General features: G+C 62.1%; 52 protein-coding genes (2 of these 52 cut by a window edge). 14 read left to right on the plus strand and 38 right to left on the minus strand.

Translation table 11 applies throughout. The features are described 5' to 3' along the window. The 3 genes from B9Z34_RS01630 to B9Z34_RS01640 all read right to left on the minus strand — a co-directional run. A protein-coding gene (locus tag B9Z34_RS01630; protein WP_108426354.1) for a branched-chain amino acid ABC transporter permease crosses the window boundary here: on the minus strand, positions 1-86 show its 5' portion. The gene continues 949 nt to the left of window position 1, outside the view; 86 of the gene's 1,035 nt are visible here — the first part of the coding sequence; its start codon is at positions 84-86; the stop codon falls past the left edge of the window. Between the two features lie 202 nt (positions 87-288). Continuing rightward, positions 289-1,521: a branched-chain amino acid ABC transporter substrate-binding protein gene (locus B9Z34_RS01635; protein WP_108426356.1), complete on the minus strand. Its 1,233-nt coding sequence runs from the start codon at positions 1,519-1,521 to the stop codon at positions 289-291. Positions 1,522-1,646: 125 nt separating this feature from the next. Beyond that, positions 1,647-3,275, minus strand: coding sequence for a 3-(methylthio)propionyl-CoA ligase (locus B9Z34_RS01640; RefSeq protein WP_108426358.1), 1,629 nt, complete (start codon positions 3,273-3,275; stop codon positions 1,647-1,649). 130 nt (positions 3,276-3,405) lie between these two features. Between B9Z34_RS01640 and B9Z34_RS01645 the strand changes: the two genes are divergently transcribed. From B9Z34_RS01645 to B9Z34_RS01670, 6 genes are all read left to right on the plus strand, one after another. After that, complete coding sequence (locus tag B9Z34_RS01645; RefSeq protein WP_108426359.1) at positions 3,406-4,968, plus strand: YdiU family protein; 1,563 nt, start codon at positions 3,406-3,408, stop codon at positions 4,966-4,968. After that, a complete protein-coding gene (gene msrB, locus B9Z34_RS01650) occupies positions 4,965-5,372 on the plus strand; it encodes a peptide-methionine (R)-S-oxide reductase MsrB (protein WP_369907486.1) in 408 nt (135 codons plus the stop codon). The genes B9Z34_RS01645 and msrB overlap by 4 nt, the downstream gene beginning before the upstream one ends. Before the next feature lie 45 nt (positions 5,373-5,417). Beyond that, entirely contained in the window at positions 5,418-5,960 is a 543-nt protein-coding gene (locus B9Z34_RS01655; protein WP_108426361.1) for a septation protein A, read from the plus strand. Continuing rightward, entirely contained in the window at positions 5,957-6,229 is a 273-nt protein-coding gene (locus tag B9Z34_RS01660) for a BolA family transcriptional regulator (protein WP_108426362.1), read from the plus strand. Before B9Z34_RS01655 ends, B9Z34_RS01660 begins: the two co-directional genes overlap by 4 nt. A gap of 83 nt (positions 6,230-6,312) precedes the next feature. Continuing rightward, a complete protein-coding gene (locus tag B9Z34_RS01665) occupies positions 6,313-7,086 on the plus strand; it encodes a peptidylprolyl isomerase (protein ID WP_108426363.1) in 774 nt (257 codons plus the stop codon). A gap of 202 nt (positions 7,087-7,288) precedes the next feature. Then, on the plus strand, positions 7,289-9,259 hold the full coding sequence (locus tag B9Z34_RS01670; RefSeq protein ID WP_108426364.1) for a U32 family peptidase: 1,971 nt from the start codon (positions 7,289-7,291) through the stop codon (positions 9,257-9,259). A 4-nt stretch (positions 9,260-9,263) separates the two neighbouring features. Here B9Z34_RS01670 and B9Z34_RS01675 read toward each other — a convergent pair whose 3' ends face one another. The 3 genes from B9Z34_RS01675 to B9Z34_RS01685 form a co-directional block, all read right to left on the minus strand. Further along, positions 9,264-12,662 (minus strand): DEAD/DEAH box helicase, encoded by a 3,399-nt coding sequence (locus tag B9Z34_RS01675; protein ID WP_108426365.1) that lies wholly within the window; start codon positions 12,660-12,662, stop codon positions 9,264-9,266. Between the two features lie 12 nt (positions 12,663-12,674). Beyond that, a complete protein-coding gene (purL, locus tag B9Z34_RS01680) occupies positions 12,675-16,661 on the minus strand; it encodes a phosphoribosylformylglycinamidine synthase (RefSeq protein WP_108426366.1) in 3,987 nt (1,328 codons plus the stop codon). A 246-nt stretch (positions 16,662-16,907) separates the two neighbouring features. Continuing rightward, positions 16,908-18,251, minus strand: a complete 1,344-nt coding sequence (locus B9Z34_RS01685; RefSeq protein ID WP_108426367.1) for an NAD(P)H-dependent oxidoreductase — start codon at positions 18,249-18,251, stop codon at positions 16,908-16,910. Positions 18,252-18,454: 203 nt separating this feature from the next. On the opposite strand from B9Z34_RS01685, the gene map reads away from it, so the two are divergent. Beyond that, the gene (map, locus tag B9Z34_RS01690) at positions 18,455-19,270 is read left to right on the plus strand and encodes a type I methionyl aminopeptidase (RefSeq protein WP_108426368.1); all 816 of its coding nucleotides are present in this window, start codon (positions 18,455-18,457) and stop codon (positions 19,268-19,270) included. Between the two features lies 1 nt (position 19,271). Next, entirely contained in the window at positions 19,272-21,911 is a 2,640-nt protein-coding gene (locus tag B9Z34_RS01695; protein WP_108426369.1) for a [protein-PII] uridylyltransferase, read from the plus strand. A 22-nt stretch (positions 21,912-21,933) separates the two neighbouring features. Here B9Z34_RS01695 and B9Z34_RS01700 read toward each other — a convergent pair whose 3' ends face one another. Then, on the minus strand, positions 21,934-24,306 hold the full coding sequence (locus B9Z34_RS01700; protein ID WP_108426370.1) for a YgiQ family radical SAM protein: 2,373 nt from the start codon (positions 24,304-24,306) through the stop codon (positions 21,934-21,936). Positions 24,307-24,448: 142 nt separating this feature from the next. On the opposite strand from B9Z34_RS01700, the gene B9Z34_RS01705 reads away from it, so the two are divergent. Genes B9Z34_RS01705 through B9Z34_RS01715 form a run of 3 tightly spaced genes read left to right on the plus strand, consistent with a single transcriptional unit; the run spans position 24,449 to position 26,265 of the window. Then, positions 24,449-25,048 carry a YigZ family protein gene (locus B9Z34_RS01705; protein WP_108426371.1) on the plus strand — a complete coding sequence of 200 codons (600 nt, stop codon included), beginning with the start codon at positions 24,449-24,451 and terminating at the stop codon, positions 25,046-25,048. A 21-nt stretch (positions 25,049-25,069) separates the two neighbouring features. Beyond that, positions 25,070-25,666, plus strand: a complete 597-nt coding sequence (locus tag B9Z34_RS01710) for a chromate transporter (protein WP_108426372.1) — start codon at positions 25,070-25,072, stop codon at positions 25,664-25,666. Next, on the plus strand, positions 25,663-26,265 hold the full coding sequence (locus B9Z34_RS01715) for a chromate transporter (RefSeq protein WP_108426373.1): 603 nt from the start codon (positions 25,663-25,665) through the stop codon (positions 26,263-26,265). Before B9Z34_RS01710 ends, B9Z34_RS01715 begins: the two co-directional genes overlap by 4 nt. A 6-nt stretch (positions 26,266-26,271) precedes the next feature. On the opposite strand, the gene B9Z34_RS01720 is transcribed toward B9Z34_RS01715, so the two are convergent. The 3 genes from B9Z34_RS01720 to B9Z34_RS01730 are packed head-to-tail and all read right to left on the minus strand — an operon-like array spanning position 26,272 to position 28,081. Beyond that, positions 26,272-26,622, minus strand: coding sequence for a hypothetical protein (locus B9Z34_RS01720; protein WP_108426374.1), 351 nt, complete (start codon positions 26,620-26,622; stop codon positions 26,272-26,274). Between the two features lie 18 nt (positions 26,623-26,640). Beyond that, entirely contained in the window at positions 26,641-27,375 is a 735-nt protein-coding gene (gene rlmB, locus B9Z34_RS01725) for a 23S rRNA (guanosine(2251)-2'-O)-methyltransferase RlmB (protein WP_108426375.1), read from the minus strand. Between the two features lie 7 nt (positions 27,376-27,382). Beyond that, entirely contained in the window at positions 27,383-28,081 is a 699-nt protein-coding gene (locus B9Z34_RS01730; RefSeq protein ID WP_108426376.1) for an ABC transporter ATP-binding protein, read from the minus strand. Here B9Z34_RS01730 and B9Z34_RS01735 point away from each other — a divergent pair. After that, complete coding sequence (locus tag B9Z34_RS01735) at positions 28,080-28,730, plus strand: arylesterase (RefSeq protein WP_108426377.1); 651 nt, start codon at positions 28,080-28,082, stop codon at positions 28,728-28,730. The two genes, B9Z34_RS01730 and B9Z34_RS01735, sit on opposite strands and share 2 nt — an antisense overlap. After that, positions 28,727-29,800 carry a tRNA 2-selenouridine(34) synthase MnmH gene (gene mnmH / locus B9Z34_RS01740; RefSeq protein ID WP_108426378.1) on the plus strand — a complete coding sequence of 358 codons (1,074 nt, stop codon included), beginning with the start codon at positions 28,727-28,729 and terminating at the stop codon, positions 29,798-29,800. Before B9Z34_RS01735 ends, mnmH begins: the two co-directional genes overlap by 4 nt. Positions 29,801-29,827: 27 nt before the next feature. Here the strand turns inward: mnmH and B9Z34_RS01745 are convergent, their stop codons facing one another. The 22 genes from B9Z34_RS01745 to B9Z34_RS01850 all read right to left on the minus strand — a co-directional run bounded on the left by B9Z34_RS01745 (position 29,828) and on the right by B9Z34_RS01850 (position 51,246). Continuing rightward, a complete protein-coding gene (locus B9Z34_RS01745) occupies positions 29,828-30,028 on the minus strand; it encodes a hypothetical protein (protein ID WP_108426379.1) in 201 nt (66 codons plus the stop codon). A gap of 10 nt (positions 30,029-30,038) precedes the next feature. Beyond that, positions 30,039-30,902, minus strand: a complete 864-nt coding sequence (locus tag B9Z34_RS01750) for a DUF2189 domain-containing protein (RefSeq protein WP_233249368.1) — start codon at positions 30,900-30,902, stop codon at positions 30,039-30,041. Between the two features lie 128 nt (positions 30,903-31,030). After that, positions 31,031-32,287, minus strand: a complete 1,257-nt coding sequence (locus B9Z34_RS01755; RefSeq protein ID WP_108426380.1) for a PLP-dependent transferase — start codon at positions 32,285-32,287, stop codon at positions 31,031-31,033. 72 nt (positions 32,288-32,359) lie between these two features. Then, complete coding sequence (locus tag B9Z34_RS01760; protein ID WP_108426381.1) at positions 32,360-32,884, minus strand: phosphoribosyltransferase; 525 nt, start codon at positions 32,882-32,884, stop codon at positions 32,360-32,362. A gap of 52 nt (positions 32,885-32,936) precedes the next feature. Beyond that, the gene (locus tag B9Z34_RS01765) at positions 32,937-34,265 is read right to left on the minus strand and encodes an adenylosuccinate synthase (RefSeq protein WP_108426382.1); all 1,329 of its coding nucleotides are present in this window, start codon (positions 34,263-34,265) and stop codon (positions 32,937-32,939) included. 17 nt (positions 34,266-34,282) lie between these two features. Further along, positions 34,283-35,443 (minus strand): ATP phosphoribosyltransferase regulatory subunit, encoded by a 1,161-nt coding sequence (locus tag B9Z34_RS01770; protein ID WP_108426383.1) that lies wholly within the window; start codon positions 35,441-35,443, stop codon positions 34,283-34,285. 66 nt (positions 35,444-35,509) lie between these two features. After that, positions 35,510-35,695, minus strand: a complete 186-nt coding sequence (locus B9Z34_RS01775; RefSeq protein WP_108426384.1) for a DUF2065 domain-containing protein — start codon at positions 35,693-35,695, stop codon at positions 35,510-35,512. 3 nt (positions 35,696-35,698) lie between these two features. Next, positions 35,699-36,598 (minus strand): protease modulator HflC, encoded by a 900-nt coding sequence (gene hflC / locus B9Z34_RS01780; RefSeq protein ID WP_108426385.1) that lies wholly within the window; start codon positions 36,596-36,598, stop codon positions 35,699-35,701. An 11-nt stretch (positions 36,599-36,609) separates the two neighbouring features. Continuing rightward, a complete protein-coding gene (gene hflK, locus B9Z34_RS01785) occupies positions 36,610-38,004 on the minus strand; it encodes an FtsH protease activity modulator HflK (protein WP_108426386.1) in 1,395 nt (464 codons plus the stop codon). Positions 38,005-38,060: 56 nt separating this feature from the next. After that, positions 38,061-39,248, minus strand: coding sequence for a GTPase HflX (hflX, locus tag B9Z34_RS01790; RefSeq protein WP_199220041.1), 1,188 nt, complete (start codon positions 39,246-39,248; stop codon positions 38,061-38,063). A 50-nt stretch (positions 39,249-39,298) separates the two neighbouring features. Further along, a complete protein-coding gene (gene hfq / locus B9Z34_RS01795; RefSeq protein ID WP_082431612.1) occupies positions 39,299-39,562 on the minus strand; it encodes an RNA chaperone Hfq in 264 nt (87 codons plus the stop codon). Positions 39,563-39,632: 70 nt separating this feature from the next. Further along, positions 39,633-40,973 carry a ribosome biogenesis GTPase Der gene (gene der / locus B9Z34_RS01800; protein ID WP_108426387.1) on the minus strand — a complete coding sequence of 447 codons (1,341 nt, stop codon included), beginning with the start codon at positions 40,971-40,973 and terminating at the stop codon, positions 39,633-39,635. A gap of 19 nt (positions 40,974-40,992) precedes the next feature. Further along, on the minus strand, positions 40,993-42,126 hold the full coding sequence (gene bamB, locus B9Z34_RS01805; protein WP_108426388.1) for an outer membrane protein assembly factor BamB: 1,134 nt from the start codon (positions 42,124-42,126) through the stop codon (positions 40,993-40,995). Then, positions 42,126-42,797: a tetratricopeptide repeat protein gene (locus B9Z34_RS01810; RefSeq protein ID WP_108426389.1), complete on the minus strand. Its 672-nt coding sequence runs from the start codon at positions 42,795-42,797 to the stop codon at positions 42,126-42,128. Before B9Z34_RS01810 ends, bamB begins: the two co-directional genes overlap by 1 nt. Positions 42,798-42,821: 24 nt before the next feature. Continuing rightward, complete coding sequence (gene hisS, locus B9Z34_RS01815) at positions 42,822-44,159, minus strand: histidine--tRNA ligase (protein WP_108426390.1); 1,338 nt, start codon at positions 44,157-44,159, stop codon at positions 42,822-42,824. Continuing rightward, a complete protein-coding gene (gene ispG, locus B9Z34_RS01820) occupies positions 44,156-45,427 on the minus strand; it encodes a flavodoxin-dependent (E)-4-hydroxy-3-methylbut-2-enyl-diphosphate synthase (RefSeq protein WP_108426391.1) in 1,272 nt (423 codons plus the stop codon). Before ispG ends, hisS begins: the two co-directional genes overlap by 4 nt. Next, on the minus strand, positions 45,424-46,389 hold the full coding sequence (locus tag B9Z34_RS01825) for a helix-turn-helix domain-containing protein (RefSeq protein ID WP_108426392.1): 966 nt from the start codon (positions 46,387-46,389) through the stop codon (positions 45,424-45,426). Before B9Z34_RS01825 ends, ispG begins: the two co-directional genes overlap by 4 nt. Then, positions 46,382-47,533, minus strand: coding sequence for a 23S rRNA (adenine(2503)-C(2))-methyltransferase RlmN (rlmN, locus tag B9Z34_RS01830; RefSeq protein ID WP_108426393.1), 1,152 nt, complete (start codon positions 47,531-47,533; stop codon positions 46,382-46,384). The genes B9Z34_RS01825 and rlmN overlap by 8 nt, the downstream gene beginning before the upstream one ends. Before the next feature lie 32 nt (positions 47,534-47,565). Next, positions 47,566-47,991, minus strand: a complete 426-nt coding sequence (ndk, locus tag B9Z34_RS01835; protein ID WP_108426394.1) for a nucleoside-diphosphate kinase — start codon at positions 47,989-47,991, stop codon at positions 47,566-47,568. A gap of 126 nt (positions 47,992-48,117) precedes the next feature. Next, positions 48,118-49,326, minus strand: coding sequence for a pseudouridine synthase (locus B9Z34_RS01840; protein WP_108426395.1), 1,209 nt, complete (start codon positions 49,324-49,326; stop codon positions 48,118-48,120). Beyond that, a complete protein-coding gene (scpB, locus tag B9Z34_RS01845; RefSeq protein ID WP_108426396.1) occupies positions 49,323-50,105 on the minus strand; it encodes an SMC-Scp complex subunit ScpB in 783 nt (260 codons plus the stop codon). Before scpB ends, B9Z34_RS01840 begins: the two co-directional genes overlap by 4 nt. Positions 50,106-50,244: 139 nt before the next feature. Further along, positions 50,245-51,246: an RluA family pseudouridine synthase gene (locus B9Z34_RS01850; protein ID WP_108426397.1), complete on the minus strand. Its 1,002-nt coding sequence runs from the start codon at positions 51,244-51,246 to the stop codon at positions 50,245-50,247. A 73-nt stretch (positions 51,247-51,319) separates the two neighbouring features. Between B9Z34_RS01850 and B9Z34_RS01855 the strand changes: the two genes are divergently transcribed. Further along, positions 51,320-52,105, plus strand: coding sequence for an outer membrane protein assembly factor BamD (locus tag B9Z34_RS01855; protein ID WP_108426398.1), 786 nt, complete (start codon positions 51,320-51,322; stop codon positions 52,103-52,105). Here the strand turns inward: B9Z34_RS01855 and B9Z34_RS01860 are convergent. From B9Z34_RS01860 to odhB, 6 genes are all read right to left on the minus strand, one after another. Then, a complete protein-coding gene (locus B9Z34_RS01860) occupies positions 52,071-54,086 on the minus strand; it encodes an ATP-dependent DNA helicase (RefSeq protein WP_233249405.1) in 2,016 nt (671 codons plus the stop codon). The genes B9Z34_RS01855 and B9Z34_RS01860 overlap by 35 nt on opposite strands. Before the next feature lie 95 nt (positions 54,087-54,181). Then, entirely contained in the window at positions 54,182-54,397 is a 216-nt protein-coding gene (locus B9Z34_RS01865) for a DUF465 domain-containing protein (protein ID WP_108426855.1), read from the minus strand. After that, positions 54,397-54,735 (minus strand): hypothetical protein, encoded by a 339-nt coding sequence (locus B9Z34_RS01870; protein WP_108426400.1) that lies wholly within the window; start codon positions 54,733-54,735, stop codon positions 54,397-54,399. The genes B9Z34_RS01865 and B9Z34_RS01870 overlap by 1 nt, the downstream gene beginning before the upstream one ends. Beyond that, positions 54,732-55,829 (minus strand): cell division protein ZapE, encoded by a 1,098-nt coding sequence (gene zapE / locus B9Z34_RS01875; protein ID WP_108426401.1) that lies wholly within the window; start codon positions 55,827-55,829, stop codon positions 54,732-54,734. The genes B9Z34_RS01870 and zapE overlap by 4 nt, the downstream gene beginning before the upstream one ends. Before the next feature lie 112 nt (positions 55,830-55,941). Next, the gene (gene lpdA, locus B9Z34_RS01880; protein WP_108426856.1) at positions 55,942-57,369 is read right to left on the minus strand and encodes a dihydrolipoyl dehydrogenase; all 1,428 of its coding nucleotides are present in this window, start codon (positions 57,367-57,369) and stop codon (positions 55,942-55,944) included. A gap of 60 nt (positions 57,370-57,429) precedes the next feature. Next, a protein-coding gene (odhB, locus tag B9Z34_RS01885; protein WP_108426402.1) for a 2-oxoglutarate dehydrogenase complex dihydrolipoyllysine-residue succinyltransferase crosses the window boundary here: on the minus strand, positions 57,430-57,671 show its 3' end. It continues 1,015 nt past the right edge of the window; 242 of the gene's 1,257 nt are visible here — the last part of the coding sequence; its start codon lies beyond the right edge, outside the window — the gene reads right to left on this strand; it ends in the stop codon at positions 57,430-57,432.

Consider the following 57,671-nt stretch of genomic DNA (forward strand, 5'->3'; position numbering starts at 1 on the left):
AAAATCAGCGTCAGCCCGGAGCTGAGCATGAAGAGCAACAGCCCGTAACTGAGGCCATTGAGCATGGAGATGATGAAAAACTCCATAAGAAACTTTCCAGGCCTTTTTTGGCCTAACTGCGTTACCGAAAGTGGTTTTAAAAACTCAAAACCGAACCACACACCAAGAGCTTGAAGCCCATAAAAAAGCCCGACGAACCTGACGTTGATCGGGCCTGGACCCTATCGGCTCGCGCAGTTCAGGCCCATAGGCCCGCGCTGCGCAAGACTGACCGACAATCGTCGCCCGTTAACCGGGGCGCTTCATCTGGCAGCTGGTGGGTGTGCTGGACACGTACGAAGGAAACTCCTTGACGGGGGCCAGCGTCATGCCCGTGTTCTCGGGGCTGTAGGGGTATTTCTTGTCGGCTTTCTGCCAGACGGTCATCCACAGCGGCTGCTGCAGCTGGTGGTCGGCCTTGCGGATTTCCACATCGCCGTGGTAGCTCTTGAACTTCAGGCCCGACATGGCGGCCGCCACCTTGACCGGATCGGTCGACTTGGCCTTGGCCATGGCTTCACCTAGGGCGCTGTAAATCGAGATCACCGAGCCCGTGTAGAAGTCGTCGTTGAACTTGGTCTTGAACTCCGCCATCCACTTGCCCATCTCGCCACCCATGTTGTAGTGGTTGTACGAAATCTGGTAAACGCGGCCTGCACCGCCCTGACCCAAGGCCGTGGGCGTGCCCGTCACACCCGTGTAGTAGGTGTAGAACTTGCCGTTGTAGCCGCCTTCGTTGGCCGCCTTGACCAGCAGCGCCAGGTCAGAACCCCAGTTGCCGGTGATCACGGTGTCGGCGCCCGAGGCCTTGATCTTGGCGATGTAGGGCGAGAAGTCACGCACTTGCGCCAAGGGGTGCAGGTCTTCACCCACGATTTGCACGTCGGGGCGCTTGCGGGCCAGGTTTTCCTTGGCGAACTTGGCGACCTGGTGGCCATGAGAGTAGTTCTGGTTGAACAGGTAGACCTTCTTGATGTCCTTGTCGTCTTTCATGAAGGTGGTCATGGCCTCGATCTTCATCGAGGTGTCGGCATCAAAGCGGAAGTGCCAGTAGCTGCACTTGCTGTTGGTGAAGTCGGGGTCCACGGCCGAGTGGTTCAGGAAGATGATTTCCTTGCCGGGGTTGCGCTCGTTGTGCTTGTTCACGGCTTCGATCAGGGCACCCGCCACCGACGAACCGTTGCCTTGGGTAATGTAGCGCACGCCCTGGTCCATCGCGGCCTTGAGCGCGTTCAGGCTTTCTGCCGGGCTCAACTTGTTGTCAATGCCAATCACCTCGAACTTGACACCCGCCGGGTTGGTCTTGCTGAACTTTTCAGCAAAGAACTGGAAGCTCTTGAGCTGGTTGCTGCCCACAGGGGCCATCAAACCGGACAAGGGATCGATCCAGGCAATTTTGACGGTTTCGCCCTTTTGCGCATAAGCGCCAAGGGAGCAAGCGGCCAAAGCGGCGGCGGCGATCAAACGGGTGGTGGTTTTCATTCAAGGTCTCCTGCGTTGTGAATCAGAACAAGTTCAGCGTAACCGCTGTGGGGCTGAAAAGGCTCGGGGTTTGCCCCTAAGGCATATCACCCGCGCGACTTGAATGCGCGCGGGCTTGATGCGCATCAAAGGCCGGGCAGCTTGTAGTCGGCCAGTTGCTCGCGCAAACGGGTCTTGAGCATCTTGCCGGTGCCACCCAAAGGGATGGCATCGACAAAGACCACATCGTCCGGGATCTGCCACTTGGCGGTCTTGCCTTCATAGAAAGCAATCAACTCTTCGCGGCTGACTTCTGCGCCGGGCTTTTTGACCACGCACACAATCGGACGCTCGTCCCATTTGGGGTGGCGCATGCCGATGCAAGCGGCCATGGCCACCGCCGGGTGCGCCATGGCGATGTTTTCCACGTCGATTGAACTGATCCATTCGCCGCCGGATTTGATGACGTCCTTGCTGCGGTCGGTGATCTGCATGAAGCCATCGGCGTCAATCGTGGCCACATCGCCCGTGGGGAACCAGCCGTCCACCAGCGGGTTGCCGCCTTCCTGCTTGAAATAGGAAGCGATCACCCAAGGGCCTTTGACCAGCAGGTCGCCAGCAGCCTTGCCGTCGTGTGGCAAAGCACGGCCTTCGGCGTCCACGATCTTCATGTCGATGCCGAAGATGCAGCGGCCTTGCTTCATGCGCAGCTTCATCTGCTGCTCGGCAGGCAGGCGCAGGTGCTTGTTTTTCAGGGTGCAGACCGTACCCAGCGGGCTGAGCTCGGTCATGCCCCAGGCGTGCAGCACGTCCACGTTGTAGTCCTGGCGGAAGGCATCGATCATGGCGGGCGGGCAGGCCGAGCCGCCGATCACGGTGCGGTTCAAGGTGCTGAATTTCAGGCCTGCAGGCTTCATGTGGCCCAGCAGCATTTGCCACACGGTGGGCACACCCGCGGCAAAGGTCACGCCTTCGGCTTCGATCAGCTCGTACACCGATTTGCCGTCGAGCGCCGGACCGGGGAACACCAATTTGGCACCCGCCATGGCCGCACTGTAGGGGATGCCCCAGGCGTTGACGTGGAACATGGGCACCACGGGCAGGATCGCGTCACGCGCCGAGATGCACATCGAGTCGGGCAAGGCGGCGGCGTAAGCGTGCAGCACGGTGGAGCGGTGGCTGTACAGAGCGCCCTTGGGGTTACCGGTGGTGCCACTGGTGTAGCAGAGGCTGCAGGCGGTGTTTTCATCGAGCTGGGGCCAGCTGTAGGTGCTGGGCTGCTGGCCCATCCAGGCCTCGTAGCTCACCAAATTGGGGATACCGGTGCCCTCGGGCAGTTTGTCCGCGTCGCACAGCGCCACGTACTGGGTCACGGTCTTGCAATGCGCGTGCAGGGCCTGCACCAGGGGCAAAAAGGTCATGTCAAAGCACAGGACCTGGTCTTCGGCGTGGTTGGCGATCCAGGCCATCTGCTCGGGGTGCAGGCGCGGGTTGATGGTGTGCAGCACACGGCCCGAGCCGCTCACGCCGAAGTACAGTTCCAGGTGGCGGTAACCGTTCCAGGCCAGCGTGGCGATGCGGGCGCCTTGCGGCATTTTTTGCGCATCCAGCGCGTTGGCCACCTGGCGCGAGCGACGGGCCACGTCGGCCCAAGCGTAGCGGTGGATGTCGCCCTCCACGCGGCGCGAGACGATCTCGCTGTCGCCATGGTGTTTCTCGGCAAAGTCGATCAGTGAAGAAATCAGCAGCGATTGCTGTTGCATCAGTCCCAGCATGGGTTCTCCTGTCAGAGGGGTTGTTCTTGAACGAATCATTGTGCACCCGAGTGGGACACCGTCCGGCCTGAAAACCCGTCATAAAACCCGCAATTACCCGGGTGCTTGTCAAGGGCGTGACAATCTGTTCATGTCATCTGCCCCTTTGGAAACCCATGCCTGCCCTCACCACGCAAATCCACCCCACGATTTGCCCGTGCTGGACTGGACCCACCGCCTGACCCAACTGGGGCCCCGTTTTTTCACACCGCTGCAGCCCACCCCCGTGGCCGCGCCGCGCTGGGCCGCCCGCAACGAGGCCTTGCGCACCGAACTGGGCTGGCCCGCCGAGCTGTTTGACGACGACCACCTGCAAGCCTTTGCGGGCAACGCACTCATGGTCGGCTCCCAGCCGCTGGCCACGGTCTACAGCGGGCACCAATTCGGGCAATGGGCCGGGCAGCTGGGCGACGGGCGGGCCATCTGGCTGGGCGAAGCCGCGTCTCAACTGGGTCCGCAGGAAATCCAGCTCAAAGGTGCAGGCCGCACGCCCTACTCGCGCGGCGGCGATGGCCGGGCCGTGCTGCGATCGAGCATCCGCGAGTATTTGTGCAGCGAGGCCATGCACGGCCTGGGCATACCCACCACCCGGGCGCTGTGCCTGGTGGCATCGCCCGAGCCGGTGCGGCGCGAAACCTTAGAGAGCGCCGCCGTTGTGGCGCGGGTGGCCCCGAGCTTTTTACGCTTTGGGCACTTCGAACATTTTTCGGCTCAGGGCGACACCGACAGCCTGCGCACCCTGGCCGACCATGCCATCGCCCACCACATGCCCGAGTGCAAGGAGCGGGCCGAGCGGTGGCAGGGCAATGTTTACGCGGCTTTGCTCGACGAAGTGCAGGAGCGCACCGCCAAATTGTTGGCGCGATGGCAGGCTGTGGGCTTTTGTCACGGCGTGATGAACACCGACAACATGAGCCTCTTGGGACTGACCATCGACTACGGCCCCTTCCAGTTCATGGACGGCTTTGACCCCGGCCACATCTGCAACCACTCGGACCCCCAGGGGCGTTATGCCTATGGACGCCAGCCGAACGTGGCGTACTGGAATTTGTACTGCCTGGCGCAGGCGCTGGCCCCTTTGATCGATGACCACGATATGACGCTGCAGGTGCTCGAGGGCTACAAGACTTTGTTCCCCCGCTACCTGGGCGACGCCATGCGGGCCAAACTGGGCCTGACGGGGACACTGGCGCCCGAATCCGAGCGCGAAGCCGACTGGACGCTGGTCGAAGACGTGATGCAGCTCATGGCGGCCGAAAAAGTGGACTTCACCCTGTTTTGGCGGCAACTGAGCCAAGCGGTGGTGCAGCAGTCGCAAGCCACCACGCTGACCGATGCGGGCTGGAGCGCGGTGACCGACCTGGTGCTGGATCGCCCTCGCCTGCTGGCCTGCCTCGAACGCTACACCGCCCGCGCTGGCCACGCCCACTTTGCGGCCATGGGCCAGCAGATGCTGCGCACCAACCCCAAGTTTGTGCTGCGCAACCACCTGGCCGAGATCGCCATTCGCCAGGCCCAAGCGGACGACTTCTCGGAAATCAACACCCTGCACACCTTGTTAAAGTCGCCTTTCGACGAGCACCCGGGCTTTGAGGCCTATGCCGACTTGCCGCCCGACTGGGCGGGTCAACTGGAAATCAGCTGTTCATCATGAGCCAGATCACCAAAACCGAACAAGAGTGGCGCGAGCTGCTGGCCGCCAAAGGCGCCGAGCCTGTGGCCTATGCCGTCACCCGCCAAGCGGCCACCGAGCGGCCCTTCACCGGCAAATACGAGGGTCATTGGTCCAGCGGCATTTACCGCTGCATCTGCTGCGACGCCGAGCTGTTCAAGTCGGACACCAAGTTTGACGCAGGCTGCGGCTGGCCGAGCTTTTACCAGGCAGCTTCCGAATGGGCCATCGAAGAGCGCGTGGACTTGAGCCACGGCATGCGCCGGGTGGAGACGGTGTGCGCCCAGTGCGGCGCGCACCTGGGCCATGTGTTCGAAGACGGCCCGGCCCCCACGGGCCTGCGCTACTGCATGAACTCGGCTTCGTTAGACTTCGAGCCTTCCTGACCGACCCCAGCGGCGCACGCTGTGCGTCGCCAACGCCCCCATTTCATGAAATTCATCCTTGACTTTTTCCCCATCCTGCTGTTTTTTGGCGCGTACAAGATGGCCGACATCTACACCGCCACGGCGGTGCTGATGGGCGCAACCGTGCTGCAAACCGCCATCATTTACAAGATGGACGGCAAGCTGCAGACCATGCACAAAATCACGCTGGTCCTGGTGTTGGGCTTTGGCGCCCTCACCTTGAGCCTGCACGACGAGCGCTTCATCAAGTGGAAACCCACCTTGCTGTACTCGGGCCTGGCGATGGCCCTGGCCGTGGCGCACTGGTTTTTGAAAAAGAACTTTTTGCACATGCTGCTGGGCACGCAACTGCAGCTGCCGCACGCCGTGTGGAACCGGTTGAACCTGTCGTGGATGCTGTATTGCCTGTTCATGGCGGGCATCAATGCTTACGTGGCGCATTACTTCAGCACCGAAGACTGGGTGAACTTCAAGCTCTGGGGGTATGTGTTCCCGGTGGTGTTCATTCTGGGCCAAGGCCTGTACATCTCGCGCTATTTGCCCAAGGACGAAGGAGGCCAGAAATGAGCACCGCCACCCTCCCCCTGAGCGCGCAAATCCATGCCCGGCTGACCGAACGCCTGCAACCCACCGAGTTGCGCGTCATCGACGAGAGCGCAGCGCACGCTGGACATGTGGGTGCCAACGACAGCGGCGAAGGCACCCACATGCGTGTGTGCATTGCTTCACCTTTGTTTACAGGCATCAGCCGCGTTCAACGCCATCGCCTTGTGTATGATGCGCTGCAAGATTTCATTGACCAAGGCTTGCATGCCTTGGCCATCGAGCTGATCTGAACCGGGCCGTCACCCATTGGTGGCAGCCCCTTTTTTTGAACCCTTCTATTCATATTTGACACCGAGTCATTGAGGAAAACACGATGAAAAAGCAAATGCTCAGCGCCGCCCTGGTGGCCTTGCTGGCGGTTCCCGCCCTGGCGCAAAACCTGGCCGTGGTCAACGGCAAGCCCGTGCCGTCTTCGCGCGTCAAAGCCTTGCAACAACAAATCGAAGCCTCGGGTCGCCCTGTGACACCCGAAGTGCTGGCTCAGATCAAGGAAGAGTTGATCGCCCGCGAAATCTTCATGCAAGAGGCCAAAAAGCGCGGCCTGGACGCCACCGACGAGTACAAGAATCAGATCGAACTGGCACGCCAGACCATCCTGATCCGTCAGCTGTTTGCCGATCACCAGAAGAAGAACCCCGTGACCGACGCCGAGATCCAGGCCGAGTACGACAAATTCGTGGCGGCCAACGGTGGCAAGGAATACCGCGCGCGCCACATCCTGGTGGAAAAGGAAGACGAGGCCAAGGCCTTGATCGCCGACATCAAGAAAGGTGCCAAGTTTGAAGACCTGGCCAAGAAGGCCTCCAAAGACCCAGGCTCCGGTGCCAACGGTGGCGACCTGGACTGGGCCGCCGCAGGCAGCTATGTGCCCGAGTTTTCCGGGGCCATGGTCAAACTGGACAAAGGCCAGATGACCGACACCCCTGTCAAGAGCCAGTTCGGCTACCACATCATCCGCGTGGACGATGTGCGTGAAGCCCAGCTGCCCAAGCTGGAAGAAGTCAAACCACAGATTTCCCAGCAGCTGCAACAGCAAAAGCTCAGTACCTACCAGGAAGGTCTGCGCAGCAAAGCCAAGATCCAGTGATCTGCGCTGTGCGCCTTTGAAAAACGCGACTTCGGTCGCGTTTTTTAATGTCTCGCCTGTGCATGCAACGCTCTGGGGCTGCGGGCACTGGCCGGGGCTCAGAGGCGCTTCGCTTTGCCACATCGCCCCAACCAGCACCCACAGCCCCAGAGCTGGCGGCCTGCCGAGTTGCTTGCTTCGCAAGCTGGGATAATCCCAGCCCATGCAGCCCCACCACCTCGAACTCCTGGCCCCCGCCCGCAACCTGGACATTGGCATCGAAGCCATCAACCACGGCGCGGACGCGGTCTACATTGGCGGTCCCTCCTTTGGGGCACGGTCGACGGCCGACAACTCGGTGCAAGACATCGCCAAGCTGGTGCAGCATGCGCACCGCTTTCACAGCCGCATTTTTGTCACGCTCAACACCATCTTGCGCGATGACGAGCTCGAAGGTGCCCGAAAATTGGCCTGGCAGCTGTATGACGCAGGTGTCGATGCACTGATCATCCAGGACATGGGCTTGCTCGAAATCGACATGCCGCCCATTCAGCTGCATGCCAGCACCCAGACCGACATCCGCACGCCCGAAAAAGCCAAGTTCCTGCAAGACGCCGGATTGAGCCAAATCGTGCTGGCCCGCGAGTTGACGCTGCCGCAAATCGCCGCCATTCGGGATGCTGTGGACACCGATCGCACCGTGATCGAGTTTTTTGTGCATGGCGCTTTGTGCGTGGCCTACAGCGGCCAATGCTTCATCAGCCACGCGCACACCGGGCGCAGCGCCAACCGGGGCGACTGTTCGCAGGCCTGCCGTCTGCCCTACGAAGTCAAGGATGCGCAAGGCCGCATCGTGGCGCACGACAAGCATGTGCTGAGCATGAAGGACAACAACCAGAGCGAGAACCTGCGCGCACTGGTAGACGCGGGCGTGCGCAGCTTCAAGATCGAAGGCCGCTACAAGGACATGGCCTATGTCAAAAACATCACAGCGCATTACCGCAAGCTGTTCGACGAGGTGCTGAGCGAACGCCCCGAACTGGCGGCCGCTTCGCATGGCCGCACCACCTTCAGCTTCGAGCCGGACCCGAACCAGAACTTCAACCGCGAGTTCACCGACTACTTTGTGCAGGGCCGCAAAGAAGACATCGGCGCGTTTGACACACCCAAAAATCCTGGTCAGCCCATTGGCTGGGTCAGCAAGGTCACGGCCGAGCACATTGAAATCACCACCGACGACCCGGCCACCGAACTGCACAACGGCGACGGCCTGTGTTACTACGACTTGCAAAAAGAACTGATCGGCCTGCAGATCAACCGCGCCGAGCCCGCCAAAGCCAAAGGGGTGTGGAGGCTTTTCCCCAAAGACCCGATGGACGGCTTCAAGGACCTGCGCCAAGGCGTGCAAGTCAACCGCAACCGAGACATGCGCTGGGTGCGCACGCTGGACAAAAAATCGGCCGAGCGCCGCATGGGCGTGTGGATACAGCTGACTGAAAACAAAAAGGGCCTGCAACTGACGCTGACCGACGAAGCGGGTCACAGCGGCTCAGCGGCGTTGGCCATCGGCTGGCAAGCGCCCAAAGACCCGGCCCAGGCCGAGGAAAAACTCAAAGCCGCCTTGGGCAAGCTGGGCGACACCGTGTTCGAGCCGCTGGACGTGCAACTCGTCCTGCCCCGGCCCTGGTTTGTGCCGCCTTCACAACTCAACCAACTCCGCCGCGACGCGGTCGCTGCGCTGGAAACCGCTCGTGCCCAGGGCCTGCACCGCCTACCGCGTGCCGTGCCCGCGGAGCCGCCTGCACCCTACCCCGAAGACACCCTGACTTATCTGGCCAACGTGTTCAACCAGAAAGCCCGCGACTTCTATGCCAAACACGGCGTGAAAGTGATTGCCGCCGCCTACGAGGCGCAAGAAGAATTGGGCGAAGTGAGCCTGATGATCACCAAACACTGCGTGCGCTTTTCCCTGAGCCTGTGCCCCAAGCAGGCCAAGGGCGTGACGGGCGTGCAAGGCACCGTGAAAGCCGAGCCGATGCAGCTGATCAACGGCAAGGAAAAACTCACCCTTCGCTTTGACTGCAAACCCTGCGAAATGCATGTGGTCGGCAAGATCAAAAAGTCGGTGCTCAATGCCGTGCCCGAAAGCCCGGTGCAGTTTTACAAGACACGGCCTGTGGTGGGCATGCACTGAACAATCAACCTAGCGGTTTGAACAACTCGTTCAAGTCAGACTCGCCAAACAAGGGCTCTTTGCGCTGCACCGCCCCCGCATACATGTCTTGCGCCAGCTGGGCCTTGCGCTCTTGCAGGGCCAGCATGCGCTCTTCGATGGTGCCTTGCGCCACCAGTTTGAGCACCCAGAGACTTTGTGTCTGGCCAATGCGGTGCGCGCGGTCGGTGGCCTGGTTTTCCACAGCGGGGTTCCACCACGGGTCGTAATGGATCACGGTGTCGGCCTGCGGCAGGTTCAGGCCCACACCTCCGGCTTTGAGGCTGATGAGGAACAAGGGCACTTGCCCGTTGGTGAACCGATCGATGATCTTGTCGCGGTTTTTGCTCTGCCCCGTGAGCTTGACCCAGGGAATGCCCAGGCGCGGCAGCTCTTGCTCGATCAGGCTGAGCATTTGGGTGAATTGCGAGAACAACAAAATCTTGCGCCCTTCGGCCACCATCTCGGGCAGCATGTCGAGCAGTTGCTCCAGCTTGGCCGATTGCTGCACCAGGTTGGCCGAGCCCAGTTTGAGCAGGCGCGGGTCGCAACACACCTGGCGCAGCTTGAGCAGCGCGTCCAGAATGGTGATTTGCGATTTGGCCAAACCCTGCACGTTCAGGGCATCACGCACGGTTTTTTCCATGCCCAAACGGATGGTTTCGTACAGGTCCGCCTGCTTGCCCTGCAGGGGCACGGGCATGAAGGTTTCAACTTTGGGTGGCAACTCGCTGGCGACCACGTCCTTGGTGCGGCGCAGCATGAAGGGCGTGATGCGCTTGCGCAGCTGGTCCATTTTGTCGCTGTTGCCCAGGCGCTCGATCGGGTTGCGAAACAGCTCGCCAAAGCGCTTTTGGCTGCCCAGAAAACCGGGCATCAAAAAGTGGAACAGGCTCCACAGCTCGCCCAGGTGGTTTTCCATGGGCGTGCCCGACAGGCACAGGCGGTGCGTGGCCGGGATGTCGCCCACGGTTTGCGCGGCGTGGGTGTTGGCATTCTTGATGTTTTGGGCCTCGTCGAGCACCAGCAGATGCCACTGGGCATCGAGCCACAACTCACGGTCGCGGTGCAGCAAGGAGTAAGGCGTGAGCACGATGTCAAAGCCCCTCAGGTCCTGCGCCGCCTCATGCCGCGACAGGCCATGGTGGATGTGGGTGCGCAGGCTGGGGCAAAAACGAGTAGCTTCGCGCTGCCAGTTGCCCAGCAAGCTCACCGGGGCCACGATCAAAGCCGGGTGGCTCAGGCGACCCGCTTCCTTTTCGGTCAGGATGTGCGCCAGGGTCTGCAAGGTTTTACCCAAGCCCATGTCGTCGGCCAGGATACCTGCCAGCTGGTGCGTGCGCAAAAACTGCAGCCAATTCAGGCCCTGCTGCTGGTAAGGCCGCAAAGTGGCTTGCAAGCTGGCGGGTGCGGGCACCTCGGGCAGGCTGTCGAGCCCATGCATTTGCTTGACCAGGTTCATCAGACTTTGGGCACCCGCCCAGGTCACGCCTTCGCCCAGGGAGGCGGCGGTGCGCAAGGCCTCCAGACGCGACAGGCGCAGCTCGTCGCCGCTCCAGTCGCGCCCGCGCTCGGACACCAACTCCATGAGGGTGTTCAGCCAAGGCGCAATTTTGGCGGTGGGCAGCTTCACAAAGCCTTCGCCTTGCAAGTCGGGCAGGTACAAAAACGGCGGCAGGCTGGCGGTCTCGCCTTCGGCGGTTCCCCCCTGGATGCGGGCCAAAGCCGAGAGGATGGTGGGCACCCAGGGCAGGATGTTCACGCGCTGGCCGTCGATGTCCATGCCCAGCGACAAATCGAACCAGGGCGAGGTCTCGGGTGCATCGGCGTCGCCCGACAGATCGATGTGCACATCGTCCGCCTCGCGCAGCCAATTGACATCGCCCGAAACAAAAAGCACCTCCAGGCCTGCTTGGCGCAAGGGCGCAAAATCGGTTTCCAGCCACGCCAGCCATTGCTGAGATTGCTGCGGCGGCAAGCCCAGGATGTTGGTTTCGTAAGCGACCATCCCCAAGGCGTCCAAAGCGTTCCAGGCCCGCAGCTCACCGGGCAAGTCACGCACCAGCATGCGTGCCTGTGGGCCATGACCCGCCATGACACGCTTTTGGGTCCCTGTCCAGAAGCCACGTTGACCTGCATAGTCGAAAGTCAGCTCGCCCATGAACAGGCCGAATTGGTCCCGGTCAGCCGGATTCACCGGGACAATGTCGAACATGGCGCGGGCCTCGACGTCGCGGATTTCAGACATTTTGGCGATCACGGGTGGCAAAGGCACAGGCCCCAAGCGCTCGAGCAACTGGTTCTGGAACTTGAACACCACGCTTTCGGGCAGCACGGGCGAGGTGGACATGACCTGCAACTCGTTGGCGCTCAGGCCTTGCGTGTTGAGCGCACCGCAGTGGCCTTGCACCGTGTCCATGTAAAAAGGCGGCTCGTTCAGGCCGTAGACCACACCTGCACGCTGGGGCTGCATGCTCAGCTTCCAGCCGCCGGGCATATTGTCTTGCGCTGGCACTTCTTGCCAGGCACCGACCAAGGCTTCGGCGGCCTCGCTCCACTGCAGACTGACCGCGCCTTCGGCCGACACCAGGCGGCCCGTCTGGCTGCACAGCTGGAGCAACAACTGACCGGGCATGCCGTGCAATTTGACCTCACCCTGGAACCCGTAAGAGCTGAAGCTGTTGGCCGCCGGACAGGCTTTCATCAGGTCAAAAATGTCGCGGTCCAGCGAAGTGCTGTTGCCCCAAATCGGGTCGTGCGGCGAGGGCTCGTGGCTGATTTTCTTGGGCTTGCCCCACTCGCCGTTGCGCTTTTGAGCAGCCCGTTTGACGCTCAGCTGAAACAGCGGCTTGTGACCCAAATAGGCCACCGACAGCAGGTAGACAAACTGGTCCTGCGTAGAACCCGGCATGGCCACCAGCTTGGGGCGGTTGGCGTTTTCCAGCCGGGTCAGCCATTCACGGGCCTGGTATTCGGCGTGGCTCAAGGCCCGCTCTTTTTCCATCTGGCTGCGGCGCTCGATCACCTCGGCTGAGGGCCCCTCGCTACCCCATTCGTCCAGTAAAGCCAGGCCTTGCATGGACGCCAAAATGCCCAGAGCTGCACCGTGTTTGCAATAACGCCCGACGGGGCAGGTGCAGCCGCTGCGCCACTCGCTCAGGTTGCCGCCCGGGCTCACACGCAGCTCGGCATTCACGGTGTAGGGACGCGGCTCACTGCCTTCCACCTGGCCTTGCAAACGCCAGCCTTCGCCATCAGGCGAGAGCTGGGACGAAAGCACCTTGTTTTGCAGATACAGCGTGGTGCCCCGCGACCAAGCCCCCTGGTCAAAGTAAAAAGCCAGTTGCGAAGGGGGAAACCACTGCCTTGGCAGGTCAGACTTCATGCGTTCACGGCCTCAGCCCACCCACTTGCGGGCGTTTTGCCACACGCGCAGCCAAGGGCTGGTGGCGTTGATGTCACCGCTGGTCCAGCTCATCTGCACATTGCGGAACACGCGCTCGGGGTGCGGCATCATGGCCGTAAAGCGGCCATCCAACGTGGTCACGGCCGTGAGCCCCCCCGCGCTGCCGTTGGGGTTGAAGGGGTACTGCTCGGTGGCCTGGCCGTGGTTGTCCACAAAGCGCATCGCGGCAATGGCCTGTGCGGCGTTGCCCCGGTGCTTGAAGTTGGCAAAGCCTTCGCCGTGCGCCACGGCAATCGGCAGGCGGCTGCCCGCCATGCCTTGCAGGAACAGGCTGGGTGACTCCAGCACCTCGACCATGGACAGTCGGGCTTCGAAGCGCTCGCTCTGGTTGGTGGTGAAGCGCGGCCAATCTTGCGCACCCGGGATGATGTCAGCCAGTTCTGCAAACATCTGGCAGCCGTTGCACACGCCCAGACCAAAGGTGTCAGTGCGGCCAAAGAAGCCCTTGAACTGCTCGGCCAAAGCCGGGTTGAAAGTGATGCTGCGTGCCCAGCCAATGCCTGCACCCAGCGTGTCGCCGTAGCTGAAACCGCCGCAAGCGACCAGACCCTGGAAGTCGGCCAAGTTGGCACGGCCCGATTGCAGGTCGGTCATGTGCACGTCGTGGGACTCGAAACCCGCTTTGTGGAAGGCGTAGGCCATTTCCACATGCGAGTTGACGCCCTGCTCGCGCAGGATCGCCACTTTGGGGCGCGACAGGTTCAGGAACGGCGCGGCCACATTCTCGGCCGGGTCAAAGCTCAGCGCCACATACATGCCGGGGTCGGAGGCCAGGCCCGCAGCAGCGTGCTCGGCGTCGGCGCAGGCGGGGTTGTCGCGCTGCTGGCAAATCTTCCAGCTCACGCTGTCCCAGACCTGGTGCAGGTCTTCCAGCTTGGCGGCAAACACCTCTTTGGTGTCGCGCCAGATGCTGAGTTCGCCCACGCCTTTCTGGATGGTCGATTGCACGGGGCGGGTTTTGCCAATGACGTGCGTGTGCTTGGACAGGCCGTGCTCGCGCAGGGTCTGCAGCACCGCGTTGCGCTCGGCCGTGCGCACCTGCAGCACCACGCCCAGCTCTTCGTTGAACAAGGCCTTGAGCGTGAGCTCTTCGCGGCGGGCGCTGACCTGGCCTGCCCAGTTTTTGGCGTCGCCATGGTCGGCGCGGCTGTCGGTGATGCCGTCACCCTCGGTGACCAGCATGTCCACATTCAGGGCCACGCCCACATGGCCTGCAAAGGCCATTTCGGCCACAGCGGCGAGCAAGCCGCCATCGCTACGGTCGTGGTAGGCCAGGACCTGGCCTTGGGCGCGTAAGGTATTGATGGCCTTGACCAGATTGACCAGCGCTTGCGGGTCTTCCAGGTCGGGCACGCTGTCGCCAAACTGGCCCAGCACCTGGCCCAGCACGCTACCGCCCATGCGGTTGCGACCTTGACCCAGGTCGATCAGCAGCAAGCTGGTGTCAGTGTCTTGCGCGTTCAGCTGCGGCGTGAGCGTGCCGCGCACATCGGGCAGACTGGCAAAGGCGGTGATGATCAGGCTCACGGGCGAAGTCACCTTGCGGGTCTCTCCCTTGTCGTTCCATTGCGTGCGCATCGACAGGCTGTCCTTGCCCACCGGGATCGAGATGTCGAGCGCCGGGCACAGTTCCATGCCCACGGCCTTGACGGTTTCGTACAAAGCGGCGTCTTCGCCCGGCTCGCCACAGGCGGCCATCCAGTTGGCGGACATCTTGACGCGGGGCAGCTCGATGGGCGCGGCCAGCAAATTGGTGATGGCTTCGGCCACGGCCATGCGGCCCGATGCTGCGGCATTGAGCGAGGCCAGCGGCGTGCGCTCGCCCATGCTCATGGCTTCGCCCGCAAAGCCTGCGTAGTCGGCCAGGGTCACGGCCACATCGGCCACGGGCACTTGCCAGGGGCCGACCATCTGGTCACGGTGCGTGAGGCCCCCCACGGCGCGGTCGCCGATGGTGATGAGGAAACGCTTAGACGCCACGGTGGGGTGGCTCAGCACATCGATCACGGCTTTTTGCAAGCTGACACCTGTGAGGTCCATCGCAGGCGACTGACGCACCACCGTCTTCACATCGCGGTGCATCTTGGGCGGCTTGCCCAGCAGCACGTCCATGGGCATGTCCACGGGCGATTCCTGGCCTTTGTCTTCCAGCACCAGCTGGCGTTCTTCGGTCGCCACGCCCACCACCGCAAACGGGCAGCGCTCGCGGTCGCAAAAGGCTTTGAACTGTTCCAAAGACTCAGGTGCGATGGCCATCACATAGCGTTCCTGGCTTTCGTTGGACCAGATTTCCTTGGGGGCCAGGCCCGACTCTTCGAGCGGCACGGCGCGCAAGTCAAACCGCGCACCGCGACCCGCGTCGTTGGTCAGCTCGGGGAAGGCGTTGGACAAACCGCCCGCGCCCACGTCGTGGATGGCGAGGATGGGGTTGCCCGCGCCCTGCGCCCAGCAGTGGTTGATGACCTCTTGCGCACGGCGCTCGATCTCGGGATTGCCGCGCTGCACCGAGTCAAAGTCGAGTTCTGCCGCGTTGGTGCCCGTGGCCATGGAGCTGGCCGCACCACCGCCCATGCCGATGCGCATGCCCGGTCCGCCCAGCTGGATCAGCAGCGTGCCCGCCGGGAATTCGATCTTTTTCGTCTGGATGGCATCGATCTGGCCCAGACCGCCCGCGATCATGATGGGCTTGTGGTAACCGCGCACCACGCCGTCCACGGTTTGTTCGTACTCGCGGAAATACCCTGTCAGGTTGGGGCGGCCAAACTCGTTGTTGAAGGCCGCGCCCCCCAAAGGGCCTTCGGTCATGATCTGCAAGGGGCTGGCAATGTGCTCGGGCTTGCCGCCCGGCTGGTCGCTCAGGCCGCCCCAGAGCTTGGAGACGGTGAAACCGCTCAGGCCTGCCTTGGGCTTGGAGCCGCGACCGGTCGCGCCTTCGTCGCGGATCTCGCCGCCCGCACCGGTCGATGCGCCGGGAAACGGCGAAATCGCGGTCGGGTGGTTGTGGGTCTCGACCTTCATCAGCACATGGTGCAAAGCCTGTTCGGCTTGGTAAGCCGCGCCCTGCCCTGAAGTTCTGGCCACAAAGCGTTCAATCTGGTGGCCTTCCATCACCGAGGCGTTGTCGGAATAGGCCACCACCGTGTGCTGGGGACTCAGCTGGTGGGTGTTGCGGATCATGCCGAACAGGCTCTTGGGCTGGGCCACGCCATCGATGGTGAACTCGGCGTTGAAAATCTTGTGGCGGCAATGCTCGCTGTTCGCCTGAGCGAACATCATCAACTCCACATCGGTGGGGTTGCGCTTCAAGCCTTTGAAGGCATTGACCAAATACTCGATCTCGTCTTCGGCCAGCGCCAGACCCCAAGCCTTGTTGGCGGCTTCCAGCGCAGCGCGACCACCGCCCAGCACGTCCACATGCTCCATGGGCGCAGGGTCCAAGGCGGTGAACAAGGCCGCTGCCTCATCGCGACTGGGCATGGCCGACTCGGTCATGCGGTCGTGCAGCAGTGCAGCGACCTGGCCCAACTGATCAGCCGTCAACTTGGCGGTGCCGAGCAGGCCGGATTTCAGGGTCAAGCGGTATTCGGTCAGGCGCTCCACGCGGCGCACCTCAAAACCGCAGTTGTGGGCAATGTCGGTGGCCTTGGACGCCCAGGGCGAGACCGTGCCGATGCGCGGGCTGACCACGATCACCGGGCCATCGGTGGGTCCGGCATAGGGCTCGCCGTAGGTCAGCAGGGCTGAAAGCGTTTTTTTCTGGGCATCCTGCAACGGCGTCGTGGTGGCCACCAGGTGGACAAAACGGGCAGAAATGCCGTGGATTTGAGGTGAAACGGTGGCCAGGCGGGGCAAAAGCTGGGCCATGCGGAAGTCGCTGAGGGCGCTGGCGCCTTCGAAAGTCGTGATGTGCAGGGACACGGGGTGGCCTTGTAAAGAGACGGAAAACCGTAGCGCCGAGGCCGCTGACTGGGGCTGGTCGGCAAAGGCAGTATTTTAGCCGGGGAAACCCTGATTGGACGGGCAGATGGACAGATCAGAGACCTGTCTTATTCTGCAGGGAAAAAGCGTCGGTTTGGTGCTGCACAGTGGCCTGTCGACCTCCCAAAACAGCGATGCCGTGCCACCCAAGCAGCACGGCATACCAAACAAAACGGGTGGGAGTACTCAACCCAGCACCGAAGTGGCCTCCATCTCGCGCCGGATTTGGTAGGCGTGGGTGCTGGTGTCCATGGCCACGTCGTCCCAAGTCAGGCTTTGGCCTTTGGCCACGGGGCGAATGACTTTGACACCATGGGCCAGGCCCAGCGGCACGCCACCCATGCGCTTGGAGGTGGCGGCAGGCAGCAGCTTGCCCCAGACGGTGTAGCCGCCCTCCCCGTCCAGCATTTCGCCGGGTTTCAGGTCGCGCTTGGCGGTGGCCACCACGTCGGCGTTCCAGCCGATGGCCACGCCTGTGGGCTCGTTGCGCAGGGCGACGCTGGCCACGCTCACCCCCACTTCCAGACCGATCAGGTGCCAGCGCTTGTAGAGCGTGAAGTAACGGCCAGACGGATCGGTGTGGGCGTTGTACTCTTCAAAGCAGTTCTTGATGTAGTCGGTCTCGGCCTCCACCGTGACCCACACGCCCATGCGGATGTCGTAAGGGATCTGGCGGCCGTCTTTTTCCAGGCTGGAGATCACCTCCACCATGCCCTTGCGCTCCAGCACACCGCCCTCCGAGATCGGGCGGGTGACGTAGGGGATGTCTTCGACGCTGGCGGGCGGGTAGAGCAAACCGTTGCTGGGCACGCCCAAACCTGTGGCATTGGAGACCGCGGTGCTCTCGATCGAGGGCTTGGAGCCGTCGAGGAAGCTGTTGAACATTTTGGGGTTGAGGCCGCCGCGCTCGGCTTGCTCAGGCGTCAAGCCGTAATAGCCCCAGACCGTTTCGGGTGTCGATTCAGAAAAATGCGGCAACCACTTGTGGCCTCGGCCTGCCGCCACCACCGGAAAACCGCAGGTGCGGGCCCAATCCACCAGATCGCAAATCAGCGCAGGCTGGTCACCAAAGGCCAGCGAATACACCACGCCCGCTGTCTTCGCGCGGGTGGCGAGCAAGGGGCCGCAAAAGGCGTCGGCCTCTACAGTCACGTTGACCACATGCTTTCGGTTCGCAAAGGCTTCCAGGATGTGGTCTACCGCGTGCAGGGGTGAGCCGGTGCATTCCACGACCACGTCCACCGCCGGGTGGCGCACCAGGCTTTGCCAGTCGTCGCCCACATGGGTGGTGCCGTGTTTCACGGCTTCATCAAGGCTGCCGGCCGTGAGGCGCTCGGCTTCCCAGCCCACGCGGGCCAGATTGACCCGGGCGTTGACGGGCGACAAGTCCGCAATGCCCACCAGGTGCACGCCGGGGGTGCGTGGAATTTGCGCCAGGTACATGGAACCGAATTTGCCCGCGCCAATCAGGCCGATGCGAATGGGGCGGTTCTCGGCTGCGCGTTGCAGGAGTTTGGCGTGCAGGTTCATGCGGAGGCTTTCGGTTCATCCAATCACAGTGCAGCTCAGCAAGCGGTCTCGGCTTGCCAAATATTTGATCCACTTTACCCTTTCTCTGCGTGCCATGGTCGACGCTCGGCCCTCAAAAAAGTCTCGCGCGCGACCCGCCGACCCAAACGTTTGATGACCCCCATCCAAGCACTCCGAATCACTCAATGGGATAATTCAGCCCCATGACGATCACCATCAAAACCGCCGAAGACATCGAAGGCATGCGCGTGGCTTGCCGCTTGGCCTCGGAAGTCCTCGACTACATCGAGCCCTTCATCAAACCGGGCATCACCACCAACGAGATTGACAAGCTCTGCCATGACTACATGGTCAATGTGCAAGGCTGCATTCCAGCACCGCTGAATTACGCACCCGGCGGCTACAAGCCCTACCCCAAATCGATCTGCACCTCGATCAACCACCAGGTGTGCCACGGCATCCCGAACGACAAGCCGCTCAAAAAAGGCGATTCGCTCAACATCGACATCACCACCATCAAGGATGGTTGGCACGGAGACACCAGCCGCATGTTTCATGTGGGCGAAGCTTCGATTGCGGCCAAACGACTGGCCAGCCTGACGTATGAAGCCATGTGGAAAGGCATCGAGCAGGTCAAACCCGGTGCCCACCTGGGCGACATTGGCCACGCTATTCAGAAATTTGCCGAAGGCCACGGCTTTTCGGTGGTGCGCGAGTTTTGTGGCCACGGCATTGGGCGCGGATTCCACGAAGAGCCGCAGGTGTTGCACTACGGCAAACCCGGCACCCTGACCGAATTGGTCCCTGGCATGGTCTTCACCATCGAGCCGATGATCAATGCGGGCAAGCGTGACATCAAGGAAATGGGCGATGGCTGGACCATTGTCACCAAAGACCACTCCTTGTCCGCCCAATGGGAGCACACTGTGGCGGTCACCGAAACCGGCTACGAGGTGTTGACCTTGTCGGCCGGCAGCCCGCCAATCCCGGCTTTCATCACCCAAAAAGCCATCGCCTGACATGGACGGCCCGGTCCCCACGGCCGATCTGGCTGCCCTGCGCGACAGCTACAAGCAAGACAAAGCGACTGTTTTGCACACACTGGCCCACAGCGGTGCGGTCACTCGGGGCCTGAAGCAAACCTTGCGTCAACTGTCCATCCTGGCCGATGGTTTGCTGATTGAGCTGTGGCACAACGCTGGCTTTTCGCCCGAGCTGTGTCTGGTGGCCGTGGGCGGCTTCGGCCGGGCCGAGCTGTTTCCTTATTCCGATGTGGATGTGCTGGTGCTTTTGCCGGACGGCCAATCACCCGAAAACAACCCCGAGTTGCAAGGCCAGCTCGAGCGCTTCATCGGCAGCTGCTGGGACACGGGCCTCGAAATTGGCGCGAGCGTGCGCACCTTGAGCGAGTGCCTGTCCGAGTCGGCCAAAGACATCACGGTACAAACCTCGCTGCTGGAGTCGCGCCGTGTGACCGGCAACACCCGTTTGTTTGCCGAGTTTCAAAAACAGTTCCTCGCGGCCATGGACCCGCAGGCCTTCCTGGTGGCCAAAACCCTGGAAATGCGGCAGCGTCATACCAAATTCGAAGACACGCCTTATGCCCTGGAGCCCAACTGCAAGGAGTCTCCCGGTGGCTTGCGCGATCTGCAGGTGATTTTGTGGGTGGCCCGTGCCGCAGGCCTGGGCCAAAGCTGGGACGAGCTGGCCCGCAAAGGCCTGGCCACAGCGCTGGAAGCGCGGCAAATCAAACGCAACGAAGCCTTGCTGGGGCTGATCCGTGCCCGCTTGCATTTGCAAGCGAAGCGGCGCGAAGACCGCTTGGTGTTTGATCTGCAAACCAATGTGGCCGAGTCGTTTGGCTATGCGTCCGACGTGACGCCGGAAGGCCGACTGGCTTTGCGTGCCAGCGAAAAGCTGATGCGCCAATACTACTGGGCCGCCAAGGCAGTTATGCAGCTCAACCAGATCCTGTTGCTCAACATCGAAGACCGGCTCAAAGCCGATCGGGGTGAATCCGTCAACGATTTCCGGCCCCTGAACGAGCGCTTCTTTGAAAAAGCGGGCCTGATCGAGGTGGCCAGCGACGACCTCTACCAAAAACACCCCCACGCGATCCTCGAGACCTTTTTGCTGTACCAGGCCACGCCGGGTGTGAAAGGCTTTTCGGCCAGAACCCTGCGTGCGCTTTACAACGTGCGGGCCATCATGAATGGGCGTTTCCGCGCCGACCCGGTCAACCGCCAAACTTTTTTGCAGATCCTGCAACAGCCCCAGGGCATCACGCACGCGATGCGCCTGATGAACGAGACTTCGGTGCTGGGGCGTTACCTGTGGGTGTTTCGGCGCATCGTGGGCCAGATGCAGCACGACCTGTTTCACGCCTACACGGTGGACCAGCACATCCTGATGGTGCTGCGCAATGTGCGGCGCTTTTTCATGCCCGAGCATGCGCACGAGTACCCCTTTTGCTCGCAGCTGGCGGGGGGCTGGGACAAGCCCTGGATTTTGTACACGGCCGCGCTGTTTCACGATATCGCCAAAGGCCGCGGCGGTGACCACTCCAAACTGGGGTGCACCGAAGTGCGCACCTTCTGCCGCCAACACCAAATCGACAAGGCGGATGCGCAACTGATCGAATTTCTGGTGGGTGAACACCTGACGATGAGCCATGTGGCCCAGAAAGAGGACCTGAGCGACCCGGAAGTCATCGGCCGCTTTGCCCAGCGCGTTGGCAATGAGCGTCGGCTCACGGCCCTGTATTTGCTCACGGTGGCCGACATCCGGGGCACCAGCCCCAAAGTGTGGAACGCCTGGAAAGGCAAGCTGCTGGAAGACCTCTACAAAGCCACGCTGCGTGTGCTCGGTGGCCGTGCCCCCGACGCCAATGCCGAGGTGGAAGCCCGCAAGCGCGAGGCGCTCATCGAACTGGCCCGACAGGCGCAACCGCACGAAGGCCACAAGGCCCTGTGGGACACCCTGGACGTGAGCTACTTCATGCGCCACGATGCGTCCGACATCGCCTGGCATGCACGGCAGCTCTCACGGCACGTGGCCAGGCCTGCGCCGGAACAAACGCGGACCATTGTGCGGGCCCGCCCCTCCCCCGTCGGAGAAGGTTTGCAAGTGCTGGTGTTCACACCCGACCAAGCAGACCTGTTTGCCCGCATCTGCGGGCACTTTGACCAATCAGGCTTCAGCGTGCTGGACGCCAAGATTCACACCACCCGCAGCGGTTGGGCGCTGGACACTTTCCAGATCGTCACCACCATGCTGCCTGAGCATTACCGGGAGCTGATGACCATGGTCGAATCGGGCCTGACACAGACGCTGGAGCGCCAAGGCCCCTTACCCACGCCCACCAAAGGCCGGGTGTCACGCCGGGTGAAAAGCTTCCCGATCACCCCACGGGTCACCCTCAAACCCGACGAAAAAGCGCAAAACTGGCTGCTCAGCATCTCGGCCAGCGACCGCAATGGCCTGCTCTACAGCATCGCCCGCGTTCTGGCCAAGCACGGCATTGACCTGCAACTGGCCAAGATCAGCACTTTGGGCGAACGCGTCGAAGACACCTTCCTGATCAGCGGCGCCGAGTTGCAGCAAAACAAGGCGCAGATCGAGATCGAGACGGAGCTGCTGGCGGCGCTGCAGGCGGGGTAAGGCCAGTCAGCTGGCCTCTTGGTCAAGCTTTTCGGCGTGGTGGCAGACCGGTGTGCTGCGTGAGCATCTGGCCTTTTTTCGGCTGACCCGACCGCTTGGCCGCGGTCGACAAAGCCACCGATGACTTCCCGCCCGCGCCCGTGCTGTTCTTGCGTCGTGCGCTCTTGTAGCCCTCTTCAGCCAGCGGCTGCCAGCTCGGGATCAAATGGTGTTTCCCGTTACCAATCAGGTCTGAGCGCCCCATGGCTTTGAGCGCTTCGCGCAGCAACGGCCAGTTGTTGGCGTCGTGGTAGCGCAAAAATGCCTTGTGCAGGCGGCGGCGTTTGTCGCCTTTGACGATGTCCACCTTTTCACTGTCGCGGGTGATTTTGCGCAGCGGGTTGCGGGTGGAGTGGTACATGGCCGTGGCCGTGGCCATGGGGCTGGGGTAGAAGGTTTGAACCTGGTCGGCCCTAAAGCCGTTCTTTTTGAGCCAGATGGCCAGGTTCATCATGTCTTCGTCACTGGTGCCCGGGTGGGCGGCGATGAAGTAAGGGATGAGAAACTGCTTTTTACCGGCCTCTTCGCTGTACTTGTCGAACATGGTCTTGAAGCGGTCGTAGGTGCCGATGCCCGGCTTCATCATCTTGGACAGCGGGCCGCCCTCAGTGTGTTCGGGCGCGATCTTCAGGTAGCCGCCCACATGGTGCTGCACCAGCTCTTTCACATACTCGGGCGACTGCACGGCCAGGTCGTAACGCAGACCGGAGCCGATCAGGATCTTCTTGATGCCCTTCAAGTTGCGCGCACGGCGGTACATGTTGATCAGCGGGCCGTGGTCGGTGGTCAGGTTCTGGCAGATGCCGGGGAACACGCAACTGGGTTTGCGGCAGGCCGATTCGATCTCGGGGCTGCGGCAGCCCAGGCGGTACATATTGGCCGTGGGGCCACCCAGGTCAGAGATGACGCCCGTAAAGCCTTTGACCTTGTCGCGGATGTCTTCCACCTCGCGGATGACCGATTCTTCGGAGCGGCTCTGGATGATGCGGCCTTCGTGCTCGGTGATGGAGCAAAAGGTGCAGCCGCCAAAGCAGCCGCGCATGATGTTCACGGAAAAGCGGATCATTTCCCACGCGGGGATTTTGGTCGCGTGGTCGTGGCTGCCGTTTTCGTCGGCATAGCGCGGGTGCGGGCTGCGGGCATACGGCAGATCGAACACATGGTCCATCTCAGCGGTGGTGAGCGGGATGGGCGGCGGTGTGATCCACACGTCGCGAGCGGTGGCGCCCTCCCCGTGCGCTTGCACCAGGCAGCGGGCGTTGCCTGGGTTGGTTTCTAGGTGCAGCACGCGGTTGGCGTGGGCATAGAGCACCGGGTCGGACTTGACCTGCTCGTAGCTGGGCAGGCGGATCACGCTTTTGTCGCGGGGCGGGACTTTGTGGGTGCCTTTGCCGCGCAAAGCGGGGTTGAGCACAAAGGTGAGCGGCTGTATAGCGGCTTGCACGGTGCGGGCCTGGGCCACGGCGGTGGACAAATCGGCTTCAATGCTTTGCGCGTTGTGGGCATCGGCCACTTCCTTGGCCTCTTCCTCACGCGCACAGGTCGCGCCCTGCTCCCGCGCTTGGTCCGAAATCATCAAATACGGGTTGATGTGCGCCTCCACATGCCCGGGCGTGTCAACACTGGTGGAGTCGATCTCGAACCAACCCTCGGGGGTTTCGCGCCGCACAAAGGCGGTGCCGCGCACGTCGGTGATTTGCTGCACGGGCTCGCGGGCGGCCAGGCGGTGGGCAATCTCGACAATCGCCCGCTCGGCGTTGCCGTACAAGAGCAGGTCGCACTTGCTGTCCACCACGATGGAGCGGCGCACCTTGTCCGACCAGTAGTCGTAATGCGCGATGCGGCGCAGGCTGCCTTCGATGCCGCCGAGCACGATGGGCACTTCCGGGAAGGCCTCGCGGCAGCGCTGGCTGTACACGATGGCCGCGCGGTCGGGCCGCTTGCCGCCCACATCACCCGGGGTGTAGGCGTCGTCGCTGCGGATTTTGCGGTCCGCCGTGTAGCGGTTGATCATGGAATCCATGTTGCCGCTGGTCACACCCCAGAACAGGTTGGGTTTGCCCAGGGCCTTGAAGGGCTTGGGACTGGTCCAGTCGGGCTGGGCGATGATGCCGACCCGAAAACCCTGGTTTTCCAGCATGCGGCCAATGACCGACATGCCAAAACTGGGGTGGTCCACATAGGCGTCACCGGTGACGATGATGATGTCGCAGCTGTCCCAGCCCAGTTGGGTCATTTCCTCGCGGCTCATCGGCAAAAATGGGGCCGTGCCAAAGCGCTGCGCCCAGTACTTGCGGTAACTGGTCAGCGGCTTGGCGTCGCGCGGGAAGAAAGAGACGTCGGTGAAGGCGTTCATGGGCTCGGTATCGGGATAACCCGCTAGTGTAGGGGTTCGGGGGTGGGCTTGAGAAAGCAGTGGGTATTCAGCCAAAAAGAGGCAAATCCGCATGACCGGGTGGTTTGAATCCGGCCATCACCGCATCCAGGACAATCGAGCCATGCCGTTCTCGCTCGCCCGTCCCGCTCACCACGAGTTGATCATCAAAAAAAGCCGTTTCATCGCCTGCGTCGAAACGGTCTCTAGGCGTGACGAAGCGCTCAACCGTGTGGCGCAACTCAAGGCTCAGCACCCGGACGCCGCCCATGTCTGCTGGGCCCTGCTCGCGGGTGGGCAGTCGGCCGCCAACGACGACGGTGAACCGGGCGGCACCGCCGGTCGCCCCATGCTGGAGGTGCTACGGCACCAGGACCTTGACGGCGTGCTGGCCTCGGTGGTGCGTTATTTTGGCGGCGTGAAGCTGGGTGCAGGCGGTCTGGTGCGGGCCTACACCGACGCGGTCGCGCAAGCCTTATTGACAGCAGACAAGGTGGCACGGATCAAGACACAGCAACTGGCCTGTAGAGTGCCCTATGCACTGGAAGGCCTCGTTCGCAGGGAGCTGGAGGGGGTACAAGCCGTGTTGAACAGCGTCACACACGCCAGCATGGTGCGCCTGCAATTTGAATTGCCTGAAACCCAAGCCGCGGCCTTGGTGACGCGCCTGAACGAGAGTGGGCGCGGCCAGTTGATTTGGCTGGACACCGAACAAGGGGCTTGAAGTCCCCCGGATAATGGCGGCATGTCAGAACTTGTCCCCTTGAACAGCCCGCGCTCCAAAACCGATCTTTTTGTGTCTTTCACCCTGCTGGCACTGCAGGGTTTTGGTGGCGTATTGGCTGTGGTTCAGCGCGAACTGGTCGAGAAAAAGCGCTGGATGACCCGCGAGCAATTTATCGAAGACTGGGCTGTCGCCCAGGTCATGCCCGGCCCCAATGTGGTCAATCTCTCGCTGATGATCGGCGGGCGTTACTTTGGCCTGCAGGGTGCATTGGCAGGCGTGGCGGGCATGCTGGCCGCCCCCTTGGTGGTGGTTTTGCTGTTGGCTGTGGCTTTTGGCGGCGTGTCGCAAGAGCCGTGGGCACAAGGCGCCTTGCGTGGCATGGGCGCGGTCTCGGCGGGTCTGATTGCGGCGGTGGGCCTCAAACTGATCACGGCCCTGCGCCACAACCCGATGGGCAAACCGGTCTGCATCGCTTTGGCTGCAGCCACTTTCGCTGGGGTTGGGGTATTGCGATGGCCCTTGTTTGTGGTGCTGCTGGGCACGGGCTTGATCGCTTGCGCTTGGGCCTATCTGCAACTGGCACGACAAGCCAGCCAGACCTGGGGTTCGCCATGAACCCGGTGCTGCAACTGTCGGTCCACGATTGGCTGAGCCTGTTCAGCCACTTTGCCTCTTTGTCGCTGCTGGCCGTAGGTGGCGCGATCACCACCGCGCCGGACATGCACCGCTACCTGGTGGATGAAACACATTGGCTGAGCGAGTCGCAATTCACCTCGTCGATTGCGTTGGCGCAGTCTGCACCAGGGCCCAATATTTTGTTTGTGGCGCTGATGGGCTTCAACGTGGGCTTGAACGCCGCAGCCGGTCTGGGCGGCGGCTGGTTCAGTGCTGCCCTGGCCAGTTTGGGTGTGTTGCTGGCCATGTTGGGCATCATGCTGCCCTCTTCCATCCTGACCTACACGGCCACGCGCTGGGCGCACCAACACCGCGACAAGCTGGGCATCCGGGCCTTCAAATCGGGCATGGCTCCCATCGTGATTGCGCTTTTGTTGAGCACGGCCTGGCTGCTCACCATCAGCCACAACCAGCCTGCACGCGACTGGCCTTTGTACGTGTTGACCGCCGTCACCACCCTGGTGGTCTGGCGCACCCGGGTCCACATGCTGTGGTTGATCGGCCTGGGTGCCCTGCTCGGTGGGCTGGGCTGGGTCTGAGTCCGATCAACGCGGGTTCTCGAAGAACACCGTGTTCGAGTAATCGCTGACCTCGAAGTACACCTTCTTTTCGTCGGGATCGGCCACCCTGTTCAGGTTCTCATCGAGCACGCCATAGCCGTAGCGGTAGGCGCGTGGCGCTTTGTCATCGGTACCCAAGGCGGTGCTGATCTTGTCCACCTTCAAAAAACGGCGCACCAGTTTGTCTCCGGCATACACCTCCAACACGCCATTGGTGCCCGTCCAGTTCTGGATGTCGCGGCTGATCTTGTTTTGCTGCTCTTGGGTGCAAGCGGCCAGCAGGCTGGCGGTGACGAGCAAGGCGGTCAGTGCGATACGCTGCGTGTTCTTGGACATTCAAAACCCCTTTTCAGCTCAACTGCGCTGACGCAGCGCCTCGTACAGGCACACACCACTGGCCACCGATACGTTCAAGCTCTCGACCGCGCCGCGCATGGGAATGCTCACCAGCTCGTCACAATTCTTGCGGGTCAACTGGCGCATGCCGGTGCCCTCGGCGCCCAGCACCAAGGCGGTGGGCACTTTCAGGTCGGCTTGGTAAATCGTGCGAGGCGCATCGTCGCTCGTACCGATCACCCAGATTCTGCGCTCCTTGAGCTCGCCCAAGGTCCGCGCCAGATTGGTCACCATGAAGTACGGCATGGTTTCGGCCGCACCGCTGGCGACTTTGGCCACGGTGGCGTTGATGCCGGCGGCATGGTCTTTGGGGGCAATGACCGCATGTGCGCCCGCTCCGTCGGCCACGCGCAGGCAAGCGCCCAGATTGTGCGGGTCGGTCACGCCATCCAGCACCAAGAGCAAGGGTGGGCCTTCGACGGTGTCAAGCAGATCGTCAAGGGAATGGTTTTGGGGGATGGGCGTGACCAGGGCGACCACGCCCTGGTGGCCATGGCCCCCGGCCAGCTTGGCCAGGCGCTCGTTGTCCGACTCGATCAGGCGCATGCCCGAATCACGGGCCTTGTCGATGAACTGCCGCATCCGGGCGTCGCGGCGCGCGACCTCGTAATGGATTTCAACAACGGATTGAGGGGCGATCTTGAGGCGAACGCCCACGGCATGGAAGCCGAACAGCACTTTGTGGGATGACATCCGGTGATTATCGTTGCTCCGCCGAAGCGCCAGCCGCCTCAGACAAGCGTCCCGCCTGAATCACCAGGCTGCGCTCGCAACGGGCGGCCAACTGCCGGTCGTGTGTGACCAAGACCAAGGTGGTGCCTTGTTCGCGGTTGAGCGCAAACATCAAGTCCATGATGGCCTCGCCCGTGGCGTGGTCCAGGCTGCCCGTAGGCTCATCGGCCAGCAGCAAATCGGGCTGCACCACAAAAGCGCGGGCCAGGGCCACGCGCTGCTGCTCGCCGCCGCTGAGCACTTTGGGCAGGTGCTTGAGGCGCTCGGCCAAACCCACCCGCTGCAGCATGGCGGTGGCGGTGCTGCGGGCATCCGGCCGATCGGCCAGCTCCAGCGGCAGCATCACGTTCTCGAGGGCCGTGAGGTTGGGCATGAGCTGAAAGCTCTGGAACACAAAACCCACATGCTGGGCGCGCACAGCGGCGCGTTCGTCTTCGGACAAATCAAACAGCGATTGCCCGGCCAACAGCACCTGCCCGGCACTGGGTGTATCGAGGCCCGCCAGGATGGCCAGCAGCGTGCTTTTGCCCGAACCGGAAGCACCGACAATCGCAGCGGTTTCCCCGGCGTTCAATGAGAAATCGATATCGCGCAAAATGTCCAGCTGCCCGCTGGCATCTTGCACACTTTTCGAGACGCCACGCACGGCAATGATAGATTCAGGCATGCACACACCTTTGTTGAGACGACGCCACTTTAACTGGACCCTGCTGGCCCTTGCCGGCTGGGGCTTTGCCCTGCCTGTGCCAGCGGCTGCTGCGCAGCGCATTTTGGTGCTGGGCGACTCGCTGAGTGCCGAATATGGCCTTGCCCGCGGCACAGGTTGGGTGGCTTTGCTGCAAAAACAATTGGACAAAGAAAAGCCCGGTGTGCAAGTCATCAACGCCAGCATCAGCGGCGACACCACTTCGGGCGGGCGCTCTCGCCTGCCCGCCTTGCTCAAACGACACCAGCCCAGCCATGTGGTCATCGAGCTGGGCGGCAACGACGCGCTGCGTGGGCTGCCTATGGCGATGACGCAAAGCAACCTGCTGGACATGACCCAACAAGCCCAAGCCGCTGGGGCCCAGGTGCTGCTGCTGGGCATGCAAATGCCGCCGAATTACGGCCCCGACATGGCCCGCCAGTTTGAAGCGGCGTTTGCCCAAGTGGCCAAAAGCCAAAAGGCGGCGCTGGTGCCCTTCTTTTTGAAAGGCATTGGCGACGACCCCGAGCCGCTCAAATGGTTCCAGGCCGACCGCATCCACCCCAATGAAGCCGCGCAGCCGCGCATGCTGGCCAACCTCTGGCCCACTTTGAAGAAACAACTGAAATGAGCGTTCACCTGATCTCGGCCTCGGATGCCATGGCCCAACTGGACCAGTTTGATGCCATCCTCGACGCCCGCTCGGAGGGCGAGCACGCCGAAGACCACCTGCCCGGCGCCCTCAGCTGGCCGTCGCTCAACAACGAAGAGCGCATCAAGGTGGGCACGCTGTACAAGCAGGTCAACCCTTTTGAGGCGCAAAAAGTGGGCGCCGCGCTGGTGGCCAAAAACATCGCCCGCCACATCGAAATCCATGTCATGGACAAGCCCAAGAACTGGCAGCCGCTGGTGTATTGCTGGCGCGGGGGCAAGCGCAGCAACTCGCTGGCGCTGATTCTGGGGCAGATCGGCTTCAAGGTGCACCTGATCGAAGGCGGCTACAAGGCCTTTCGCAAAGCCGTGATGGAAGACACGCCCCGCCAGGCGCAGCGCCTGCAGTTCAAGGTCTTGTGCGGACCCACCGGCTCGGGCAAGACCCGCTTGCTGCAAGCCTTGGCGCAAGAAGGTGCGCAGGTGCTGGACCTGGAAGCCATTGCCTGCCACCGCAGCTCGGTGCTGGGCCTGATTCCCGGCACGCCGCAGCCCACCCAAAAGGCGTTTGACACGCAGGTGTGGGACGCCTTGCGCGGCTTCAGTGCAGACCGCCCGGTGTTTGTGGAAGCCGAAAGCAAAAAAGTGGGCAATCTGGCGGTACCCGATGCATTGATGGCCGCCATGCGGGCCAGCCCCTGCCTGCGGGTGGACCTGTCGCTGGAAAACAGGGTGAATTTGCTGCTGGAAGACTATGCGTTTTTCACGCAAGACCGCGCCTTGTTTGCCGACCGCCTGGAGCGCCTGACGGCCCTGCGCGGCAAGGCCGTGGTGCAAGGCTGGCAAGAGCGCATCGAGCGAGGCGAAATGCGCGAAGTGGTGACCGAATTGTTGTCAGCCCACTACGATCCGGGCTACGAGACGTCCACGGGCCACAACTTTGTGCATTACGCCCAAGCCCCGCTGGTCACACCTGCGAGCCACAGCATGGCGGACATGCGGGCCTTGGCCCGCGAACTGGTGCAAGCAAGGCCTCAAAATCGTCCATGAGTTGCAGACCCTGTGGGCCTGAAGCATTCAGGCCGCTGGCGTTTGTTCGCCGGCAGCATCGGGCGCTGATGGCGCAGGGTCTGCATCGATCACCGCATCCGGATCGGAGCCGTCTTCGGGCAAGAGGCCGGATTTGCGTTCGGACTTGGCCTTGAGCTTGTCTTCTTTTTTGCGTTTCTTGGCCAATTCTTTCTGGCGTTTTTCGAATCCGTAGTTGGGTGTGGCCAAGATGGCTCCTTTAATTTGAGCTGCCCAATGTAACAGCTTCTTGAGGCCCTTCTTCCCATTCAACGCTGCCCCGATAAGCGTGCCAGCTGGCATGACCCAGCCATGGCCCGACCACGATGATGCCCAAGGCCCAAGGCCACAGGGCCGCCAACACCAAGACACTGAGCAGCAAGCCCCACAGCAGCATCACCCCGGGGTGCGAAAAAACCACCCGCATGCTCGTCAACACCGCAGAAATGGCGTCGGTGTCGCGGTCCAGAATCATGGGAATCGACACCACCGACAGGCCATAGACCAGGGCAGCAAATACGCCTCCCACGGCTAGGTAAACCAGGATGAATTCGAGGTTTTGTGGGTTGAACACGGCCTCGATCACCCCCGTGGTCGAGGGCATGCCGGTGTTGAAGAAAACCGCAAACACCACCAGCGATGCCCTGCCCCACAGCAGCTCCAGCACCATCAGGACCAACACCAGCATGGCCATGCTGCGGATGTGCTGGTCCCAACACATGAGCGAGGTGGCCATGTCGGGCAACTCGCCCCGCTCGCGCTTGCGGCTGACCTCGTACAGGCCCATGGCCAAAAAAGGCCCGACCAGCAAGCAGCCCGAAACCAGCGACAAGGTGTATTCCGGCTTGTGTTTGAACACCAAGCCCAGCACCTGTGCCATGCCCCAAAAACACAAGCCATAAAGCAGGGCGATGCCCGGATGCTGTCGCAGGTCCAGAAGGCCCCTAGCCAACCAGCGAAAAGGGTCTGCCCAGCCCAGAGGCCGCATGTGCGAGCGTGGCCCTTCGGGCGGTGGCGGCACATAGGGCGCCGCCATCGTGGGCAGCTCTGCATCAGGGTCGTGGGACTGGTTGGCAGCGGTCATGGCAAAGAGACGGATTCAAGCATGGAAAGTCCTCAGGGTACTGCCACTGCCAAGCTTTGAAAAGTCAGGAAAGCCCCCAACGAAGTGGGTGCGCGGCGGAAAAATGCGCCTCAGTGTCACCTGTGCGATCAGGTCATGGGCAAATGCGTCTGTACAGCTTGATGCAAGTCAAGGATCAGATCCTGCGCGGACTCCAGACCCATGGAAAAACGCACCAGGGTGCCGCGCTGCAGGTGTGCGGGCCAGGCCTGGCGCATGGCTGCGATGTCGTAGGGCACGACCAGGCTCACGGGGCCGCCCCAGCTGTAACCGATCCTGAAAAGTTTCAGGCCATCGCAAAACGCGTCGACCTGGGCTTGGCTGTAACGGGCGTCGATCATCACGCTGAACAAGCCCGCGGCCAGTCCCGTGCCGGGCACACGGTCACACAGGGCTTGCCAATGCACATGGCCAGGCGCCCCTTCAAAAGCCGGATGCAACAGTTGCGCACATTGCGGCTGGCTTTGCCACCAAGCGGCGAGCGCACGGGCAGTCTGGTCGTGCGCCCTGTACCGCAGATCGATGCTGGGCAATGAGCGCAGCACGGTTTCGGCATCGTTGGCGGCCACACCCAGACCCAGGCGCATGTGACAAAGCTTGATTTTCAGGTGCAAGGCCGCATCGCGGGTGATCACGCTGCCCATGAGCACATCGCCGCCGCCGCTGGGGTATTTGGTGAGCGCATGAGCGCTGATGTCCACCGACAGACTGCCCTGCGCGCCTGCACCGTCGCCCAGCAAATCAAAGGGCTTGAAGGCCAGGCCCGCACCCCAGGTGTTGTCGAGGGCACACAACACGCCGCGCGCGCGGCACAGGCGCACCATCTCGGGCAAATCGGGAAACTCCATGCTCACCGAGCCCGGGGCTTCAAGCCACACCAACCGGGTGCGGTCCGTGATCTGCCTGGCGAGATCCTGCGGATCCATCGGGTCGTAAAAGCGGTGTGTGATGCCGAAATGGCGCAACTCGCCATCGGCCAGCGCCTTGTTGGGGCCATAGGCGTTGTCCGGGATCAACACCTCGTCGCCGGTTTTCAGCACTGCCAGGGCCACCAGGGCCAGAGCCGCCAGGCCGCTGGGGACCAACACGCACTGCAGCCCCCCCTCCAAACTGCACAGACGTTCTTCAAGCAAGTAGGTGGTGGGCGTGCCGTGCAGCCCGTAGGTGTAGGCGGACTTGTCTTTCCACTCACGCTGGCGCATATCGGCCACGGTCGGGAAGTACACCGTTGAAGCCTTGAAGACGCCCGGCTGGGGGGCCTCAAAACCGGCTGGCGGCGTGTAGGGGTGGTGGATCAGGCCAGTGGCCATGTGGGCGAAAGAGGCGTTTAGGGATTCTGCTTGCATCCGCGCATCCTAATGCAAACAGCCTCCCGAAGGAGGCTGTTGAAAGACCATACAGGGTATGTCCGAGTGCGCTCAAACGCTCCACTTTTCAAGGAGTTTTTCGGGACGCATGTTGTCATACGGCTCGAAGGGCTGGTGAATCCAGGGGTTGGTGGGCAAATCTTCGACCGAGTAATCGGGCTTGAAGGTGGACACGCCTTTGGTCCAGATCACGGCGGTGCGTAATTCGGTGACCGGCTTGTAGTTGTTTTTCAACTGGTCCACCACGGCACGCAAGGTGTGGCCTGTGTCGGCCAGGTCGTCGACCAGCAGCACTTTGCCAGCGATCTCACCCTTGGGGGTGGTGATGTAGCGGGCGATGTCCAAGTGGCCCTGGACCGTGCCAGCTTCGGCGCGGTAGGAGCTGGTGGACATGATGGCCAAGGGTTTATCAAAGACGCGCGACAAGATGTCGCCAGGGCGCATGCCGCCACGGGCCAAGCACAGGATGTTGTCAAATTGCCAGCCAGATTGGTGGATCTTGATGACGAGTTTTTCGATGAGGTTGTGGTACTCGTCGTAACTCACGTACAGGTGCTTGCCGTCTTCGGTCAACATGGGGTGAACTCCAGTGAAAAATCAGTGTGGGTGAAAAAGTCGTCGAAGGGAATCAGGCTGCAAACGGGTTGTGCAGCAAGATCGTGTGGTCACGGTCCGGGCTGGTCGACACCACATGCACCGGAACACCCGTGACTTGGGCGATGCGGTCCAGGTAATGACGGGCGGTGGCCGGCAGCTTGTCCATCTCGGTCACGCCCACGGTGGTTTCGGTCCAGCCGGGAATCACTTCGTAAATCGGTTTGCAGCGGGCGATCTCATCCGCCCCCATGGGCAGGATGTCGATGACTTCGCCATCCAGCTCGTAGCCGGTGCACAGCAGCAGCTCTTTCAAGCCGTCCAGCACGTCGAGCTTGGTAATGCACAGGCCACTCAAACCGTTGACCTGGGCGCTGCGCTTGAGCAAAGCGGCATCGAACCAGCCGCAGCGGCGCGAACGACCGGTGGTCACGCCTTTTTCAGCCCCCACTGTGGACATGTGGTAACCGGGTGTGCCAGGGGTTTCCCAGTCAAGCTCGGTGGGGAAAGGGCCACCGCCCACACGGGTGCAGTACGCCTTGGTGATGCCCAGGATGTAGTGCAGCATGCCGGGGCCGACGCCCGAACCGGCTGCAGCATTGCCCGCCACGCAGTTGCTCGAGGTCACAAACGGGTAAGTGCCGTGGTCCACGTCGAGCAAGGTGCCTTGTGCACCTTCGAACAGCAAATTGGCACCCGCCTTGTGGACGTCGTTCAGTTCGCGCGACACGTCGGCCACCATGGGCAAAAGCGCCTTGGCATACGCCATGGCTTCGTTGTACGTGGCGTCAAAATCGACAGGCGCTGCACCCAGCACATTGACCAACACTTCATTGTGCAAAGCCAGGTTTTCGCGCAGCTTGGTGGCAAAACGCTCGGGGTATTTCAGGTCTTGCACCCGCAGTGCACGGCGCGCCACCTTGTCTTCGTAAGCGGGGCCAATGCCACGGCCAGTGGTGCCGATCTTGGCCGTTCCGGCCTTTTCCTTGGCGGCTTCACGACCCACATCCAGTGCCACGTGGTAAGGCAAGATGAGCGGGCAGGCCTCGCTCACGCGCAGGCGTGAACGCACCTCGACCCCGGCTTTTTCAAGGCCTGCAATTTCTTCGAGCAATTTGGGCACCGACAGCACCACACCGTTGCCGATGTAGCACTTGACGCCTGCGCGCATGATGCCGCTGGGGATCAGGTGCAAGGCGGTTTTCACGCCATTGATCACCAAGGTATGGCCTGCGTTGTGGCCGCCTTGAAAACGGACCACGCCCTGGGCGCTTTCGGTCAGCCAATCGACCAGTTTGCCTTTGCCCTCGTCGCCCCATTGGGTGCCCACGACGACCACATTACGGCCTTGCAACTTGTTCATGCTTGAAATGTTCTTTCTCAAAGAGCCTGTACCACCCACTGCCCGGCCGCTTCTGTCAGCTCTCGGTCGCAATGGAATTCGTCAATTTCGCTTTCGTGCCCGGGCAGGACGCACACCACGGTTTCACCCTGGCTGCGCAAAGCGGCAATGGCCGTGCGCAAACTGGCCGAATGGCCCCACGGCGCACGGATGGCTGCCCGCAAAGCCAAGGGCTGGACAGCGGCCACCAATTCTTTCAAATCTAGGCTGAAGCCAACGGCGGGCCGGTCACGGTCAATGCGGTGACCGAATACAGCGCCCACACCGTCGTAACGACCGCCGCGGGCCAGCGCATCCGATGCCCCCTTGGCATAAATGGCAAAACGCATGCCGCTGTAGTAGGCGTAACCCCGCGAGTCACCCAGATCGAAACTGACGGCCACGCCCGGAATTTGCTCGGCCAGCCAGCGCAGCTGGCTCAAGGCCTGGGTGATGGCCGGGGTCGCGGGCAGGCGGCGGGCAGCCTCGTCCAGCACACGGACGTCGCCATACAAATCCACCAGCGCCAACAAACCGTTGCGCGAGGTTTCAGACAAGCCGCTGGTCAGACGGGCAATGGCGCTGGCGTCCTTGATCGCCAAGGCCGCATGGATGTCGTGCCGCAGCGCATCCGACAGGGTCTCGGACTGCAACAGGCTGTTGACAATGCGGGCGTCGGCCAGGTCCACCTGCAAATCACCCAAACGGGCGGCACGCAGGCTGTCCAGCGCCAATTGCAGAATTTCCAGATCGGCCTCGGGCCCACCGTGGCCATAGATTTCGGCCCCCAGCTGCAGAGGTTCGCGGGTGGCGTGGGGGCGTGCGGGACGAGTGTGCAGCACGGGGCCGCAGTAGCAAAGACGGGTCAAGCCGGCACGGCCGAGCAAATGTGCATCAATGCGGGCCACCTGGGGGGTGGTATCGGCACGCAAACCCAGCGTCCTACCCGACAGCTGGTCGACCAGCTTGAAGGTCTGCAAATCCAGCGCCTCACCCGTGCCGGTGAGCAGGGACTCCAAATGCTCCAGCAGCGGCGGCATGACCAACTCGTAGCCATAGCCACGGGCGGTATCGAGCAGTTCGCGGCGGAGTTCTTCGATGTGACGAGCCTCGGAGGGCAAGACATCGGCAATGTGATCCGGGAGGACCCAAGCAGACATGGGGATGGAGGGGGACGGTTAAAAAAGAGATTTTACCGGCTTGAAAGCCCGTTTCCGGGGTTGCGCTCAGGAAACAAACCAGAACAGCAACAAGCCAGCGATGACCATGGCCATCCCGAAGAAGCGGATTTGCCCGTCTTCGAGCTGCAGCAGCTGCTCAAACAGGCGTCGCCACTTCCATGGCGACACCATGGGCATCAAGCCCTCCAGGATGAGCATCAGGCCCAATGCCAGCAGGAAGGCGTCGAGCAAGATTTACTTCCGGGCAGGCGTAATGCCCGGTGTGCCGCGCATGCCCTTGAAGAATTCGGAGCTGCCCGGGTCGAGCACCATCACGTCGCTCTTGCTGGCGAAGCTGGATTTGTAAGCCTCCAGACTGCGGTAAAACTGCGCAAACTGGGGGTCACGGCCAAAGGATTCGGCATACAAGCGCGCTGCCTGCGCATCGCCCTGCCCTTTGATCTTCTGCGCATCGCGGTAAGCGTTGGCAATGGTCACTTCGCGTTGGCGGTCGGCATCGGCGCGGATTTTTTCACCCTCGGCCGCACCGGTCGAGCGCAGTTCGTTGGCCACGCGCTTGCGCTCGGCTTCCATGCGTCGGTAGACCGACTCGGTGATGGTGTCCACATAGTCTGCGCGGGTGATCCGCACATCCACCACATCGACGCCCCAGGGCTTGGCGCCCTTGACCACCAGCAGCACGGCGGCTTTCACATCGTCCATCAGCTCTTCCCGCTTGAGGGACAGCAACTCCTTGACCGTGCGCTTGTTGATTTCTTCCTGGAAAGCGTTGCGCACCACGCGGTTGAGCTGGTTGGTGCCGGCCTTCTCGTCCAGGCCCACGTTGCGAATGTAGGCCTGCGGGTCGGTAATGCGCCAGCGCACATACCAATCGATCACCACACGCTGCTTTTCAGCCGTGAGCATGGGTTCGTTGTCGGGGCTGTCCAGCGTGAGCAGACGCTTGTCGATGTAATTGACGTTTTGCAGCGGCGGCGGCAACTTGAAGTGCAAGCCGGGCTCGGTGATGACTTCCTTGATCTGACCCAAGGCATACACCACGCCGAACTGGCGCTGATCGACCACAAACACGGTAGAGCTGAACAGCACAAAGGCCACCAGCAGCGTCGAAATCCACAATCCAATGCGATTCATTTTCTTTGTCCTTATCGTGGATCGCGGTCACGCGAACGCTGCAGATCACGTGAACGTGTGTCCACAGTACCGTTGTTGGCCGCATTGCCATTGCCATTCACTGGCGCAGCGGTGGGAGCGTCCACAGCGGGAGGCGCCGTTGCGGCCACTTGCTGCATGATTTTGTCGAGCGGCAGGTACAAGAGGTTCGAGCCCTGTTTGCTGTCCACCAGCACCTTGGTCACATTGCTGTAGATCTGCTGCATGGCGTCGGTGTACATGCGGTCACGCATGACTTGGGGCGCTTTCTGGTACTCGGGCAAGATGGTCTTGAAGCGCTGGGCATCACCTTCGGCTTGCGCCACGATGCGTTCACGGTAAGCGTCAGCCTCTTCCTTCAGGCGCGAAGCGGCACCCACAGCCCGGGGCACCACATCGTTGGCATAGGCCTGGGCTTCGTTCTTGGCGCGTTCGCGCTCCTGACCGGCTTTGAGCACATCGTCAAAAGCCGCCTGAACCTGCTCGGGAGGTCGCACCCCGCCTTGCTGCAAGTTGATGCCCACCACCTCAATGCCCACCTTGTAGCGGTCCAGAATGGTCTGCATTTTTTCACGGACGCGGGGGGCGATCTGGTCGCGCTCTTCGGCCAGTGCCGAGTCCATTTTCATTTTGCCCACCACCTCGCGCACCGCCGTTTCGGCAGACTGCACCACGGCCTCGGTCGGGTTGCGGCTCTCAAACAGGTAAGCACGGGCGTCGTTCAATCGGTACTGCACGGCAAACTTGATCTCAACGATGTTCTCGTCCTCGGTCAGCATGGCCGACTCGCGCAGACCCGTGGCCTTGATGATGCTGTCGCGGCCGATGTCCACAGAACGAATTTGGGTCACGAACACCAGCTCATGACGCTGGATGGGGTAAGGCATGCGCCAGTTGAAACCGGCACCCACCGTCGAGTGGTACTTGCCAAACTGGGTGATCACGGCTTGCTGGCCTTCTTGCACAATGAAGAAGCCTGTACCCAGCCAAACCAGCAATGCGGCCCCCAGAATCACACCCAAGCCCAGGTTTTTGAAGAAAACCGGGATACCGGGGCCGCCAGAGCCACCGCCCGAGCCGCCGGGGCCTTGCGGTCTTTGAGGGCCGCCCTTGCCACCAAACAACTGACTGAGCTTGCGGTTGAAATCGCGCCACAGCTCGTCCAGATCGGGTGGACCATTGGGTTGTTGCTGCGGGCCACGACCGGGTGGCTGCTGCCAGGCGTCGGGTTTGGGGCCGGGTGGCGGCACATCGCCCGCGGGCTTGTTGCCGGCATCGGTGCTGGATTTGTCGTCGTCCCGACCCCAGCGTGGGTCATTCAGGTTGAACATGCCTCGGATCTTTGCCGGGAGCAAGGACCATCGCAGGGCTGGCAGGTGAAAATTCATGGTGAAGTGTCTTTGTCAGAATGACGAATCCGCATTGTGCCGAATTCGGAGGGGCTTCAAGGCAGATCACCCGGATATTCCCGGGACAAGTCACGGGGATCTGCGGGCTCAGGAACGGATGCGGGCATGGCAGCCTTCACGATCTCCGACAGGGCCGACCGGAGCACATCCAGCCCCTGACCCGATCGGGCGCTCAGGAAAACACGGGGCACAGAGACGCCGTCCAGCTCGTACTGGTCCTGCATCTGCAAAGGGTAACGCTCAGGGGTCAATGCATCGAGCTTGTTGAACACCAGCAATTGCTGAACGTTGTCAGCGCCGATTTCGGCCAGCACTTTTTGAACCTCGGCCATCTGTTCCGGGAAATCCGGGTTGGCCGCGTCCACCACATGCAGCAGCAAATCGGCCTCGGTCGCCTCTTGCAGTGTGGCCTGGAAAGCCTCGACCAGACCGTGCGGCAAATCACGGATGAACCCCACCGTGTCCGACAAGGACACCGAGCGCCCCGCTTCGCCCAGATACAGCTGACGCGTGGTGGTGTCCAGGGTGGCAAACAGCTGGTCGGCCGCGTAAGCACGGGCCTTGACCAGGGCATTGAACAGCGTCGACTTGCCCGCATTGGTGTAGCCCACCAGCGAGATGTTGAAGGTGTCGCGCCGCTCGCGCTGCCTGCGTTGGGTGTTGCGCTGCTTTTTAACCTTGACCAGGCGCTCTTTGATGCGCTTGATCGAGTCGTTGATCATGCGGCGGTCCAGCTCGATCTGGGTCTCGCCCGGGCCGCCGCGCATGCCGATGCCGCCGCTTTGGCGCTCCAGGTGTGACCAGCGGCGCACCAGGCGGGTGCTCAGGTACTGCTGGCGGGCCAGCTCGACTTGCAGCTTGCCTTCGTGGCTGCGCGCACGCTGGCCAAAGATTTCCAGAATCAGCAAGGTGCGGTCGTTCACGGGCAAGCCGATGTGACGCTCCAGATTGCGCTGCTGCGCTGGGCTGAGGGCCTGGTCGAACAAGACCTCAACCGCCCCGTGCATCAGGGCCAGTTCCTTGATCTCGTCGGCTTTGCCACTGCCCACAAACAGCGCCGGGTCCGGTGCCTTGCGCTTGCAGGTCAAGCGGGCAACGGGTTTGAGCCCGCCGGATTCGGCCAGAAGACCCAACTCTTGCAGCTCGCCATCGAAATGCGGCAGCCCAAAGTCAACGCCGACCAATAAGGTCGGCGCGGGTTGGCGTGAAGATGTTTCAGACAATGTCAGCAACCTGCAGCGGTGGCTTCAAACCGCTGCCGCACAAAAACGCATCAAGCGGTGATTTCACCCGTTTCGGGTGTGCTGAAGGTCACAGAACGACCGGGAACGATGGTCGAGATGGCATGTTTGTAGACCATCTGGGTCACGGTGTTGCGCAAGAGCACCACATACTGATCGAAAGATTCGATCTGGCCTTGCAGCTTGATGCCGTTGACGAGGTAAATCGAGACCGGCACATGCTCGCGGCGCAGGGCATTGAGGAAGGGGTCTTGCAGAAGTTGACCTTTGTTGCTCACGATATTCTCCGTGTTCAGAAGTTTTGAAGCTGCCACCTTACCACAGGGCAAAGGGCCGACATTCAGGAAAAATGGATTTCCTCAAATATCAACTGGATTCTTTGTCCGCATAGGGATTGGTGGATGTTTTCATTTCAATCCGCAGCGGTGTTCCCGACAAATTGAAGGCTTTGCGAAAACGCCCTTCCAAAAAGCGCTTGTAGGTGTCGGTGACGTGCTCCAGCGAATTGCCGTGGATCACGATCACGGGCGGGTTCATGCCGCCTTGGTGGGCATAACGCATTTTGGGGCGGAACATGCCGCCACGCTGCGGGCTTTGGAACTGCACCGCCTCCAGCAGCAAGCGCGTGAGGATCGGGGTGCTCATCTTGCACATGGCCGATTTGTGGGCTTGCACAATCGAGTTCCAGACCGGGCCCAGGCCCTGACGCTTCTTGGCCGAGATGAAGTGCATGTTGGCAAAGCTCAAAAAGGGCAAACGTGTCTCGATCGAGCGCTGCACCAATTGGCGCTGGTACTCATCGACCGCGTCCCATTTGTTCACCGCCAGCACCATGGCTCGGCCGCTCTCCAGCGCATAACCGGCAATGTGGGCGTCCTGGTCGGTCACACCCTGCTCGGCGTCAAGCAAAAGCAGAACCACATTGGCCGACTCGATCGCTTGCAGGGTTTTGACCACCGAGAACTTCTCGATGGCTTCAAACACCTTGCCCTTGCGGCGCAAACCAGCGGTGTCGATCAGCTCGAATTTCTGGCCCTGGCGCTCAAACGGCACACTGATCGCGTCGCGCGTGGTGCCCGGCATGTCAAAAGCCACCAGGCGCTCTTCACCCAGCCAGGTGTTGATCAGGGTGGACTTGCCCACGTTCGGGCGACCGGCCACCGCCAGCTTGATGACCGAGGGGTCTTCTTCGGTCTCTTCGGGCTCGTCGGGCAAATGCAGCAAATCGAAGGCCAGCTCCACCAGCCCCCGGGTGCCCTGTCCGTGCGCAGCCGAAATGGGGATTACTTCGCCCAAACCCAGTTCGTAGAACTCGGTCAGCTGGATGCCTTCAAGCATGCCTTCGGCCTTGTTGGCCACCAGCAGGCAAGGTTTGCCAATCTTGCGCAGGTATTTGGCAATGTCGTGGTCTTGCGCCGACAGGCCGCCCCGGGCGTCCACCACAAAAATGACCACATCCGCTTCGGCCACCGCCTGTTGGGTCTGCTTGGCCATCTCTTTGTAGATGCCGCTGCTCGCATCGGGCTCGAAACCGCCCGTGTCGATGACGATGAATTCCTGACGACCTTGTTTGCCATTGCCGTAATGGCGGTCGCGGGTCAGGCCCGCAAAATCGGCCACGATGGCATCCCGGCTCTTGGTGAGGCGGTTGAACAGCGTGGATTTGCCCACATTGGGGCGGCCAACGAGGGCCAGTACAGGTTTCACTTAAAAATTTTCCGATCCATCATTCAGGGCGAAATCCGAAGACACCCCCGGTACGTGTCACCACCACCAAAGTCTGGCCAGCAGCCACGGGCTTGCCGGTGATGGCGCTGCCATCCGTACTCAAACGCTGCAAAGCCTGTCCGTCCTGGCGCGACAGGAAGTGAACCAAGCCGTTGTCATCACCCATGACCACCGAGCGCCCCAGCACCAAGGGCGCACTCAGGCCACGAAAACGCAAGGCGTCCTGCGTCCAGGCAGGCTGTCCGCCTTGACGCTGCCAGGCCAGCACCTTGCTGTCCGACTCGACACCAAACACCAGCTTGTCGTCCCCGTCCAGGCCTTCATGGCCTTGTGCCGGGCGCGTCCACAACGTGGCGCCCCGGCTGCCATCCACACAGGCTACCGACGACTGGAATGCCCGAACGCACACGGTTTGGCCCTGCCGACTGGCCCCAGCGACCAGGTCCACCAGGCGTTCCACCTCGTTGGTGCCTCGCGACGAGCCCACCAGCGTTTCCCACAGGACACCGCCGGTATTGGGATTCAGGGCGGCCAAACGTCCACCCCAACCGGCCAGCAAGGTGTCGCCCAAAGGCATCAACAAGCCGGCTTGTTGCAAGACCAAGGGGTCGCCTGTGCGCTGCTGGCTCCAGAGTTTCTGGCCCGAGGCGCCATCGAGCGCAGTGACCGCACGGTCCGCGGTCAAGACAAACACGCGAGCGCCTGCCACGACGGGCGCGGTGTAAGACAAAGCGGGCAAGCGGTAACGCCAAACGACCTTGCCCGCCTCCATGGCGACCACCTCGTTGTTTCGGGTGATGACGGCAAAACGCTGACCGTCACCGCTGACGCCCGCCTGGATGGGGCTGTCGAGCTGGAGCCGCCAAACGTCCTTGCCACTGGCGGCATCGATCAAGGCCACCTGCCCTTGGGTGGAAGCCACCGCCACCTGATCGCCATGCACGGAGGCGAACAGAGGCGTCGTCACAGGCCCCACGGTGTTGGACCAGGCTTTTTGCACGGCCAGTTGGCCGCTGACGGTGGGCAGCGCAGCGGGCTTGGGTTTGTCGGGCGCGCTGGAGCAAGCAGCGATCGAGAGGGCCAAGGCCCCCAGCAGGGTCCAACGGGTGCAGGTGTGGGAGAAAACAGTCATCACTTGGAGGTCTCCGAAACAGCGGCCGCAGCGGGATCGATGCCCAGGGCATTGAGTTTGGCCTGGACCAAACGGCGGTAATCAGGGGTGTCGGCCAGTTTTTGCCAGGCTTGCTGGTAAGCCGCAATGGCTTCGGCATTCTGACCTTTGGCCTGCAGCACATCGCCGCGCAAGTCGGCCGCCAGGCCGGACATCTCGGGCGTGAACTCCAAAGTCAGCTGCTTCAAGGCCTCGTCGTAGGCCTTGGCATCGAGCTGCAGCGCTGCCAGACGCAAACGGGCAATGTCGCGGTAGGCTTTGTCAGAGGCTCCGTTGGCCACCCAACTCAAAGCTTCTCGTGCGGCTTCCGTCTTGCCTTGGGCATACAAGGCTTTGGCTGCGAGCAAAGCCGATTGCTGGGCAAACTGGGTGCTGCCGAACTTGTCTTTCATGTCCGCCAAGCTGCGCTCGACCCGGCCGATGTCCGCCGAAGCCACAGCGCGCTCTACCTCGTCATACAACGCAGCCGCCTTGATGGCCTGGGTCCGCTGCCAGTACTGATAACCGTTCCAGGCGGCGTAACTGCCCAAAACCGCGATCAGCACCCAGGAAATCAGATTGCCCCAGGTGCGCCAGAAATGCTTGATCTGGTCAAGTTGTTCTTGTTCTTCAAGGTCGAGTGCTTTGGCCATGGTGTGTTTACTGCTGTTTGCGCATCAAAGCGAAGATTGTAGGGTGTGGGCCCAGTGGGCCACGTCGCTCAGAGGCTCGGTGCGCTGGGCACCCGCACCGTCGCGCAGCGATTTGACCGCCACCAAGCCCTGGGCCAGCTCTTCGGCCCCAAAAACCAAGGCGAAACGCGCACCCGAGGCGTCGGCTTTTTTGAACTGGGACTTCATGCTGCCCATGCCCTCTCCACTGCCCGCATGCATTTGCGCCGACACACCGCAGCTGCGCAAGGTTTGCAGCACCTGCATGGCCACCGACAAGGCGGCGGTTTCGGGGATGATGGCGTACACATCGAGGGCCAGATCGGGCAAGGCCTCGTCCTGCTCTTTGATGAGTTCAAGCACCCGCTCGACGCCCAAAGCCCAGCCGACCGCAGGCGCAGGCTTGCCGCCGACCTGCTCGATCAGGTAGTCATAGCGACCCCCACCACAAATGGTGCCTTGCGAGCCCAGGCTGGTGGTGATGAACTCAAACACGGTGAGGTTGTAGTAGTCCATGCCCCGCACCAAGCGCGGGTTGATGCTGTAGGCCACGCTGTTGGCATCCAAAATGGCTTTGACCGCGTTGAAGTGGGCCAAAGAGGCCTCACCCAAAAAGTCGAGCAAACGTGGCGCGGCTTCGACCACACTTTGCATGGCCGGGTTTTTGGTGTCCAAAATGCGCAGCGGGTTGCTGTGCAGGCGGCGTTTGGCCTCTTCGTCGAGCACATCGCTGTGCGCCTCCAGGTGGGCGATCAGCGCGGCGCGGTGGGCCTGGCGCTCGGCGGGTTGCCCCAGGCTGTTGAGTTCCAGTCGCACGTCTTTGAGGCCCAGCACCTTCCACAGATCATGGGCCAGCAAAATCAGCTCGGCGTCGACCTCGGGGCCACCAAAACCCAGCACCTCGGCACCGATCTGGTGAAACTGGCGGTAACGGCCGCGCTGCGGGCGCTCATGGCGGAACATGGGGCCCATGTAATACAGGCGTTTGCCGCCTTCGTACAGCAGGTTGTGCTCGACCACCGAGCGCACCAGACCGGCCGTGCCCTCGGGACGCAGGGTCAGCTGCTCACCATTCAGGCGGTCTTCAAAGGAGTACATCTCCTTTTCGACGATGTCGGTCACCTCGCCCAGACCACGAACAAACAGCGCCGTGGGCTCGACAATGGGCAAACGCACATTGCGGTAAGCGTAACGCGCCATCAAAGCGCGTACCTGGCCCTCCAGCCACTCCCAACGCGCCGAATCGGGCGGCAGGATGTCGTTCATGCCCTTGACGCCCACCAGCTTCTGGGCCTTGGCCGTTTTTTCGACTTTGGGGGTGTTTTCTTTCAGCGCTTCGCTCATTTTTGTTCTGCAGATCCGGAACCAAAACGGTTCTCAATGTAGTTTTCAACCAGCACCTGGAACTCTTGCGCGATGCCTTCGCCGCGCAAGGTCAGGCGCTTTTCGCCATCGATGAAGACGGGGGCCGCAGGCGCTTCGCCCGTGCCAGGCAAGCTGATGCCGATGTCGGCATGCTTACTCTCGCCGGGGCCGTTCACGATGCAGCCCATCACCGCCACCTTGAGGTTTTCCACCCCGGGGTAGCGCACGCGCCACACGGGCATTTGAGCGCGCAAGAAGTCGTCAATTTGTTTGGCCAGTTCCTGAAAGGTGCTGCTGGTCGTGCGGCCGCAACCGGGGCAGGCCGTGACGCTGGGCACAAAAATGCGCAGGCCCAGCGACTGCAAAATCTCGGACGCGATCACCACCTCTTGCGTGCGGGCTTCGCCCGGCTGCGGCGTGAGCGACACACGGATGGTGTCGCCAATGCCTTCTTGCAGCAAAACCGACAGGGCGGCTGCCGAAGCCACCGTGCCCTTGGTGCCCATGCCCGCTTCGGTCAGGCCCAGGTGCAAGGCGTAGTCGGTGCGGCGGCCCAATTCGCGGTAGACCGAGATCAAATCCTGCACGCCCGAGACCTTGCACGACAAGGCGATTTGGTCACCATTGAGGCCCATGGCCTCGGCACGCTGGGCCGACGAGATGGCCGAAGAAATCAGCGCCTCGTACATGACCTGTCGCGCCTCCCACGGCTGGGCGCGCTGGCTGTTGGCGTCCATCAGCTCGGCCAGCAACTCCTGGTCCAGGCTGCCCCAATTCACGCCGATGCGGATCGCTTTGTTCCAGCGCATGGCCGCTTCGATCATCTGGCCGAATTGCACATCGCGCTTGTCGCCCTTGCCCACGTTGCCGGGGTTGATGCGGTACTTGGACAGCGCCTCGGCACACGCCGGGTGGTCGGTCAACAAGCGGTGACCGTTGTAATGGAAGTCGCCAATCAGCGGCACGTCGATGCCCATCTTGTCGAGCTGATCGCGGATGTGCGGCACGGCCTCGGCGGCTTCGGGCGTGTTCACGGTGATGCGCACCATCTCGGAGCCTGCCAAAGCGAGTTCCTTGACCTGGATGGCGGTGCCGATCACGTCCACCGTGTCGGTGTTTGTCATGGACTGCACACGCACCGGGGCGCCGCCGCCCACGGTGACGACGCGCGAGCCCCAAACCACTTTGGACTGGCGACTTTTGCGCTGGGCGGGCACAGCGATGGCGATGGGAGATGGATCACTCATGGTTTCACCTCAAAACGGGCGACATTGACTTTGGTGTGGGGCTTCATGTCCACAGCCTGGCCCTTGAAGCTGACCTGAATGGCATCGGCCCGGCCGACCACCACCGAAACCGCTTGGGGCGTTTGCAGGCGTTTGGCATCGCCCGCGTTCAGCACGCCGTTCCACAGCAGCTGGTTTTGGCTGTCACGCACTTCGATCCAGCTGGTGTTGAGGGCGGTGAAGACCAATTCAGGCGCTGGCAGCGCAGCCGCTGCCGTGACCGCCTTGGCAGGTTCGGGCGCAACACCCGGGGCAACGGACACTGCGGCAGCTACCGGCGTGCCGGGCGTTGCGGGCGTCACGCTGGGCAAGGGCGATGGGCTGCCCTGCCCCGCCGCTTGCGACGGATCGGTGACGGCCTGCGCGTTGGACGCCATGACCTCGGTGACCGTGGTCGGGGCAGGTGCCCGCGTCTCGGGTGCAGGCTCGGGCGAAGCCACTGCAGCACTCAGCACCTCAAGCCAGGCCCATTGCGAAGGGTGCGGGACCCAAATCAGGGCGGCGATCAGCACCAACATGCCAGCCGCGGCCCACCAGGCCTTGGCGGGCACATCCGCCGAAGATCGGCGCACCCGGCCCAAATCAGCGGGCGCAGCGTACGCATGGCGCACGGCACCATGCGGCTCCAGATAATTGGCAGACATGGGCATCAACGCCAAAATCGGGGCGGGGTCGATGCGCAATTGACGGCACACGCTGGCCGCCAGCGCCCGGGCAAACACAGGGCTTTGGTCCGCCGGGTGCTGGTCGGCCTCCAAAGCCTCCAGCTGACGAACCGGCACTTTCAGGTTCACCGACAAAACCGCCAGATGCACCCCGGCCTGCTGGCGTGCGGCCTTCAACAAGCCACCCGCCGTCGAGGGGGCGCTGGCCGTGGTCTCAGGGGTCGACAAACTGCCGTCCGAATTCGTGTGGTCAGGCATCACCAGGCTCCTGGGCTTGAACAGTGGAAGCGGGCACCAGCCGGATGGTGCGCTGCTGTGCCATGCGATTTTGCACCTGGGTGCGGTCTTTCACGTCCCCGGCCAACTGGCCGCAGGCGGCGTCAATGTCGTCACCCCGGGTTTTGCGCACGGTGGTGACCAAACCCGCGTCTTGCAGCTGCTTGGCAAAGGCTTGCACCCGCGCCTGGGGTGAGCGCAGCAGGCCCGAAGCCGGGAAAGGGTTGAAGGGAATCAGGTTGAACTTGCAACGCAGGCCCTGGCGGGCGTGTTTTTGCACCAGGTCAATCAAGGCGCTGGCGTGCTCGGGCTGGTCGTTGACACCATCGAGCATGCAGTATTCAAAGGTGATGAAGTCACGCGGCGCGTGGGCCAAATAGCCGATGCACGCCTGCATGAGTTCGTCGAGCGGGTATTTGCGGTTGAGCGGCACCAGGTTATCGCGTAGCGCATCAAAAGGTGCGTGCAGCGACACGGCCAGGGCCACCGGGCAGTCCCCCGACAAGCGCTCGATCATGGGCACCACACCCGAGGTGGACACCGTGACACGGCGGCGCGAGAGGCCATAACCGTGGTCGTCGAGCATGGCGCGCAGCGCGGGCACGAGCGCCGAATAGTTCTGCAGCGGCTCACCCATGCCCATCATCACCACGTTGGAGATGACGCGCTCGTCGGTGTTCAAGTGTTTGCGCAAAAAGTGTTCGGCGAACCACAGCTGGGCCAGGATCTCACCCGTGGTGAGGTTGCGGCTGAAGCCCTGGTGGCCGGTGGAGCAAAAACGGCAGCCCACGGCACAACCGGCCTGGGATGAAATGCACAAGGTGCCCCGGTCGTCCTCGGGGATGAACACCGATTCGATGGCGTTGCCGTCGCCCACATCGAACAGCCACTTGATGGTGCCGTCGCCAGAAATGTGCTGGCTGATCACGGGCAGTGCCGTGACGTGCGCGTGAGATTGGAGCTTTTGGCGCAAGGACTTGGCCAGATCGCTCATCTGATCAAAATCCGCAGCGCCCCGCTGGTGGATCCAGCGGAACAACTGGGTGGCCCGAAAGCGCTTTTCGCCCAGACCCTCGCAAAAAACGGCCAGACCTTCCAGGTCGAATTCGAGAAGGTTGGCCGTCATGGGGGCAAGGTCGCGCTGGAGCCGCGACGCGATCAGCGTGTGTAAACGTTCATGCCGGGGAAGAAGAAAGCAACTTCGGCGGCAGCAGTTTCAGGGGCGTCAGAACCGTGCACGGCGTTGGCATCGATGCTGTCGGCGAAGTCAGCGCGGATGGTGCCGGGAGCGGCTTTCTTGGGGTCGGTGGCACCCATCAGGTCGCGGTTCTTGGCGATGGCGTTTTCGCCTTCCAGGGCCTGGATCATCACAGGGCCGGAGACCATGAAGTCAACCAGGTCCTTGAAGAAAGGACGTGCCTTGTGCACAGCGTAGAAAGCTTCGGCTTCACCGCGCGACAGGTGGGCCATCTTGGCGGCGACCACTTTCAGGCCGGCAGCTTCGAATCGGGCGTAGATTTGACCGATGACGTTCTTGGCGACTGCGTCGGGCTTGATGATGGAGAGGGTGCGTTCGATGGCCATGGTGTTTCCTGTAACGAAAAGGTTTTGAAAAGCATTTTTGCCCTGCGGCAAAGCCCGCTATTCTAACCTGAGCAAACCCGCCAAACGGCGCGTTTGGGGCACATGGCCCCACGGCAAAAGCCGGAATCAGCGGCCTCGGCCACCGCCGCCTCGCCCTCCACGGCCAGGACCGCCCGGGGCTTTTTTCAAACGGTTGAAGCTCTCGGCACCAATGTATTTGGCTTCGCTTTTCGGGCCATCCGACTTGGCATGCAAGCCCGATCCACCGGGTGCCTGATTGGGTTTGGCTGCGGGTTTGGCCCGCGGCACGGCGGTGCCTGCCCTGCCCTGTCCGCCTGTGCGAGGGCGGCGATCGTTGCGGTCAGTGCGTGAGACCGGGCGTGGCGCTGGGGTCCGAGCCCGGTCGAGCGTGCCCGCAGCACGCATGAGCGCACGGATATCGGACTCGTCCAGTTCCAGCCAGGCACCCCGGCGCAGGCCATGGGGCAGCACCATGGCCCCGTAACGGATGCGGATCAGCCGGCTGACCGCGTGGCCCACGGCTTCCATCATGCGGCGGACCTCACGGTTGCGGCCCTCGGAAATGGTGACGCGGTACCAGCAGTTGGAGCCTTCGCCACCGCCGTCTTCAATGGAGCCGAATTGTGCCGGGCCGTCGTCGAGCATCACGCCGTCGAGCAGTTTTTGCTTTTCTTCCTTGCTCAAAGCACCCAGGACACGGACCGCGTATTCGCGCTCCAGGCCGAAACGCGGGTGCATGAGCTGGTTGGCCAACTCGCCCGAGCTGGTGAACAACAAGAGGCCTTCGGTGTTCAGGTCCAGGCGACCCACCGACTGCCATTTGCCGTTTTGCAGGCGCGGCAGCTTGCGAAACACCGAGGGGCGATTTTGCGGATCGTCATGGCTGACGATCTCGCCCGCGGGCTTGTGGTAAGCGATGACGCGGGCGGGCGGCGGGGCGATCCGGATGTGGATGGGCTTGCCATTGACCTTGATCTGGTCCCCGTATTGCACGCGCTGGCCTACGTGGGCAGGCTCGTTGTTGACCATGATGCGGCCTTCAGCGATGAGCTTTTCCATCTCGAGGCGTGAACCCATGCCCGCTTGCGCGAGCACTTTGTGCAGTTTGGGCGAATCGGTCTGGGGCGCCAGGACCCGCTTGCCCAGGTCGATGGCGACGGCTTCGGCCGCTTCTTCGTCGTCAAACTGGCCCGAAACCACATCGGCCAGCGCGATCGGCTTGTAAACCGACTCGGCAGGCGCAGCCGTCTTGGGTCGGCGGGCCGGGGCGTCAGCGGGTGACGAGCGCTTGTCGTCTTGAGAATCTGGGTTCATGTGTTGGAGGACGCTTCGCCGTGCAGCGGATGGTCAGGGTGGTTATCTGATTGCGCAGACAGACTAGGATCATCGCTGTGATCGGAAGTGACGCTTGGAGCGTCCAGCGGTTCATTCAGCTTGGCCGTTTCGGCAGGACTTGGGGCAGCGTCCGAATCCGCGACGATGGGCATCTCGAAAGGCAAGGCATTGATCGCGTCTTCGAGCGACAAGGAGGGCTGGACCGGCAACTCGTCCACCAGACCCGACAAAGCCGAGGTCTGACCGTCGACTTGCGACAGCATGGGCAACTGGTCGAGAGCCGCCAAACCCAAATCGTCCAGAAACTGGCGCGTCGTGGCATACAAACCGGGACGGCCAACGGTTTCGCGGTGCCCGATGACTTCGACCCAGCCCCGGTCTTCAAGCTGTTTGAGAATTTGCGAGTTGATGGTGACACCCCGGATGTCTTCCATGTCACCCCGCGTGACCGGCTGACGGTAGGCGATGATGGCCAGGGTTTCCAGCACAGCGCGGGTGTACTTGGGCGGCTTTTCGGGGTGCAGGCGATCGAGGTAAGTGCGCAACTCGGGCCGACTCTGAAAGCGCCAGCCACTGGCCACACGGACCAGTTCCAGACCTTTTTGGGCCCATTCGTTTTGCAGGTCTTGCAGCATTTGCCGCAGGGTGTCGGCCCCGAGCGCATCGTCAAACAGCACGCGCATGTCGCGCAATGACAAAGGCTGACCTGCGGTGAGCAAGGCCGTTTCCAGGACACGCTTGGCTTGCGCCGTATTCATGTGTCGATCTTTCGGGAAAAAACGCCTCACGGCGTCAAAGGTGCAGAGGTCATGGCCGCTTCTGCAAAGAAACAACCCCGTTCTGGAGGATCTTGGCCGCTGGCCAGGCCCTGGATGCGCTCAAACCAGGTAATCCGGCTCAAGCTCCCTGATTGGCTGCATTGTAGCTGAGGCCCCAATCTGACAGGGCCCGCGCCATGTCCTCGGGCAAAGGCGAACGGATATCGATGGACTGACCGGTGATGGGATGCACAAAGGCCAAATGCCAGGCGTGCAAGGCCTGGCGCGCCATGCCCGCGGCTTGGGCCCCGCCATAAACCGCATCCGCCAACAAGGGATGCCCGATGTGCGCCATGTGCACCCGGATCTGGTGGGTTCGTCCGGTGTGCAGGGTGCACTCGACCAGACAACCGAGCGCCTGGCTGTCCAGCACTTCGATGGTGGTGGCCGCCGTTTTGCCCGACTGGTGCGTCAGATCGACCACCGCCATGCGCAGGCGGTTCGTGGGATCACGGCCAATCGCCGCTTCCACGGTGGTGGGTGAAGGCCCTGTCCAGGCCTTGTGCCCGATGGCCAGATACTGGCGACGCACATCCCGCGCAGCAATTTGCTGGACCAGCGCGTCCATGGCCTGGCGGGTGCGGGCCACCACCATCAGACCGCTGGTGTCTTTGTCAAGGCGATGCACAATGCCCGCCCGGGGCACCTCGCTGGCCTGCGGGTCCAGCGCCAACAGGCCATTGAGCAGTGTGCCGCGCCAGTTGCCGGGTGCCGGGTGAACCACCAACCCCGCAGGCTTGTTGATCACACGCAGGTGGGCGTCTTCGTACACCACGTCAATGGGCATGGCTTCCGGCACAAAAGCCTGCGACTGCGGCGTGGCCCGCAAGGTGACCACGAGCTGGTGCCCCAACCGGACTTTGGTCGACACCTTGGTCACCACACGCCCGTCGATCAGGGCATCACCCTGCTCGATCAGTTGCTGCAAATAACTGCGTGAAAACTCGGGCACCATTTGGGCCAAGGCACGGTCCAGACGTTGGCCGTGCAGCGCCACAGGCACCTGGCTGCTGCGCACTTCCTCGTCCGATGCCTCCAGCACGCGCTCGCCATCGTCCAGCAAGGCGGCAGGCTCATCCATTTCGGGGTCGGTCGATATAATCAAGGCGTTCAACAGTACAAGGGTGTCACAGATGCGAAGCTTCAGATTATCGATGGTTCCAGCTGGCCTGGTTTTGGCAGCGGGACTGTTCCTGTCGGGCTGCGCCAACACCACCAAGGACGTCACCGCTGGCTGGACCCCCGAAAAAATTTATGCCGAAGCACGCGACGAGGCCAACGCCGGGGCTTGGGACAAGGCCATCGGCTATTACGAAAAACTCGAAGGCCGCGCGGCCGGGACCGTGCTGGCACAACAAGCCCAGATCGACAAGGCCTACGCCCAATACAAAACGGGCGACAAGATCCAGGCCATCGCCACCTTGGACCGCTTCATCCGCCTGCACCCGGCCAGCCCTGCACTGGACTACGCCATCTACCTCAAGGGTCTGGTGAACTTCAATGACAACCTGGGTCTGTTCTCGTTCATCACCAAGCAAGACCTGTCTGAACGCGATCAAAAAGCCGCCAAGGATTCCTACGAGTCCTTCAAGGAACTGACCACGCGCTTTCCGGAATCCAAATACAGCCCGGAAGCACGTCAGCGCATGCTGCACATCGTGAACTCGTTGGCCGCTTACGAAGTGCATGTGGCCCGCTACTACGCCAGCCGAGGCGCCCATGTGGCTGCGGTCAACCGTGCTCAACAGGCGATTGCCGACTACCAGGGCGTACCAGCGGTCGAAGAAGCACTGGCCATTCTGGTCAGCTCCTACGACGCCATGGGCATGAACGCCCTGCGCGACGATGCCAAGCGCGTGCTGGAAAAGAACTTTCCCCAGTCCGACTACCTGAAGGCCGGTGGGGTCAAGAAGTCGTCCAGCTGGTGGCGTCTGTGGTGAACTGACGCAAGGTCGCCAAAAATTCGGCATGCCCGCTCAGGCGGCGCATCTGCGGCAGTCCCCGAACCAACCTGCGGCCATACGACATGGTGGCCAGGCGCGTATCGCACACCACCAAAACCCCCCGGTCCTTTTCACTGCGGATCAGGCGTCCAGCCCCCTGCTTGAGGGCCACAGCGGCTTCGGGCAGTGCATGGTCGGCAAAAGCGCTGCGCCCTTCACGGGTGATGCGCTGACTCCTCGCCTCAAACAAGGGGTCCCCGGGCGGCGGAAACGGCAGCTTGTCGATCACCACCAATTGCAAGGCGTCGCCGGGCACATCAAAGCCTTCCCAAAATGAGGCCGAGGCCACCAGCACACAACCCGCACGCCCATCGCCCCCGCCTTCGCGAAAGCGTTCCATCAAGCGGCGCTTGGGACTTTGTCCCTGCACCAGCAATTCCACGTTCGCGGCAGGGTCCAGACGGGTCTGTAAATACTCTCCGATCGAACGCATGGCGTTCAAGGTGGTGGTCAGCACCAGCGTCCGACCGCCCAGCAATTGCACCGCCTCGACCACCAGCTGCGCCACATGACCGGCGTGACCCGGGTCAGCAGGCTTGGGCAAATGCTCGGGCACATACAAAGCGGCTTGCTGTGCATAGTCGAAAGGACTGCTGACCTGCATGACCTGTGCCGAAGTCAAACCACAAGGCTCGGTGAACCAGCGCAGGCTCGGCTCGTCGCCCAGCGTGGCCGAGGTGAAAACCCAGGCCCGCTGCCCCACCCCCACAGGAGTCGCTGCCGGCTCGCCTGAGGCGTGACGGGGGTCACCCGCCATCAAGGCTTCCAGTGAATCGGGGTCGGCGGCGGCCTCGGCTTCGCAGGACGGTGCGGTCTGCACGGGGCGCGTCAGGGCAGAAAAAGCCTGCGCGATGTCCAAGGGCGACTCGATCAGGCGCAGCTGCGCACTGACTTCGGCCCAACGCACGCCCTCCGGGTCTGGCGGATCGGAGAACAAGGCCGCTTTTTGCGCCAACTCACGGCTGCGCTCAAGCAGGCGCTGAAAATCCGGTGCCAGCTCAGCCACCATCTCCAATCCCGCCTGCATCAGCGCCAGGGCTTGTTGCAGTTTGTCCAAGGCCTGTACCCAGTCTCCCACCTCCACGCCTTCGGGGCAGCGCTCAGTCCAGCGCAAACGCACCGAGCCACGGTGCAGGCCTGCAGCCAGCCGCAAATCGCGGGCTGATTTTTCAAGGCCCTCGGTCAGGCCATGCCAGTCCACCAGGCCCCGGGCCAACTGCAGACCTGTGGCCAGCGCATCGCGTGACAACTCCAGCAGCTGAACCGTGGACAGTTGCTTGCCCAAAAAATTGACGCCGATCTCGTTGAGCTGGTGGGCCTCGTCAAACACCGTGACACGCACGGTGGGCAGCAACTCGGCCACACCCGACTCGCGCACCGCCATGTCGGCAAAAAACAAATGGTGGTTTATGACCACCACATCCGAGGCCATCGCCTCCTTGCGGGCCAAATTCACATGGCAGGCGCGGTAACTGGGGCAACTCGACCCCAGACAGTTGTCCCGCGTGGACGTAACCAGCGGCCACAAGGCAGAGCGCTCGTCCAGGCCCGTCAGCTCGGCCATGTCTCCCGTGCGCGTGGTTTGTGCCCAGGTTTCGATCTTGGCCAGGGCCCGCTGCGCACCCGGCTGGGCCGACTCGGCGCTGTGCCGGGCTTGCGCCATGCGGTGCAAGCACAGGTAGTTGGCACGGCCTTTGAGCAAGGCCACGCGGATGGGCAAGCCCAGCACCTCGACCAGACGCGGGATGTCGCGCGAAAACAATTGGTCTTGCAGGGCCTTGGTCGCCGTGGACACCAAGGCCCGTTGACCGCTGAGCAAGACCGGCAGCAGATAGGCATAGGTTTTGCCCACACCAGTGCCCGCCTCCACCACCAGCTGGCCACCCTGCTCCAGGGTTTGCGTCACGGCCATCGCCATGTCGGTTTGCCCTTCACGTGGCTGAAAACCCGGCACCGAACGGGCCAAGGCCCCGTGGCTGGACAGGGTTTCAGAGACCCTTTGCTGCAACAAACTCAAGCAGGCTCCTTGGGGTCCAGCATCCACTGCAGCCTGGCCATTTGGTCACGCAAAGCCAAACGCCGTTTTTTGAGCCGTCGCAGCAGCAGCTCGTCCAGGGGCTGCGGAGCCAGCGCGGCCTGGTCAATCAAGGCGTCCAGATCGGCATGCGCCATCTGGCACTCGATCAACTGCCGCTGGGGCGAGCGCAGGTCTTCGGCAGAAGTGTCCATCATGGCGGATTGGGCTGACCGGTTTGCTTGCCCTGCAAGCGCAGATCGCGCTGCTCGGTTCGCCACTGGCGCTCTTGGGCATTCAGCAGCAAGTCTTGTTGACGCAAGGGTTCCAGCGCGGCACGGCGGGTTTTGCGGGCATTGCTCAGGCAGGCGTTGACCGCAAATTTTTGCCAGCAGGCTTTGGCTTCCTCCTGGTAGACCGCCATGACCTCGGCACGTTGGCTGGCCACAGCTTCGCGCTGCAACCGGATGAATTCCGGCTCGCCCACCAAGGATTGTGCGCACAGCCAGGTCGTCGACAGCGCGGTCAAAGCCGCCAATGCACAGCGTTTCATGTGAGGTGTGTGTCCACGGTACGGTGTTCAAGTGCCAGGAACTCGCTCGACTGCATCTCATGCAGACGCGAGACGGTACGCGGAAACTCATGCGACATCGGGCCCGAGGTGTACAGCCCTTCGGGGGGCACAGCGGCCGACATGATGAGTTTGACCCGGCGGTCGTACAGCACGTCGATCAGCCAGGTGAAGCGCCGCGCTTCAGACGCCATGCTGACGGGCATGTGCGGCACGTTGCTCAGCAGCACGGTGTGGTACTGCGTGGCGATTTCGAGATAATCGTTTTGCGAACGCGGGCCGCCGCAAATGGCCTTGAAGTCAAACCAGACCACATCGCCCGCACGTCGCTTGGCGGTGATTTCGCGCGCTTCGATGTGCAGCACCGGGTCTTCGTCCGGCCCGGTGGCCAGACGGTTGAAGGCGTCGTTCATCTCGGCATCGGCCTGTTCGCCCAGAGGCGAGTGGTATAGCTTGACCATCTCGAGCGTTCGGCGGCGGTAATCGGTGCCGTTGTCCACATTGAGCACCTGCATGCGCTGGTTCAGCAAAGCAATCGCGGGCAAGATGCGGTCGCGGTGCAGACCATCGGGGTACAGGCCATCGGGCTCGAAGTTGGAGGTGGTGACAAAGCCCACGCCGTTGTCGAACAGCGCCACCAGCAGGCGGTGCAGGATCATGGCATCGGTGATGTCGGCCACGTGAAACTCGTCAAAACAGATCAGCTGGTAACGCTTGGCCATGCGTTTGCCCAGCTCATCGAGCGGGTTCACCGTGCCCTGGATGGCAGTCAGCTCGCGGTGCACCTCGCGCATGAATTCGTGGAAATGCAGGCGGGTTTTGCGCTCAACCGGCACCGCCGCAAAAAAGCAGTCCATCAGGAAGCTCTTTCCACGCCCCACCCCGCCAAACATGTAGACCCCCTTGGGGATCTCGGGGCGGCTGAGGAATTTGCCCAGCAAGCTTGAACGTTTGTTTTGGTAAGCCGCCCACTCCTTGGCGCAGCGCTCCAGCGCCTCGATGGCTCGGAGCTGGGCAGGGTCGCTTTGGTAGCCCCGTTTTTGGAGTTCTTCTTCGTAAACGGCACGAACGGACATGGGTGGCTTGCTCTTCGATTCAAAACAAAACCCGGGACCAGGCCCGGGTTTTCAGGGATGCAGAACTTTAACCCAACTCACCCGGCGCTGCAGTGCCGGATGCATCAAGGGCTCAGAAGTTCAGCGTGCGTTTGTCCACTGCCAAAGCAGCTTCCTTGGTGGCTTCGCTCAAGGACGGGTGCGCGTGGCAGATGCGGGCAATGTCTTCCGCGCTAGCACGGAATTCCATGGCCACCACCGCCTCGGCGATCAGCTCGGACACCTGGGGGCCCACCATGTGCACGCCCAGAATTTCGTCGGTTGTGGCATCGGCCAGGAACTTCACCATGCCGGTGGTGTCGCCCAAAGCGCGGGCACGGCCGTTAGCCAGGAACGGGAAGGTGCCGGCCTTGTACGCTACGCCGTCGGCTTTGAGCTGCTGCTCGGTGCGGCCAACCCAGGCGATTTCAGGGCTGGTGTAGATGACCCAAGGAATGGTGTTGAAGTTGACGTGCCCGTGCTGACCGGCAATGCGCTCGGCCACAGCCACACCCTCTTCTTCGGCTTTGTGCGCCAACATCGGGCCACGCACCACGTCGCCCACCGCCCAGACGCCAGGCAGGTTGGTTTTGCAGTCAGCGTCCACCACAATCGCGCCACGCTCGTCCAATTGCAGACCCACGGCTTCGGCGTTCAGGCCAATGGTGTTGGGCACACGGCCGATCGACACGATGAGCTTGTCCGCGTCGAGCACCACCGCTTCGCCTTTGGCATTGGTGTAGTTGACGGTCACGCCCTTCTTGCCGTTGACGATCTCGCCGACTTTCACGCCCAGCTCGATCTTCAGGCCTTGTTTGTCAAAGGCCTTCTTGGCTTCCTTGGCGATTTGCTCGTCCACCGCGCCCAGGAACGTGGGCAGGCCTTCGAGGATGGTCACGTCCGCACCCAGACGACGCCACACAGAGCCCATTTCCAAACCGATCACGCCCGAGCCGATCAAGGCCAGCTTCTTGGGCACAGCGCCCACGCGCAGCGCGCCGTCGTTCGACAACACATTGACTTCGTCAAACGGGGTGCCAGGCAGCGCACGGGCGTTGGAGCCGGTGGCGATGATGACCTGCTTGGCCGTGATGTCCTCTTCGGTCTTGCCCGCCACGTGGATGGTGTAACCGCCTTCAGCCTTGCCAGCAAAGCTGCCACGACCGTGGAAGAAAGTGACCTTGTTTTTCTTCAGCAGGTACAAGATGCCGTCGTTGTTTTGCTTCACGACGCTGTCCTTGCGGGCAATCATCTTGGCCACATCCATCTTCACGTCCTTGGCGGTGATGCCATGCTCTGCGAAATGGTGGTTGGCGTGCTCAAAGTGCTCGCTGGACTGCAACAAGGCTTTGGAGGGGATGCAACCCACGTTGGTGCAGGTGCCACCGGGGGCTGGACCGCCGGCTGCGTTTTTCCACTCGTCGATACAAGCGACCTGAAAACCGAGTTGTGCAGCGCGGATGGCTGAGATGTAGCCACCGGGGCCACCACCAATGACGACGACGTCGAATTGTTTGCTCATGGGAAATGCCTTCTGGATGAAAAACGCCCCCTGGGCAGGGGGCATTCAAAACAAGGGGGTTTAGATGTCGAACAGCAGGCGGGCTGGGTCTTCCAGCGCTTCCTTCATGGCGACCAGCCCCAAAACAGCTTCGCGGCCGTCGATGATGCGGTGGTCGTACGACATGGCGAAGTAGTTCATGGGGCGAACCACGACCTGGCCGTTTTCCACCATGGCGCGGTCTTTGGTCGCGTGCACGCCCAAAATCGCGGACTGGGGTGGGTTGATGATGGGCGTGGACATCATCGAGCCGAAGGTGCCGC

Origin of the sequence: Limnohabitans sp. Hippo3, from assembly GCF_003063665.1 — a bacterium.
Lineage (GTDB): Bacteria > Pseudomonadota > Gammaproteobacteria > Burkholderiales > Burkholderiaceae_C > Limnohabitans_A.

Coding starts and splice junctions, on each gene's coding strand:
- zapE (WP_108426401.1), bottom strand. CDS start 55,829: ATGTCCGTTCGTGCCGTTTACGAAGAAGAACTCCAAAAACGGGGCTAC.
- scpB (WP_108426396.1), bottom strand. CDS start 50,105: ATGAATACGGCGCAAGCCAAGCGTGTCCTGGAAACGGCCTTGCTCACC.
- B9Z34_RS01660 (WP_108426362.1), top strand. CDS start 5,957: ATGAGCACCGCCACCCTCCCCCTGAGCGCGCAAATCCATGCCCGGCTG.
- B9Z34_RS01825 (WP_108426392.1), bottom strand. CDS start 46,389: ATGCCTGACCACACGAATTCGGACGGCAGTTTGTCGACCCCTGAGACC.
- B9Z34_RS01870 (WP_108426400.1), bottom strand. CDS start 54,735: ATGAAACGCTGTGCATTGGCGGCTTTGACCGCGCTGTCGACGACCTGG.
- B9Z34_RS01865 (WP_108426855.1), bottom strand. CDS start 54,397: ATGGACACTTCTGCCGAAGACCTGCGCTCGCCCCAGCGGCAGTTGATC.
- B9Z34_RS01855 (WP_108426398.1), top strand. CDS start 51,320: ATGGTTCCAGCTGGCCTGGTTTTGGCAGCGGGACTGTTCCTGTCGGGC.
- bamB (WP_108426388.1), bottom strand. CDS start 42,126: ATGACTGTTTTCTCCCACACCTGCACCCGTTGGACCCTGCTGGGGGCC.
- B9Z34_RS01675 (WP_108426365.1), bottom strand. CDS start 12,662: ATGAAGTCTGACCTGCCAAGGCAGTGGTTTCCCCCTTCGCAACTGGCT.
- hflK (WP_108426386.1), bottom strand. CDS start 38,004: ATGAATTTTCACCTGCCAGCCCTGCGATGGTCCTTGCTCCCGGCAAAG.
- B9Z34_RS01635 (WP_108426356.1), bottom strand. CDS start 1,521: ATGAAAACCACCACCCGTTTGATCGCCGCCGCCGCTTTGGCCGCTTGC.
- B9Z34_RS01760 (WP_108426381.1), bottom strand. CDS start 32,884: ATGTTGACCGAAGACGGCAAGCACCTGTACGTGAGTTACGACGAGTAC.
- B9Z34_RS01715 (WP_108426373.1), top strand. CDS start 25,663: ATGAACCCGGTGCTGCAACTGTCGGTCCACGATTGGCTGAGCCTGTTC.
- B9Z34_RS01770 (WP_108426383.1), bottom strand. CDS start 35,443: ATGTCTGCTTGGGTCCTCCCGGATCACATTGCCGATGTCTTGCCCTCC.
- map (WP_108426368.1), top strand. CDS start 18,455: ATGACGATCACCATCAAAACCGCCGAAGACATCGAAGGCATGCGCGTG.
- B9Z34_RS01840 (WP_108426395.1), bottom strand. CDS start 49,326: ATGAACCCAGATTCTCAAGACGACAAGCGCTCGTCACCCGCTGACGCC.
- B9Z34_RS01710 (WP_108426372.1), top strand. CDS start 25,070: ATGTCAGAACTTGTCCCCTTGAACAGCCCGCGCTCCAAAACCGATCTT.
- B9Z34_RS01645 (WP_108426359.1), top strand. CDS start 3,406: ATGTCATCTGCCCCTTTGGAAACCCATGCCTGCCCTCACCACGCAAAT.
- B9Z34_RS01670 (WP_108426364.1), top strand. CDS start 7,289: ATGCAGCCCCACCACCTCGAACTCCTGGCCCCCGCCCGCAACCTGGAC.
- mnmH (WP_108426378.1), top strand. CDS start 28,727: ATGAGCGTTCACCTGATCTCGGCCTCGGATGCCATGGCCCAACTGGAC.
- B9Z34_RS01695 (WP_108426369.1), top strand. CDS start 19,272: ATGGACGGCCCGGTCCCCACGGCCGATCTGGCTGCCCTGCGCGACAGC.
- B9Z34_RS01655 (WP_108426361.1), top strand. CDS start 5,418: ATGAAATTCATCCTTGACTTTTTCCCCATCCTGCTGTTTTTTGGCGCG.
- B9Z34_RS01850 (WP_108426397.1), bottom strand. CDS start 51,246: ATGGATGAGCCTGCCGCCTTGCTGGACGATGGCGAGCGCGTGCTGGAG.
- B9Z34_RS01750 (WP_233249368.1), bottom strand. CDS start 30,902: ATGACCGCTGCCAACCAGTCCCACGACCCTGATGCAGAGCTGCCCACG.
- B9Z34_RS01720 (WP_108426374.1), bottom strand. CDS start 26,622: ATGTCCAAGAACACGCAGCGTATCGCACTGACCGCCTTGCTCGTCACC.
- B9Z34_RS01685 (WP_108426367.1), bottom strand. CDS start 18,251: ATGAACCTGCACGCCAAACTCCTGCAACGCGCAGCCGAGAACCGCCCC.
- msrB (WP_369907486.1), top strand. CDS start 4,965: ATGAGCCAGATCACCAAAACCGAACAAGAGTGGCGCGAGCTGCTGGCC.
- B9Z34_RS01735 (WP_108426377.1), top strand. CDS start 28,080: ATGCACACACCTTTGTTGAGACGACGCCACTTTAACTGGACCCTGCTG.
- B9Z34_RS01755 (WP_108426380.1), bottom strand. CDS start 32,287: ATGCAAGCAGAATCCCTAAACGCCTCTTTCGCCCACATGGCCACTGGC.
- B9Z34_RS01765 (WP_108426382.1), bottom strand. CDS start 34,265: ATGAACAAGTTGCAAGGCCGTAATGTGGTCGTCGTGGGCACCCAATGG.
- B9Z34_RS01860 (WP_233249405.1), bottom strand. CDS start 54,086: ATGGCGATGGCCGTGACGCAAACCCTGGAGCAGGGTGGCCAGCTGGTG.
- B9Z34_RS01705 (WP_108426371.1), top strand. CDS start 24,449: ATGCCGTTCTCGCTCGCCCGTCCCGCTCACCACGAGTTGATCATCAAA.
- rlmB (WP_108426375.1), bottom strand. CDS start 27,375: ATGTCATCCCACAAAGTGCTGTTCGGCTTCCATGCCGTGGGCGTTCGC.
- hflC (WP_108426385.1), bottom strand. CDS start 36,598: ATGAATCGCATTGGATTGTGGATTTCGACGCTGCTGGTGGCCTTTGTG.
- B9Z34_RS01640 (WP_108426358.1), bottom strand. CDS start 3,275: ATGCTGGGACTGATGCAACAGCAATCGCTGCTGATTTCTTCACTGATC.
- B9Z34_RS01810 (WP_108426389.1), bottom strand. CDS start 42,797: ATGGCCAAAGCACTCGACCTTGAAGAACAAGAACAACTTGACCAGATC.
- hisS (WP_108426390.1), bottom strand. CDS start 44,159: ATGAGCGAAGCGCTGAAAGAAAACACCCCCAAAGTCGAAAAAACGGCC.
- B9Z34_RS01730 (WP_108426376.1), bottom strand. CDS start 28,081: ATGCCTGAATCTATCATTGCCGTGCGTGGCGTCTCGAAAAGTGTGCAA.
- B9Z34_RS01665 (WP_108426363.1), top strand. CDS start 6,313: ATGAAAAAGCAAATGCTCAGCGCCGCCCTGGTGGCCTTGCTGGCGGTT.
- ndk (WP_108426394.1), bottom strand. CDS start 47,991: ATGGCCATCGAACGCACCCTCTCCATCATCAAGCCCGACGCAGTCGCC.
- B9Z34_RS01700 (WP_108426370.1), bottom strand. CDS start 24,306: ATGAACGCCTTCACCGACGTCTCTTTCTTCCCGCGCGACGCCAAGCCG.
- rlmN (WP_108426393.1), bottom strand. CDS start 47,533: ATGACGGCCAACCTTCTCGAATTCGACCTGGAAGGTCTGGCCGTTTTT.
- lpdA (WP_108426856.1), bottom strand. CDS start 57,369: ATGAGCAAACAATTCGACGTCGTCGTCATTGGTGGTGGCCCCGGTGGC.
- ispG (WP_108426391.1), bottom strand. CDS start 45,427: ATGAGTGATCCATCTCCCATCGCCATCGCTGTGCCCGCCCAGCGCAAA.